The organism is Thomasclavelia ramosa DSM 1402 (assembly GCF_014131695.1).
GTDB classification, from domain to species: Bacteria; Bacillota_I; Bacilli_A; order Erysipelotrichales; family Coprobacillaceae; genus Thomasclavelia; species Thomasclavelia ramosa.
On the sequence record NZ_CP036346.1, the window covers coordinates 1,382,360 to 1,440,030 of the forward strand.

At 31.4% G+C, this 57,671-nt stretch carries 56 protein-coding genes, 3 tRNA genes, 1 riboswitch and 2 other annotated features (2 of these 62 running past the window's edge); of the genes, 42 read left to right on the forward strand and 17 right to left on the reverse strand.

Annotated features, from left to right (window positions below; all coding sequences use genetic code 11):
- The 3 genes from EYR00_RS06560 to EYR00_RS06570 form a co-directional block, all read right to left on the reverse strand.
- Window positions 1–650 carry the 5' portion of a glucose-6-phosphate isomerase gene (locus EYR00_RS06560; RefSeq protein WP_003538054.1) on the reverse strand. The gene continues 631 nt to the left of window position 1, outside the view, so 650 of the gene's 1,281 nt are visible here — the first part of the coding sequence; it begins with the start codon at window positions 648–650; its stop codon lies off the left edge, out of view.
- A 1-nt stretch (window position 651) separates the two neighbouring features.
- A complete protein-coding gene (locus EYR00_RS06565; RefSeq protein WP_003538055.1) occupies window positions 652–1,029 on the reverse strand; it encodes a CvfD/Ygs/GSP13 family RNA-binding post-transcriptional regulator in 378 nt (125 codons plus the stop codon).
- A 442-nt stretch (window positions 1,030–1,471) separates the two neighbouring features.
- Window positions 1,472–3,739: a sensor domain-containing diguanylate cyclase gene (locus EYR00_RS06570; protein ID WP_003538056.1), complete on the reverse strand. Its 2,268-nt coding sequence runs from the start codon at window positions 3,737–3,739 to the stop codon at window positions 1,472–1,474.
- Between the two features lie 978 nt (window positions 3,740–4,717).
- On the opposite strand from EYR00_RS06570, the gene EYR00_RS06575 reads away from it, so the two are divergent.
- The 4 genes from EYR00_RS06575 to hpf all read left to right on the forward strand — a co-directional run bounded on the left by EYR00_RS06575 (window position 4,718) and on the right by hpf (window position 7,218).
- Window positions 4,718–4,969, forward strand: a complete 252-nt coding sequence (locus tag EYR00_RS06575) for a NifU family protein (RefSeq protein WP_003538057.1) — start codon at window positions 4,718–4,720, stop codon at window positions 4,967–4,969.
- Between the two features lie 156 nt (window positions 4,970–5,125).
- Window positions 5,126–5,260: a hypothetical protein gene (locus EYR00_RS15835; protein WP_003538058.1), complete on the forward strand. Its 135-nt coding sequence runs from the start codon at window positions 5,126–5,128 to the stop codon at window positions 5,258–5,260.
- Window positions 5,251–5,352: riboswitch (SAM riboswitch) on the forward strand. It overlaps the preceding gene by 10 nt.
- Before the next feature lie 66 nt (window positions 5,353–5,418).
- Entirely contained in the window at window positions 5,419–6,561 is a 1,143-nt protein-coding gene (metK, locus tag EYR00_RS06580) for a methionine adenosyltransferase (protein WP_003538059.1), read from the forward strand.
- 126 nt (window positions 6,562–6,687) lie between these two features.
- Window positions 6,688–7,218, forward strand: coding sequence for a ribosome hibernation-promoting factor, HPF/YfiA family (gene hpf, locus EYR00_RS06585; RefSeq protein WP_003538060.1), 531 nt, complete (start codon window positions 6,688–6,690; stop codon window positions 7,216–7,218).
- A 22-nt stretch (window positions 7,219–7,240) separates the two neighbouring features.
- On the opposite strand, the gene mnmL is transcribed toward hpf, so the two are convergent.
- Window positions 7,241–8,185 carry a tRNA modification radical SAM protein MnmL/YtqA gene (mnmL, locus tag EYR00_RS06590; RefSeq protein ID WP_003538061.1) on the reverse strand — a complete coding sequence of 315 codons (945 nt, stop codon included), beginning with the start codon at window positions 8,183–8,185 and terminating at the stop codon, window positions 7,241–7,243.
- A 37-nt stretch (window positions 8,186–8,222) separates the two neighbouring features.
- On the opposite strand from mnmL, the gene EYR00_RS06595 reads away from it, so the two are divergent.
- The 4 genes from EYR00_RS06595 to EYR00_RS06610 all read left to right on the forward strand — a co-directional run bounded on the left by EYR00_RS06595 (window position 8,223) and on the right by EYR00_RS06610 (window position 15,137).
- On the forward strand, window positions 8,223–10,067 hold the full coding sequence (locus tag EYR00_RS06595; RefSeq protein ID WP_003538062.1) for an ABC transporter ATP-binding protein/permease: 1,845 nt from the start codon (window positions 8,223–8,225) through the stop codon (window positions 10,065–10,067).
- Window position 10,068: 1 nt separating this feature from the next.
- A complete protein-coding gene (locus EYR00_RS06600; RefSeq protein ID WP_003538063.1) occupies window positions 10,069–11,940 on the forward strand; it encodes an ABC transporter ATP-binding protein/permease in 1,872 nt (623 codons plus the stop codon).
- A 51-nt stretch (window positions 11,941–11,991) separates the two neighbouring features.
- Window positions 11,992–12,199: a binding site (T-box leader), on the forward strand.
- Window positions 12,200–12,235: 36 nt separating this feature from the next.
- Window positions 12,236–14,632 carry a leucine--tRNA ligase gene (gene leuS / locus EYR00_RS06605; protein WP_003538065.1) on the forward strand — a complete coding sequence of 799 codons (2,397 nt, stop codon included), beginning with the start codon at window positions 12,236–12,238 and terminating at the stop codon, window positions 14,630–14,632.
- Between the two features lie 241 nt (window positions 14,633–14,873).
- Complete coding sequence (locus EYR00_RS06610; RefSeq protein WP_003538066.1) at window positions 14,874–15,137, forward strand: hypothetical protein; 264 nt, start codon at window positions 14,874–14,876, stop codon at window positions 15,135–15,137.
- 409 nt (window positions 15,138–15,546) lie between these two features.
- Here EYR00_RS06610 and EYR00_RS06615 read toward each other — a convergent pair whose 3' ends face one another.
- The 9 genes from EYR00_RS06615 to EYR00_RS06655 form a co-directional block, all read right to left on the reverse strand.
- Entirely contained in the window at window positions 15,547–17,292 is a 1,746-nt protein-coding gene (locus EYR00_RS06615; protein ID WP_003538068.1) for a 1-deoxy-D-xylulose-5-phosphate synthase, read from the reverse strand.
- A 300-nt stretch (window positions 17,293–17,592) separates the two neighbouring features.
- Window positions 17,593–18,384, reverse strand: a complete 792-nt coding sequence (locus tag EYR00_RS06620; RefSeq protein WP_003538069.1) for an RnfABCDGE type electron transport complex subunit B — start codon at window positions 18,382–18,384, stop codon at window positions 17,593–17,595.
- A 15-nt stretch (window positions 18,385–18,399) separates the two neighbouring features.
- On the reverse strand, window positions 18,400–18,972 hold the full coding sequence (locus tag EYR00_RS06625; RefSeq protein ID WP_003538070.1) for an electron transport complex protein RnfA: 573 nt from the start codon (window positions 18,970–18,972) through the stop codon (window positions 18,400–18,402).
- Window positions 18,973–19,704, reverse strand: a complete 732-nt coding sequence (gene rsxE / locus EYR00_RS06630) for an electron transport complex subunit RsxE (protein ID WP_003538071.1) — start codon at window positions 19,702–19,704, stop codon at window positions 18,973–18,975.
- Entirely contained in the window at window positions 19,697–20,329 is a 633-nt protein-coding gene (locus tag EYR00_RS06635) for an RnfABCDGE type electron transport complex subunit G (RefSeq protein WP_003538072.1), read from the reverse strand. Before EYR00_RS06635 ends, rsxE begins: the two co-directional genes overlap by 8 nt.
- Window positions 20,329–21,255: an RnfABCDGE type electron transport complex subunit D gene (locus EYR00_RS06640; RefSeq protein ID WP_003538073.1), complete on the reverse strand. Its 927-nt coding sequence runs from the start codon at window positions 21,253–21,255 to the stop codon at window positions 20,329–20,331. The genes EYR00_RS06635 and EYR00_RS06640 overlap by 1 nt, the downstream gene beginning before the upstream one ends.
- The gene (gene rsxC / locus EYR00_RS06645; protein ID WP_003538074.1) at window positions 21,255–22,583 is read right to left on the reverse strand and encodes an electron transport complex subunit RsxC; all 1,329 of its coding nucleotides are present in this window, start codon (window positions 22,581–22,583) and stop codon (window positions 21,255–21,257) included. The genes EYR00_RS06640 and rsxC overlap by 1 nt, the downstream gene beginning before the upstream one ends.
- A 127-nt stretch (window positions 22,584–22,710) precedes the next feature.
- Window positions 22,711–23,295: a rubrerythrin gene (gene rbr / locus EYR00_RS06650; RefSeq protein ID WP_003538076.1), complete on the reverse strand. Its 585-nt coding sequence runs from the start codon at window positions 23,293–23,295 to the stop codon at window positions 22,711–22,713.
- Window positions 23,296–23,431: 136 nt separating this feature from the next.
- On the reverse strand, window positions 23,432–23,824 hold the full coding sequence (locus tag EYR00_RS06655; protein WP_003538077.1) for a DUF3783 domain-containing protein: 393 nt from the start codon (window positions 23,822–23,824) through the stop codon (window positions 23,432–23,434).
- 99 nt (window positions 23,825–23,923) lie between these two features.
- Here EYR00_RS06655 and EYR00_RS06660 point away from each other — a divergent pair, with 99 nt between their 5' ends.
- The 10 genes from EYR00_RS06660 (at window position 23,924) to EYR00_RS06705 (ending at window position 34,055) form a co-directional block, all read left to right on the forward strand.
- Window positions 23,924–24,823, forward strand: coding sequence for a magnesium transporter CorA family protein (locus EYR00_RS06660; RefSeq protein WP_003538078.1), 900 nt, complete (start codon window positions 23,924–23,926; stop codon window positions 24,821–24,823).
- Between the two features lie 206 nt (window positions 24,824–25,029).
- Window positions 25,030–25,635: a 30S ribosomal protein S4 gene (rpsD, locus tag EYR00_RS06665; RefSeq protein ID WP_008791878.1), complete on the forward strand. Its 606-nt coding sequence runs from the start codon at window positions 25,030–25,032 to the stop codon at window positions 25,633–25,635.
- Between the two features lie 339 nt (window positions 25,636–25,974).
- Window positions 25,975–26,682, forward strand: coding sequence for an orotidine-5'-phosphate decarboxylase (gene pyrF / locus EYR00_RS06670; RefSeq protein ID WP_003538080.1), 708 nt, complete (start codon window positions 25,975–25,977; stop codon window positions 26,680–26,682).
- A 12-nt stretch (window positions 26,683–26,694) separates the two neighbouring features.
- Entirely contained in the window at window positions 26,695–27,327 is a 633-nt protein-coding gene (gene pyrE / locus EYR00_RS06675) for an orotate phosphoribosyltransferase (protein WP_003538081.1), read from the forward strand.
- A gap of 122 nt (window positions 27,328–27,449) precedes the next feature.
- Complete coding sequence (locus tag EYR00_RS06680) at window positions 27,450–28,271, forward strand: ABC transporter permease (protein WP_003538083.1); 822 nt, start codon at window positions 27,450–27,452, stop codon at window positions 28,269–28,271.
- A 9-nt stretch (window positions 28,272–28,280) separates the two neighbouring features.
- Window positions 28,281–29,108 (forward strand): ABC transporter ATP-binding protein, encoded by an 828-nt coding sequence (locus EYR00_RS06685; RefSeq protein WP_008791814.1) that lies wholly within the window; start codon window positions 28,281–28,283, stop codon window positions 29,106–29,108.
- A 9-nt stretch (window positions 29,109–29,117) separates the two neighbouring features.
- Window positions 29,118–29,504, forward strand: a complete 387-nt coding sequence (tagD, locus tag EYR00_RS06690; protein ID WP_008791813.1) for a glycerol-3-phosphate cytidylyltransferase — start codon at window positions 29,118–29,120, stop codon at window positions 29,502–29,504.
- An 8-nt stretch (window positions 29,505–29,512) separates the two neighbouring features.
- Entirely contained in the window at window positions 29,513–31,729 is a 2,217-nt protein-coding gene (locus EYR00_RS06695; RefSeq protein ID WP_003538086.1) for a bifunctional glycosyltransferase/CDP-glycerol:glycerophosphate glycerophosphotransferase, read from the forward strand.
- A gap of 35 nt (window positions 31,730–31,764) precedes the next feature.
- On the forward strand, window positions 31,765–32,943 hold the full coding sequence (locus tag EYR00_RS06700) for a CDP-glycerol glycerophosphotransferase family protein (protein ID WP_003538088.1): 1,179 nt from the start codon (window positions 31,765–31,767) through the stop codon (window positions 32,941–32,943).
- A gap of 8 nt (window positions 32,944–32,951) precedes the next feature.
- The gene (locus EYR00_RS06705; protein ID WP_003538089.1) at window positions 32,952–34,055 is read left to right on the forward strand and encodes a CDP-glycerol glycerophosphotransferase family protein; all 1,104 of its coding nucleotides are present in this window, start codon (window positions 32,952–32,954) and stop codon (window positions 34,053–34,055) included.
- Window positions 34,056–34,069: 14 nt separating this feature from the next.
- Here EYR00_RS06705 and EYR00_RS06710 read toward each other — a convergent pair whose 3' ends face one another.
- Window positions 34,070–34,726, reverse strand: coding sequence for an HAD family hydrolase (locus EYR00_RS06710; RefSeq protein WP_003538090.1), 657 nt, complete (start codon window positions 34,724–34,726; stop codon window positions 34,070–34,072).
- Window positions 34,727–34,834: 108 nt separating this feature from the next.
- Between EYR00_RS06710 and EYR00_RS06715 the strand changes: the two genes are divergently transcribed.
- The 4 genes from EYR00_RS06715 (at window position 34,835) to tnpA (ending at window position 37,463) form a co-directional block, all read left to right on the forward strand.
- Entirely contained in the window at window positions 34,835–35,170 is a 336-nt protein-coding gene (locus tag EYR00_RS06715; RefSeq protein ID WP_003538091.1) for a type II toxin-antitoxin system PemK/MazF family toxin, read from the forward strand.
- A gap of 53 nt (window positions 35,171–35,223) precedes the next feature.
- Window positions 35,224–36,072: a DUF975 family protein gene (locus tag EYR00_RS06720; RefSeq protein WP_003538092.1), complete on the forward strand. Its 849-nt coding sequence runs from the start codon at window positions 35,224–35,226 to the stop codon at window positions 36,070–36,072.
- Window positions 36,073–36,084: 12 nt separating this feature from the next.
- Window positions 36,085–36,816 carry a CPBP family intramembrane glutamic endopeptidase gene (locus EYR00_RS06725; protein WP_008791812.1) on the forward strand — a complete coding sequence of 244 codons (732 nt, stop codon included), beginning with the start codon at window positions 36,085–36,087 and terminating at the stop codon, window positions 36,814–36,816.
- Window positions 36,817–36,971: 155 nt separating this feature from the next.
- On the forward strand, window positions 36,972–37,463 hold the full coding sequence (gene tnpA, locus EYR00_RS06730; RefSeq protein ID WP_182481625.1) for an IS200/IS605 family transposase: 492 nt from the start codon (window positions 36,972–36,974) through the stop codon (window positions 37,461–37,463).
- Between the two features lie 177 nt (window positions 37,464–37,640).
- Here tnpA and EYR00_RS06735 read toward each other — a convergent pair.
- Window positions 37,641–37,716 (reverse strand) — tRNA-Lys (locus EYR00_RS06735).
- 106 nt (window positions 37,717–37,822) lie between these two features.
- On the opposite strand from EYR00_RS06735, the gene EYR00_RS06740 reads away from it, so the two are divergent.
- The 4 genes from EYR00_RS06740 (at window position 37,823) to EYR00_RS06755 (ending at window position 40,248) form a co-directional block, all read left to right on the forward strand.
- Window positions 37,823–39,397, forward strand: coding sequence for an HAD hydrolase-like protein (locus EYR00_RS06740; RefSeq protein ID WP_003538095.1), 1,575 nt, complete (start codon window positions 37,823–37,825; stop codon window positions 39,395–39,397).
- Complete coding sequence (locus EYR00_RS06745; protein WP_008791810.1) at window positions 39,375–39,893, forward strand: phosphatase PAP2 family protein; 519 nt, start codon at window positions 39,375–39,377, stop codon at window positions 39,891–39,893. The genes EYR00_RS06740 and EYR00_RS06745 overlap by 23 nt, the downstream gene beginning before the upstream one ends.
- A 180-nt stretch (window positions 39,894–40,073) precedes the next feature.
- Window positions 40,074–40,164 (forward strand) — tRNA-Ser (locus tag EYR00_RS06750).
- Between the two features lie 7 nt (window positions 40,165–40,171).
- A tRNA-Asp gene (locus EYR00_RS06755) sits at window positions 40,172–40,248 on the forward strand.
- Window positions 40,249–40,300: 52 nt separating this feature from the next.
- Here EYR00_RS06755 and EYR00_RS06760 read toward each other — a convergent pair.
- Window positions 40,301–40,834, reverse strand: coding sequence for an NUDIX hydrolase (locus EYR00_RS06760; protein WP_003538097.1), 534 nt, complete (start codon window positions 40,832–40,834; stop codon window positions 40,301–40,303).
- Between the two features lie 215 nt (window positions 40,835–41,049).
- Between EYR00_RS06760 and EYR00_RS06765 the strand changes: the two genes are divergently transcribed.
- The 15 genes from EYR00_RS06765 to greA all read left to right on the forward strand — a co-directional run bounded on the left by EYR00_RS06765 (window position 41,050) and on the right by greA (window position 56,784).
- Complete coding sequence (locus EYR00_RS06765) at window positions 41,050–42,018, forward strand: RluA family pseudouridine synthase (RefSeq protein WP_008791807.1); 969 nt, start codon at window positions 41,050–41,052, stop codon at window positions 42,016–42,018.
- A 62-nt stretch (window positions 42,019–42,080) separates the two neighbouring features.
- The gene (locus EYR00_RS06770) at window positions 42,081–43,001 is read left to right on the forward strand and encodes an ROK family protein (protein ID WP_003538100.1); all 921 of its coding nucleotides are present in this window, start codon (window positions 42,081–42,083) and stop codon (window positions 42,999–43,001) included.
- A gap of 87 nt (window positions 43,002–43,088) precedes the next feature.
- Entirely contained in the window at window positions 43,089–44,222 is a 1,134-nt protein-coding gene (mnmA, locus tag EYR00_RS06775) for a tRNA 2-thiouridine(34) synthase MnmA (protein ID WP_003538101.1), read from the forward strand.
- A complete protein-coding gene (recD2, locus tag EYR00_RS06780) occupies window positions 44,222–46,417 on the forward strand; it encodes an SF1B family DNA helicase RecD2 (protein ID WP_003538102.1) in 2,196 nt (731 codons plus the stop codon). Before mnmA ends, recD2 begins: the two co-directional genes overlap by 1 nt.
- A gap of 189 nt (window positions 46,418–46,606) precedes the next feature.
- Window positions 46,607–46,802, forward strand: a binding site (T-box leader).
- 36 nt (window positions 46,803–46,838) lie between these two features.
- On the forward strand, window positions 46,839–49,448 hold the full coding sequence (gene alaS / locus EYR00_RS06785) for an alanine--tRNA ligase (RefSeq protein WP_003538103.1): 2,610 nt from the start codon (window positions 46,839–46,841) through the stop codon (window positions 49,446–49,448).
- 60 nt (window positions 49,449–49,508) lie between these two features.
- Entirely contained in the window at window positions 49,509–49,760 is a 252-nt protein-coding gene (locus EYR00_RS06790; protein WP_003538104.1) for an IreB family regulatory phosphoprotein, read from the forward strand.
- Between the two features lies 1 nt (window position 49,761).
- Window positions 49,762–50,181 carry a Holliday junction resolvase RuvX gene (ruvX, locus tag EYR00_RS06795; RefSeq protein WP_003538105.1) on the forward strand — a complete coding sequence of 140 codons (420 nt, stop codon included), beginning with the start codon at window positions 49,762–49,764 and terminating at the stop codon, window positions 50,179–50,181.
- A gap of 12 nt (window positions 50,182–50,193) precedes the next feature.
- Window positions 50,194–50,541, forward strand: coding sequence for a DUF1292 domain-containing protein (locus EYR00_RS06800; protein WP_003538106.1), 348 nt, complete (start codon window positions 50,194–50,196; stop codon window positions 50,539–50,541).
- Window positions 50,542–50,595: 54 nt separating this feature from the next.
- Window positions 50,596–51,687 (forward strand): beta-propeller fold lactonase family protein, encoded by a 1,092-nt coding sequence (locus tag EYR00_RS06805; RefSeq protein ID WP_003538107.1) that lies wholly within the window; start codon window positions 50,596–50,598, stop codon window positions 51,685–51,687.
- Between the two features lie 116 nt (window positions 51,688–51,803).
- Window positions 51,804–52,853 (forward strand): endolytic transglycosylase MltG, encoded by a 1,050-nt coding sequence (mltG, locus tag EYR00_RS06810; protein ID WP_008791803.1) that lies wholly within the window; start codon window positions 51,804–51,806, stop codon window positions 52,851–52,853.
- 1 nt (window position 52,854) lies between these two features.
- On the forward strand, window positions 52,855–53,454 hold the full coding sequence (locus EYR00_RS06815) for an O-methyltransferase (protein ID WP_003538109.1): 600 nt from the start codon (window positions 52,855–52,857) through the stop codon (window positions 53,452–53,454).
- On the forward strand, window positions 53,451–54,386 hold the full coding sequence (locus tag EYR00_RS06820) for a U32 family peptidase (RefSeq protein ID WP_003538110.1): 936 nt from the start codon (window positions 53,451–53,453) through the stop codon (window positions 54,384–54,386). The genes EYR00_RS06815 and EYR00_RS06820 overlap by 4 nt, the downstream gene beginning before the upstream one ends.
- Window positions 54,370–55,614, forward strand: a complete 1,245-nt coding sequence (locus EYR00_RS06825) for a peptidase U32 family protein (RefSeq protein ID WP_003538111.1) — start codon at window positions 54,370–54,372, stop codon at window positions 55,612–55,614. The genes EYR00_RS06820 and EYR00_RS06825 overlap by 17 nt, the downstream gene beginning before the upstream one ends.
- The gene (udk, locus tag EYR00_RS06830) at window positions 55,614–56,234 is read left to right on the forward strand and encodes a uridine kinase (RefSeq protein ID WP_003538113.1); all 621 of its coding nucleotides are present in this window, start codon (window positions 55,614–55,616) and stop codon (window positions 56,232–56,234) included. The genes EYR00_RS06825 and udk overlap by 1 nt, the downstream gene beginning before the upstream one ends.
- A gap of 64 nt (window positions 56,235–56,298) precedes the next feature.
- On the forward strand, window positions 56,299–56,784 hold the full coding sequence (gene greA / locus EYR00_RS06835) for a transcription elongation factor GreA (protein ID WP_003538114.1): 486 nt from the start codon (window positions 56,299–56,301) through the stop codon (window positions 56,782–56,784).
- A gap of 275 nt (window positions 56,785–57,059) precedes the next feature.
- Here the strand turns inward: greA and EYR00_RS06840 are convergent, their stop codons facing one another.
- Window positions 57,060–57,416, reverse strand: a complete 357-nt coding sequence (locus tag EYR00_RS06840; RefSeq protein WP_008791801.1) for a hypothetical protein — start codon at window positions 57,414–57,416, stop codon at window positions 57,060–57,062.
- 49 nt (window positions 57,417–57,465) lie between these two features.
- Between EYR00_RS06840 and EYR00_RS06845 the strand changes: the two genes are divergently transcribed.
- Window positions 57,466–57,671: the start of a YetF domain-containing protein gene (locus EYR00_RS06845; RefSeq protein ID WP_003538116.1), read on the forward strand. 427 nt of this gene lie beyond the right edge of the window; only the first 206 of its 633 coding nucleotides appear in the window; the start codon lies at window positions 57,466–57,468; the stop codon falls past the right edge of the window.

The window sequence follows — 57,671 nt, forward strand, 5'->3', positions numbered from 1 at the left end:
ATTGCATCTACATCAATTCCAGCCATTGCGATTGGGAATAATCCTACTGGTGTTAAAACTGAATAACGGCCACCAACATCATCAGGAATTACAAATGTCGTATATCCCTCTTCAGTAGCCAAAGTTTTTAATGCACCTTTAGCCTTATCTGTTGTAGCAACGATTCTTTCTTTAGCTCCAACTTTACCGTATTTAGTTTCGCACATTTCTTTGAAAATTCTAAATGCGATAGAAGTTTCTGTAGTTGTACCTGATTTAGAAATTACATTGATAGCAAAATCCTTATCTTTAATATAATCAGCTACTTGTTTAATATAATTTGATGAAAAAGTATTTCCTACATAAATGATTTCAACATCATTAGTTGGATATAATCCGTTGATTGCTTCAATTGCTGCACGTGCACCTAAGTAAGATCCCCCAATACCACAAACTAGTAACACATCTGTTTTTTCTCTTAGACTAGCAGCTGTTTCTTTAATTAATTCAACTTCAGCTTTATCATAATTTTCAGGTAATTCAACCCACCCAAGAAAATCATTACCAGCTCCAGTTTTGTTGTGAATCATATCATGGATTTCTTTTACTTTGTCCTTGTATGATTCTAAATCCTCGCTTAATTTAGCTTTAGATAAATCTAATGTAATCATTTTAACTTTCCTCCGTGATTCCTTGTTTAAGCCATTTTTCCATGGCAAGAGCTAATGGTTTGAAACCATTAGGCGTTTCAACGATTAATCGTCTAGGATTCTTATAGTAAACACGTTTATTGCGTCTACGATAACGATTATCAATGGCTTTCAAGCTAAGTTTAGCATGGTTAGTTTCCTGATCAAAATCAATAACTTTTACTTTGATTGATTCACCCACCTTAACAAAACTATCGATGCTTTTAACGAATTTATCAGATATTTCGGAAATATGTATTAATCCTGTTGAATTATCTGGTAAACTGGCAAAAGCTCCATATGGCTGGATACCAGTAATTTTGACATCAATGATATCACCGCGTTTAATCTTTTGGCTCATTTAATAATCACTCCCTGCGTGGATATTATAGCACAAAATAAATAAAATTATTTCATTTTTTATAAATAATACAAAAATCATTGATAAGGCAATAGATTCAATAAATTTAGTATATTTTTTTATTAAGTAAAAGAATACATTTTTAAGGTTGTTAAAATTAAATTTAAGCTAAGAATAAAGTATTACGCCATCTAGAACCAGGAATAACAATTTAAAGAATGTAGTAGAAGAATAGTTATTCTAAAATTATGTGAAAAGGAAATGAATGATTTGCTGGTAGAAGTAAGATGGCTTTACTAGTTTTAAAAGACGATTAGAGAATTAATGAATATAAATAGGCTGGAATTATTGTCCAGCCTATTTGTGTATATAAGATTATTTTCTAAATATCTTTAAATTACTGATATATTTTATTTATTAGTAGTCTAAAACAATAACTAGATTACAATTTTGATACTTGGTCACTTAATCCTTTATGCTTTAGAAAGATTGATATAATTTGCGATATGAGAGTAAGCATTCTAAGCTCTTCTTTTGTCCATATTCGTTTTCCTGTACATTCATCAAAGCCAACGAAACCGGCAATCATTTCCTGCTCATAGTACGCACACTGTAGTGTAGAATGAATTCCTTGGGCTTCAAACAGTTGTCTTTGTTTTTTGCTTAATGACGTGACATCATGACAGTAGAAGATAGAATTTTCATCGAATACTCTTTCATATTCATCCATATCATGATAAGAAATATTTTGTAGTTGTTCTTTTACAGCGGTGATCCCTTCATTACACCATTCATATGTATTGGAGCAATGTTCTTTGTCTGTCATGGTTTCGAAAATATAAGCACGGCTTACGTCATAGCGTTTTCCAGTAATTTCAAGAATCAGATTAACAGCTGTTTTTAAATCTTTGTTTTGAAATAGAATACGAAAGGCGTAATCTGCTAATGAAACAGATGTTTCACTATAAGATTGTTGTGAATCGATAGTTGCACCTAGTGAAGAATATGCGGTAATACTTTGCTGATTACAAGATTTTTCATTATATACGATATATGTATTCTTGCCTTGGATTTTGGCTTGGTAAAGGGCTTTATCAGCATTTGCATACAATTCCAAAAAATTATGTCCATCTTTTGGATATAAAGCGATACCAATACTGCTTGTTACCTGAATCTTACTTTTCTCTTTGTCAAATAGATGGGCAAATGTTTTTTGTAGTTCTTCAGCTTTCTTTTCTGCATCTAAGTGGCTAGTAATATTTTTCATGAAAATAATAAACTCGTCACCACCAATTCTACCAACGACATCACTATCACGTACTTTCTTTTTCATAGCCGTTGCCATTTCACCTAATACCATATCTCCAGCAATATGTCCCAATGTATCATTGATTTGTTTAAAATTATCTGTGTCAATCATGAAGAGTGCTCCCTTAGAGTCATGATGTTCAATAATAAAGTTTTTTATTTGATTTTCGGTTTCAGAGCGGTTGTATATCCCAGTTAATGCATCTTTTTCTGCTTTATGCTGTAATGTCTTTATTTTTTGTCTTTCATCTGTAATATCTAGACCCATACTATAAAAACAAGGGATACCATCCCAGCTGTCCCTTTCATCTACGTAGCATAATGTCAGTGTCCAGATACGTTCTTCTTTATTACGGGTATAGACTCGTCCCTCGAATACAACGCTCTCTTTTGAATTTCTTAATTTATGAACAATCTGCTTGGCTCTTTTTAAGTCCTCAGGATGCATATAGCTTTTTAACTCATAACGTTCACTTTTAAATTGTTCTTTTGTATAACCAATCATTTTAAGAAAAATATCATTGCACCAGAGAATTGAAGAATAATCCCTTGCATCAACACGTACCATCGCGGCAGAAATGGTTTTTAAAATTGCTTCTCGTTCTTGATCTTTCTTTGCTAGCTTATATTCAGTACTATAAGTGTCATGGGAAAGCTCAATACGAGCAGAGTGGCCATGCCAATTCAACATACGATCCTTGATAATAAAATTTCTTTTTAATAAAGGGTTATAAAACTCCCATTCATAAGTTTGATCTTTTTTTAAATATTTATTTGTACAGAAAGGACAGGGGGAACTTCTACCTTGTATGATTTCATAACACTTTTTCCCTATTGCTTGTTCAGCTCTAGTACCAAGCGTTTCACATGCAACTTTATTTAAATATAGAAGTTCATATGTGTCAATATCACTGATATAAACATTTCCGGCATTTTCTGCCATCATCCATTGAAAGTTATCTATATATACATTTTTAGTTGAAATGAGTGTATTCTGTGTATTGATTAAATTACTAATATCGTTATATGCAATTGTTATTACTTCGAAAGAAAGTGAAATAGATAATTTAATCCATTTTATTTCATCATGTCTAAAAGGAATTCGGATTATACATTCTTGATGTAAATCACGATGCTCTTGCAACTTTGCTAATTGATTTTCAAGAATAATAAAATCATCTGTATAAGGTTTGTAGTATGTTTTTAAATCCTGCCAAATCATTTTAAAATCTTTTTTTTCATGCCCGGTCATTTTATAAAAAGCATCATTTGCCCATATAAATGAGAGTTTTTTATCAGGTTTGTGTTTACTAATTGGAGTTGCCAGAGTATTTAAATATTTTTCTAAAATAGCATTTTCATTAATCGACATTTTCTTTGCAGTATTTTTATTGTTCATCATAACCACCCCTCCTGATATATCACATTTATATCACACATATCATTCTTTTATTATAACATAGTAATTTGAAAACGCTATCTTTTCGTTCTGCTGAATAGTTAATGAAGTTAAAATGTAATATTGAAATATCTAATAAAAAATATTTTACAATAAATTTTTGTTAATTTTGGTAGTGGTCAGATAGTATAATGATTTAATAGAGAGACTAAAATTTGATAGAAGCGAAGGTATTATAGTAAAGTTTTGTTTTGGTAATTAAGTCATAGAGGATTTTTTATGAAGAATGAAATATTTTATGAATATGAATCATTAGAACAGAGTAGGAAATAGAAGGATATTTTTGTTATTAAGAACAAAAAATCAAAACATAATTAAAAAGATTGACTTCATTATGAGTGAGAAATCAATCCTTATATTTAAATTAAAATATTGTGTCTAGCTTTGTAATTTTAGCATATATGTACGTAGTTAGAACATTTGTCAGACAGATAAAGAACCTCAGTTTAGTGGGGCTCTTTATCTGTGTTACATGTCCTTTTGCATGTTTGAGAAATGAGAGTTTTGGGACTTATACTCATTTCCCGGATATATTATATCAAAATAAAAAGAAGAATGAAAAAATAATGCACTATTTTTTATCCCGTAATAGCTGATATATTCTTGCAAAAGAAAAACAGTCATTTTTTTTATATAAAAAAAATAAAAAAGTTAAACAATTAATAGTGATGAAGAATTAATAGTGATGAAGATAGGATATTTAGTAGTAATGGTCTTTATTAAGTATCTTGTTTTACAACACCGTCATTACAGTGTTTTTCATCCGACAGTTAGTCGATTATAATATAGATCATCCAAGTGATTTTTATGGTTTTTAGTTAAAATCATATTATCCTAGTAATTTTCTTAATTAAAGTGTATATTTATTTAAAAATAATTTTTTTGTGGTAAAATAGATAAGTGCTAAAGGAGTGAAGGACAATGGAAAATACAAGTACAATTGAAGAAGTAGAAAAAGTAATTAACAAATTAAGACCGTACTTAAATCGTGATGGTGGTGACATCGAATTAATAGATTTTAAAGATGGCATTGTTTATGTGAAGATGTTAGGTGCCTGTGCGGGTTGTTCAATGTTAGATGAAACTTTAAAGGATGGTGTTGAGCAAATCTTAATGGAAGAAGTACCAGGAGTTTTAGGAGTGCAAAATATTTTAGAAGGAACTGAGTATTAATTTAAAACAAAGTTGAGACAAAAAAAGATTCATTCCATGCTAAAATATTAGTATCTAATAAATTGCTTGCAATAATGTCTTAGATATATTATTATGTATTTGTTGTTTTAAGGAATATTATTTTTTAATTTATGCAAACTAAGTTAAGGTGATAATATGAAGAATGTAAGGCAACAAAAAATGATTGCCAGTATCTTATTAGATATTGGACTCGATGACGATATTATTGAGGTAATAACGTCACTAACTAAAGAAGAAATAGAACAAATAAATAAAAAAGACTCTTATTAAGAACTACTAGATGAAGATCGATGATGTAGTGGCAACCCTATATTAAATTAGAAGGTGCCTAACTGAGCAAGTTTATACTTGAACAATGAGAGAAGGCTTCCTAACTATGTATGCTTTCTCTTTAGGAAGCTTTTTTATTTGTAGAAGGAGAAAGAAAAATGAAAGAAAAAGTATTATTTACCTCTGAATCAGTTTCAAAAGGGCATCCTGATAAAGTTTGTGATCAAATTAGTGATGCTATCCTTGATGCGTGCTTAAAAGAAGATCCTAATTCACGTGTGGCCTGTGAAGTTTTTGCTACTACTGATCTGGTAGTTATTGGTGGAGAAATCACAACTACTGCAGAAGTTAACTATGAGCAGGTAGCTCGAGATGTTTTAAAGGACATTGGATATGATGATAGCGATAAAGGAATCGATTATCGGACTTGCAAGGTTCAGGTAGTAATGGATTTACAGTCTCCTGATATTGCTTTAGGAACAAATGACGAAGTGGGTGGGGCAGGTGATCAAGGAATCATGTTTGGTTACGCCTGTAAAGAAACAAAAGGGTATATGCCTTTGCCGATTTCAATTGCTCATCATTTGGTTCGTTATGCAACTGAAAAAAAGGATACTGGAGAATTTAAGTCAGCCCGTCCTGATATGAAAGCTCAAGTAACGATTGATTATACCGAAAGTACTCCTAAAATTGATACTATTTTAATGTCGATTCAGCACGATCCTGATTTTGATGAAACTGAATTCAAACGTTATATTAAAGAAGAAATAATGGATGCAGTTGTAAGAAAATATAATTTAAACACTGATTATAAAGTGCTGATCAATCCAACTGGTCGCTTTGTTATTGGAGGACCGCATGGTGATACTGGCTTAACTGGGCGAAAGATTATTGTTGATACATATGGTGGGGCTGCTCGCCATGGTGGTGGGGCTTTTAGTGGAAAGGATCCATCCAAAGTTGACCGTTCAGCTGCCTATATGTTGCGTTATATTGCTAAAAATATTGTTGCGGCAAATCTTTGTGATAAATTAGAAATTCAGGTTTCTTATGCTATTGGAGTTAAAGAACCTACTTCAATTTTTATTGAGACGTATGGAACTGAACATGTTGACCATGATATAATCCTAAAAGCAATCAGAGATAACTTTGATTTAACTCCAGGAGGAATCATTAAAACGTTAGATTTACGTCAACCATTGTATCTAAAAACAGCTGCTTATGGACACTTTGGTCGTGGGGATAACAATCTTCCATGGGAAGAGTTAGATAAAGTAGAAATTCTAAAAAAATATTTATAGATAAAAATGCTCGATTTATTCGAGTGTTTTTTGTTTATGTTAAATTTAGGGAAATTTTATCAATAATTTGAGTGTTATTTTACAAATATATATTGTATAATATGTTTATACAAAGGAGGAATTCTTATGAAAATCTCAGTAAGAGGAAAAAACATTGAAATCACAGAGGCTATCGAAGCAAAGATTTCAGAAAAACTATCTAAATTAGATAAGTATTTCATCGTAAGTGACAATGTTGAAGCAAAAGTTTTATGTCGAGTTTATCCTTATGGACAAAAACTTGAAGTTACGATTCCTACTGAATATGTACTTTTAAGAGCAGAGGTCGTAGATGATGATCTATATAATGCTATGGATCTAGTTGTTGACAAATTAGAAGGACAAATCAGAAAGTACAAAACTAGACTAAGTCGTAAATCAAAAGATAATAAACTTGCGTTCAACCTATCTTCAATTGAAGATGTTGAATCTGAAGAAGATGTCTTGGTAAAGGTTAAGTCAATTACCCCTAAACCAATGGATATGGAAGAAGCAATCATGCAAATGGAATTGATTGGTCATTCATTCTTCGTTTATCGTGATGTTGAAAGTGATTCAATTAGTATCGTATATCGTCGTAATGATGGTGATTATGGTTTAATTGAAACTAGTAATTAATAATTGAATAATAGAAAAAGCCCTAAATGGGCTTTTTTATTTTACAACCTTGATAATAATCTTTAGCAACCATTAATTTATCAATATCATTTAAGATAGTTACTTTACGAATTGACCATAAGGGAGCGACTAAATCTGAAATATTTCCATCTCCGGTTAATCTTTCAATAACAATATTTTCTGGGATGTAACTTAATTGTTTGACAACTAAATCAATATATTCGTCACGACTCAGGATTTTAAAAGGCTGTTGTAAATATAACTGATGTAATTTTGTTTTTTCAATGACATAAAGCATATGGATCTTTAAGGCTTGAATGTCCAACTGCCCAACCGCCTTTGCTGTTTCAAGCATCATTTCATATGTTTCACCAGGTAGACCATTGATAATATGTACACAGACATTAATTTTTAATTTTCGTAATTTATTCAAGCCGTCTAGGAAGTCTTGATAATTATGGCCACGATTGATTAGTTCACCTGTTTGATCGTGAATGGTCTGTAAACCTAATTCGACCCATAAATCGCAGCGATTATTAACTTCTGCTAAATAATTTAAAACATCGGTTTCCAAGCAGTCTGGCCGAGTTGCGATGCTGATTGCAACCACATTTTTTTTATTGATAAATGGCTCGATACAAGCTTTGATTTTTTTTAATGGGCCGTATGTATTAGTATTGGCTTGAAAATAAGCAATATATTTACAATTTGGCCATTTATTTTGAAGAAGCAAACTAACATTACTAAATTGTATTTCTAATGAATCCTGGATATTTCCGGCAAAATCACCTGAACCAGTGCTGCTACAAAAAATACAGCCGCCCGTGCCTTTAGTACCGTCGCGATTTGGACAAGTAAAGCCCGCATTCAAACTAACTTTGGCAACTTTACTTTGATATTTATTTTTCAGATAATAATTAAAAGTATGATAGCGTTTATTATCATCACTATATTTAAATAAGTTCATTTTATCACCATTGCTATTATAACATAAGGAGGACGTTATGGCATTACAACTTATTAATATTACTAAATTTTATAAGTATGGAAAAAAGAGACAACGCGTTATTGATGATCTAACAATTAAATTTCCAAGTAGAGGGATGATAGGAATCATTGGTCAAAGTGGTACAGGGAAATCGACTTTGTTAAACATTATTGCGGGAATTGAGCGTCCATGCAATGGTCAGGTATTAATTGATGGGCATAGGCTCAACTATCAACAAATTAGAATGTATCAACGTGATTATATTAGTTATGTTTACCAATTTTATAATTTAGTCAATGCTTTAACAATAAAAGAGAATTTAATCTTAATTACAAAAATAAAAGGTATTGATTTAAAGCAAGTGTCTGGTCAATTGGAGGAGTATTGTCGAACTTTAAAAGTAGTTGAATTGTTGGAAAGATATCCCGATGAACTATCGGGTGGTCAAAAGCAGCGAATTGGATTGGTTCGAGCTTTCTTGTGTAATACACCAATTCTTTTAGCAGATGAACCAACTGGAGCATTAAATGATAAATTAAGTATTGAAGTGATGAGACTTTTAAAAAGGTATGCCAAGGAGCATTTAGTGATTGTTATTTCGCATAATTCTCGATTAATTAAACAATATACAAAAATGATTGTAGATCTTGATAAAAAAAAGAATTATTATAATTTTAGTAATGAACGATATCATAAATATTCACCAATAATCATAAAAAAGCAGCTAGGTCGACTGCTTTTTTATTGTAAAAGGCAACTCAAATATCAATTTAAAAAGATAATAATGATGTTTGTATCACAAATATTTATTATTCTAGCTTTTGTTTTATTATTAAGTGCTTTTAATGGTGGATGGCAATATTTAGAAAAAAAATTTGAAGAAGACCCATTAAAAAGAGTTATTGAAGTTTCAAAAAATGATTATATTAATAATATCTTTGAACGCAAAGAAATTAAAAAATTTGAGAAGAATAATAAAATAGCAAATGTTGCTTACAAATTAGTATTTAGTAATGGAATTTTAAGCAGTTATGATGAAGAGTTAGACGTTGAGGTATATCAGATATTTAAAACTAAAAAGTTAGATTATATTTCTGGGAAATATCCTTCAAAAGAGAATCAAATATTAATTAATCAGACAACGGCAAAGAAGTATAAATTAAAAATAGGCGAGAGAATTAATTTTGAAATTAATGATGATGAATATGAATTCACTATTAGTGGAATCATTAATGATCATATTAATATAGGGGTTAATCTTTATTTAGAACAACAGTATTTAGAAGAAGAGTTAAGTGATGATTGCCTGGATAAAACAGTTTTAATATTTCATAGTGATCAAGTAGATGCTGTGATAAAAGAATATCAAAAAGATTATTTGCTGATTAATCTACACGGTGATTATATTGACAACTATCGATCAATTTTTGATATCACTAGATTTGTGATTTTCTTATTTATTGTAATTAGTTTTGCTATTTCATTAATTTTAATTTCAGTTATTCTTAAAACAATTTTTATTGAACGAAAAAGAGATACTAGTCTTTTATTGGCTAATGGTCTTGGTAAAGGTAAAGCAATTAATTTATTTTGTCGTGAAGCAATTTTGATAGGAGGGCTGATTGGAAGTGCGGGAGCAATCTTAGCAATGGGCGTATTAAGATTAATTGAGCTATTTGATTTAAGTGATTATTTATTTAACATTCCAAGGTTGTTTGTCTTACCGAAATATATTTTTACAAAATATGATTTATATGTAGTGTTGATTGTTATTTATATAATTGCATGTTATTTAGCAGGGTTACAAGCTAGTCTTAAAATAAACAGAATGGATATTAGCATATTGTTAAAGGAGAACTAAAATGCTGGAAATTAAAAATTTAACTAAAAGATATGATGAAACTATTATTAAAAATTTAAACATAATATTACCAAGTACGGGATTGATCATAATAGTAGGAAATTCTGGATGCGGAAAAACAACATTATTAAATCTAATTGGTGGAATAGATCAAGATTATGAAGGAGAAATATTATTTGATCATCAAGATATTCGAAAAATTAAAAAGTATTGTCGTAGGCATATTGGTTTTATTTTTCAGGATTTCAATTTAATTAATTGGCTAAATGTCAAAGAAAATTATTTGTTAGCAAAATTTTTTACTAAAATTTCATATAAAAGAGCAGTTGAAGATCAAGAAGAAAAATTAGAACTCCGAAAACTGAATAAAAAAAGGGTCAAAATCTTATCTGGTGGACAAAAACAACGGGTTGCATTACTTCGGGCGATGATTAAAAATGTTGATATTTTATTGTGTGATGAGCCAACAGGTTCTCTAGATGATAAAAATGCAAAGATGGTTTTTGAATTATTACATGCAGAAGCTAAGGAACGACTTGTCATTGTTATAACACACAATGAGCAATTAGCTTATCAATATGCTGATCAATGCTTTTCTATGCAAAATGGACAATTGATTGGGAAGTATCGCCGGGATAAAAATAATCATTTTTATTCGCGTTTAGTCAAACAGCATTCACCATTAAAATTATATCAACTGGCATTGTTACAATATCGTGCTAATTTGGGTAGAAATTTAAAAATATCATCTGGTATTACAGTAGCTTTGATTTGTATTATGATTACCTTTACACTGAGTGGATCATTACAAACCCAAATAAAAAGACAGCTTGATTCTATATTTCCAAATCAACTAATTTCGATTCAGAATGTACATAAAAAATTACTTAGTTATCATGAGTTACTTTCATTATCAAATTTAGATATGAATGAATTTATCTATGGGGAACCAGCCGATTATGAATTTATGGGAGTATCACTGCAAAGTGATTATGAAGTTGAAAAAACAATTTATATCAGTGATATGACTAAACCAATAAAAAGTAGGAATTTGGAAATAGGACGTGAAACAAAAAATAGTAATGAAATAGTTTTATCAAAAACAACGGCAACACATCTTAATCCTGATTATCAAAAATTATTGAATCAACAATTATATGGATATTATTTAAAGGACGATCAAATTAAAGGAGTCTCACTCACTGTTGTTGGAATAGGGAAAGATGTAACTACTTTTGACACAATCTATATTAATGAATTAGCTAATCTCGATCATATTAGCCAAGCTTTTGCGATTGATAAGAAACAATTATTGTTTCAATTAGCTATGATCAATTTAAATAGCAAAGCGGATCTTGATGATCTTTTAATGGATTTAGAAGATCAGTATAGTCAATTTGAATTTAAAGTTGCAGGAGAAAATATTAATGAAAGAATAGATACATTTATGTTACAAATTCAAAGAGTTCTTTTACTATTTTCTTTATTGGCTATAGTAGCAGCATGTTTCTTAATTGGGGAAGTGTTATATTTGTCTGTTATAGAAAAAACAAAAGATATCGGTATTTTTAAATGTATGGGTGCGAGTAAATTACAGATCATGAATTTAGTTTTATTAGAAAGTTTTACTTTAATTAGTGGAGCGTTTATCTGCTCTTATGTATTTTTTTATCAATTAGTTAATTTAATTAATCAGCTTGTTGAAAATGAGCTGCAGCTTGATTTATCAGGAGTGTTTATTCAAATTGATTATCAGTTAGTAATTGCTATCTATTTAGGAGCATTATGTTTTGGATTGTGCAGTAGCTATATTCCCGCCTTTTTGGCAGGCCGGTTAGATCCTATTAAAGCATTAAAACAACCAAATTATTAGTAATAAAATTTGTTGCATATCAGCCTTTTTATGTTATAATATTCTAGTATTTGAAAGTCGATGAATAGGACTAGTAGTAATTGACGTTTTTTATAGAGAATCAGTGGCTGGTGGAAACTGATAAAACGGGTTATGAACTCACCTAGGAGATGCAGCGGGGAATTAAGTAGTCGTTGTCGTTAACTGCGTTAAAGTTTTGAGGGCTAGGTCTTTTAGACTTGGAACTAAGGTGGTAACGCGATTAAAAGTCGTCCTTAGATAGGATGATTTTTTTATTTTAAGGAGGAATTATAAAATGCCGTTTGATCACAAACAAATCGAGCCGAAATGGCAAAAATATTGGGATGAGCATAAAACATTTAAAACAGACTGCTACGATGATAGTAAACCAAAATATTATTGTGTGGATATGTTTCCATATCCGTCAGGGAATGGTTTACATGTAGGGCATCCAGAAGGGTATACTGCAACAGATATTGTTTCAAGAATGAAAAGAATGCAAGGATACAATGTTTTACATCCAATGGGATTTGATTCATTTGGACTTCCTGCAGAGCAGTTTGCTATTCAAACAGGACATCATCCAGCTGAATTTACTAAAAAGAATATTGAGGTATTTAAGGGACAAATTAAATCTTTAGGTTTCTCATATGATTGGGATAGAGAAATCGCAACTAGTGATCCTGAATATTATAAATGGACACAATGGATTTTTACAAAACTTTATGATGCCGGTCTTGCTTATGTAGATGAAATTCCTGTAAACTGGTGTCCAGAACTTAAAGCTGTTTTAGCAAATGAAGAAGTTATTGATGGAAAAAGTGAACGTGGGGGATATCCGGTTATCCGTAAGCCGATGCGGCAATGGGTTTTAAAAATTACTGAATATGCTGAAAGATTGCTTGAAGATTTAGATGATCTTGATTGGCCTGAAGCAACAAAACAAATGCAGCGAAATTGGATTGGAAAATCAGTTGGAGCTAATGTTGATTTTAGGATTGATGGAACAGATAAAATATTTACAGTCTTTACAACTCGTTGCGACACTTTATTTGGTGCAACTTATTGTGTTATGGCACCTGAGCATCCATATGTAGCTGAAATTACTACATTGGAACAAAAAGAAGCTATTGAAGCTTATAAAGAAAGTTGTGCAAGTAAATCAGATTTAGAAAGAACTGAACTAAACAAAGATAAAACAGGTGTTTTTACAGGAGCGTATGCAATTAATCCTGTTAATGGTAAGAAAATTCCTATCTGGATTTCTGATTATGTACTAGCAAGTTATGGAACTGGTGCAATTATGGCAGTACCAGCACATGATGATCGCGATTGGGAATTTGCTAAAAAGTTTGGAATTGAGATCATACCTGTTTTAGAAGGCGGAAATATTGAAGAAGCCGCTTATACTGAAGATGGATTACATATTAATTCTCAATGGTTAGATGGACTAGGAAAACAAGAAGCGATTGATAAGATGATTGCCTGGTTAGAAGAGCATAAGTGTGGAGAAAAGAAAATTTCTTATAAGTTAAGAGACTGGTTATTTTCTCGTCAACGTTATTGGGGTGAGCCAATTCCAATCGTACATATGGAAGATGGAACAATGAGAACCGTTCCGGTTGAAGAATTACCATTAGAATTGCCAGCTACTAAGAATTTTCAACCCCATGATAGTGGTGAATCACCATTAGCTAACTGTGAAGATTGGTTGGAAGTAGAGATTGATGGTCAAAAAGGTCGTCGTGAAACTAATACAATGCCTCAATGGGCAGGATCTTGCTGGTACTATATTCGCTATATTGATCCACATAATAGTGAAGTTATTTGTGATCCTAAATTGTTAGAAAAGTGGTTGCCTGTTGATTTGTATGTAGGTGGTGCTGAGCATGCTGTATTACACTTACTATATTCTCGTTTTTGGCATAAAGTATTGTATGATGCTGGAGTAGTGAAATGTAAAGAGCCATGGCAAAGATTATTCCATCAAGGAATGATTCTTGGAGATAATAATGAAAAAATGTCTAAATCACGTGGTAATGTTGTTAATCCTGATGATATTGTTGCTTCTCATGGTGCAGATTCATTAAGATTATATGAGATGTTTATGGGACCATTGGAAGCTGCTCTTCCTTGGTCAACAAATGGATTAGACGGTTCACGTAAATGGTTAGATCGGGTATATCGTTTATTTATCGAACAAGATAAATTAAGTGATGAAAATGATCATAGTCTTGACCGTGTATATCATCAAACAGTTAAAAAGGTTACAGATGATTTTGAAACATTAGGATTTAATACTGCTATTTCACAAATGATGATCTTCATTAATGAATGCTATAAAGCAGAGACAGTATATAAAGAGTATGCATTTAATTTTATCAAAATGCTTTCTTGCATTGCTCCTCATATTTGTGAAGAAATGTGGCAAATGTTGGGACATGATAGTTCGATTGCATATGAAACTTGGCCAACATATGATGAAAATATGTTAGTGAGCGAGACAGTTGAAATGGGTGTTCAAGTTAACGGGAAACTTAGAGCCAAGATTCAAGTGACTAAAGATACTGATGATGAAGCTGTGAAGGAAATTGCGTTTGAACAAGAAAATGTTAAAGCTCATACTGAGGGTAAAAATATTGTAAAAGTGATTGTTGTAAAAAACAAAATTGTCAATATTGTTGTTAAATAGTTATAAATAAAGGAAACTGTAACGCATTAAAATTGATATGCTTCTTTCTGGGGAGACAAGTGAAATAATAAAAACTTGTCACTTAGGAGGAAGCATATTTTATGTCTAAAAGAAAAATATCCATTGAGGATAAGGTATATGCTGTAAATTTGTATCTAGATGGAAAAGAAAGCCAAAATCGAATTGTATCTATGTTTGGTGTCAGCAAGCTGTTTTAGATTATTTAGATGGTCGTGGTTCCTTGGATGATATTTGTAAAAAATACGGAATTTGTCCAAGATTGAAGTTACAACTCTGGATAAAGAAGTATAATAATCATGAAGAGTTAAAATCATCTGAAATAGGAGAACACACTATTATGACAAAAGGAAGAAAAACTGCATTTGGAGGTTGTACAGAGAAAGCTCTGAAAACGAACAAAAAAACAGACGGATTACTGATGAGATTGAAAAGCTCCATACAGAGTCACCAGATAGAGGATAATGAAGAATTAGAGATGATCTAGAATGTTATCATGACATTGATGTTAATGATAAACGAGTACTACGTACTACTTAATATCAAATCAACTATTAAATACTCTACTAATGGATGTACAGGACAGGCTGTAAATCCTCAATATATAGCTAAAAATTTACTTAATCGAGAGTTTACTACCGATGCACTAAATGAGAAACGGCTCACAGATGTAACAGAATTCCATTATTATATCAGAATCGAAAAACATAAAATTTATTTGCAAATCGCATAAAAACTGCCAGTAGATAATCTACCGGCAGGAAAAATTTTATATTTTTTCAATTGTCTATTTGACAGGTTGCAGTTCACTTTAGACGTTACAGCCTTTTTTAAATACATTATTAATTTTATTGTATACTAATGAGAATTATATATAAAACAATAATATATAGTTTTTAGCTATTTTTCATATAAGTCACTAATTGATCAACGGATATACCATGTTGAGCTAATAATTCATCAGCATTAAAATCAGTATGAAAGGCCTTGGAGATACCATAATTCTTGACTTTCATCTCTGTCATACCGTAGAAACTGCTTATTCTGTGCCCATATCCACCTTCTAATTCACCATCTTCTAAAGTAATAATAAGACGATGATTATTAGTCAAGTCATTTAGTAATTCTTCATCTAAACCTGTTAGAAATTTTGGATTTATTACAGTGATATTTTTACCGGTATCCTCTTTGTATTTTTGAGCTGTTTTTAAGGCTAATGGAAGCAGATTACTTACTCCGATAATAGCAATATCATTACCTTGTTGAACAATTTGAGATTTATTATGGATAGAGTAATCAGTTGTGTCTTCTTGACCACTTTCAATCATTTGTACTGGGACTCTGATTGCAATTGGATGATCTTTTTGGGTAGTTGCATATTTAAACATTTGTAAATACTCTTCTTTAGTTGTCGGCGCTAAATAGATTAAATTTGGAATATGTGCAAACATTGCAATATCACATAAAGCTATATGAGTATTTGAATTCATCCCATAGACTCCAGCGGATAGAACAAGAATTGTTGCTGGATTATTGTTCAGACATAAATCGTGAGATAGCTGATCATATGTACGTTGTAAAAAAGGAGCAAAAGTTCCAAAGACAGGTATTCCGCCATTTTTAGCAATCCCGCTAATCATTGCCATAGCATTTTCTTCAGCAATGCCAACATCAATAAATTGTCCACGTTCGACATATTCTTTTCTTACAGGTTCGATGAATCCTAGCCCCATCGGTGTACCGGCATTTACAACAATAGCCTTTTTATTTGCATTTAATAAGTTAGTCAAGCTATCGAATAGGGTTTGATCATCTTCATCAACAAATTTATATGTTCCATCAGCAACATTAAATGGACCACCAGCATGCCAAGCTTCCTTGTTTACCTCTGCATATGGTAATCCTTTTCCCTTGATTGTATGGATATGCAATACGATAGGGTGATCGATATTTTTAACACTTTCAAATAATTCAATTAATTTTTCGATATCATGCCCATCATCTAAGTATTTATAATCAAGACCAAATGATGTAAATATATTGTTATTACTTGTTCCGTTAGTGTCTCGTAATTCTTTAAGCGTTTGATAAATACCGCCATGATTTTCGGCAATACTTTGATCATTGTCATTAACGATAATGATCAAGTTTTTATTATATTCGCCTGCATAATCGATAGCTTCTAGTGCTTCTCCACCTGATAAAGAACCATCGCCAATAATAGCGATAATATTTTCGGCTTTTTTATTCAAATCTCTTCCAATTGCTAACCCAAGAGCAAGTGATACAGATGTAGAAGTGTGACCAATTGTAAACATGTCATGTTCACTTTCAAGTGGGTTGGTATATCCTGTTACGTCATGGAAATGTTCTTCATCTAGAAATGCCTCTTTTCTGCCGGTCAATATTTTGTGTGGATAAGACTGATGGGAAACATCAAAAACGAATTTATCATTTGGTGAATCAAAAACATAATGTAAAGCTACTGTCATTTCTACCATCCCTAAATTGGGACCACTATGTCCGCCGGCTTTACTAATCTTATTAATCAATGCTGCTCTAACTTCGTTAGCAAGTTCTTTTAATTCTTTTCTATTCAATTTTTTAAGATCGTTTGTATCGTCTATTTTTTCTAAAAACATATTTACCTCCCATATAACTAGATACTATAAAAAATACTTTTTATAGGTGATAATATCATACATCTTGAAGTTTACTTCAAGTCAAGAGAAAAATTAAAGTAGTTTATGAGATGATAATTAGAATTACTGTACTGAACATATTTATTAATAGAGGAAAATAAGTATAATAAAAGAATGAAGTATAGAGTAGATTAATTAGTAATTTTATGATAAGTGAAAAGTGATAAGTAAAAAAGGTGATTTTTTGATACAATGAAGTTCACTACACAAAGTCACCTTTTTCATTTGATTAATATAATTTTAAGCAGTTATAATGCATTTTCGAGGACATTTTTCTTTGCAAAGTCCGCAATTTGTACATTTAGTATAATCAATCCGTGCTAAAGAGTTTTCAATAATAATTGCATTATTAGGACAATTACGAGCACATATACCACAGCCAATACAACTAACAGCGCAATTTTTACGAGCTCGGAGAGCTGGTTCATTTGAATTACATTTTACTACTGCCTGTTTTTGATATGGAATCAAAGTAATTACATTATTTGGACAGACTCTAAGACATTTACCACATGCTTGGCACAAGTCTGGATTGATAACGGCAACCCCATCAATAATTGAAATGGCATTATATTCACATTCTCTGACACAACTGCCGTATCCCATGCAGCCGTGACTACATTGTTTATCTCCACCACCAGGGACGATGGCTGCGTTATTACAGTCTTTGATACCGTGATATAAGTACTGAATCGTTGCATTTTCGCAAGTACCACCGCAACGAACAAATGCTGTCATTCGCATTGTTTCTTCACTTTCTACTCCCATGATCATTGCAATGGCGTCAGCTACACTTTTTCCTCCAACAGGACATTGATTGATCTTTGCTTCACCAGCAACAATTGCTTTGGCTAGCCCGTCACATCCGGGATAGCCACACCCCCCACAATTATTTCCAGGAAGTTCTTCACGAATTTGAATTTCTTTTTCATTAACAGTAATGGCAAATTTTTCACTAGCAATTGTCAGAAGAATACCAATAAGTAAACCGATTGCACCTACAATAATGGCCGCAATTATAATTTCATTCATCTTATATTCTCCTCCTTATATTAGACCTGAAAAGCCAATGAATGCAATTGCCATCAGTCCTGCTGTGATTAGTACAATGGGGGAACCTTGGAATGAAACAGGAATATCATTATCAGCGATTTTTTCACGTATCCCAGCCATAATAACGATGGCAATCGTAAATCCAACAGCTGTTCCAAAACTACAAACAAGACTTGTCAAAATATCATAATTATTTTGAACATTTGTGATAGCAACTCCTAAAACGGCACAGTTAGTTGTGATAAGAGGAAGATATACTCCCAAAGAACTATATAAGCCAGAGCTATATTTTTTTAAGAACATTTCAACTAGCTGCACCAAAGCAGCAATAACTAAGATGAAGGTAACAGTGTTTAAATATTCTAAATGGAAGAGTACTAGTATTTTGTAAACTAAACTTGTTGCAATTGAAGCAATAGACATTACAAAGATGACAGCACCACCCATTCCTGCTGCTGTTTCAATTTTTTTTGATACTCCTAAAAAAGGACATAGACCTAAGAATTGACTTAAGACAACATTATTTACTAAAGCGACACTAATTAATAATAAAATCATTCCCGTCATTTATTTTTCCTCCTTTAAATCACAAAGTGCCTTTTCATCACTGCTACGACAATGAAGACAATCATGATTACAATTACCATCTTTGTTTTTATTAGTTGCACTTGGCAGTTTTAAACGGTTTTGAATAGCCGTTAGACCAGCTAAAACAAAGAAAGCGCCAGGTGCCATTACAAAGATAGTTACAGGTTCAAGATGAGCAAAAAAGCTATAAATATTAGTGCCAACTAAATCTTTAAAAAGTGGCGCAAACTCAATTCCAAAAAAAGTACCACTGCCCAACATTTCTCTAATTAAACCAATACAAGTCAGTGCAAGCGTAAAACCTAGCCCCATACCAACACCATCAAATAACGATAAAACGCAACTATGTTTTGAAGCGTAAGCTTCAGCTCGTCCTAAAATGATACAATTAACCACAATTAGAGGAATATAGATCCCTAATGTATCATATAATGAAGGCAAATATGCTTGTAATAGTAATTGGACAATTGTTACCATTGAAGCGACAATTACGATATAAGAAGGAATTCGCATTCTTTCAGGGATTATTTTTCGTAAGAACGAAATCATAAAATTTGATGCGGCAAGGACAATCATCGTTGTTAAGCCCATTCCTAATCCATTGACAGAAGAAGTTGTTACTGCAAGAGTAGGACACATTCCTAACATTAAAATCAAAGTTGGATTTTCTTTTATGATTCCATTATAAAGACGTTCAACATATTTATTCATGATTAGCCTCCTTGATTTCCTGGTTGATTGCTAAGGCTCCGTTAATAGCATTGTTAAAAGCTGATGAAGTAATTGTAGCTCCGCTTAGAGCATCAATTTCATCTTCATTTTGCTTACCAGTTTTGGTGATTTTAAAATCAGTTACTGATTTATGATAATATTGATTTTTAAAATTATCATTTTTAGCATTCATTCCTAATCCAACCGTCTCATCAATTGAGAGGACTTCAATTCCCGTAATTTCATTATTAGTATCAATTCCAACAACTAATGTGATATCACCGCCATAACCATCTTCAGTAGTGACTTTGACAACATGTCCTATTAATTCTTTTTTATCATTTGTAACGACTAAAACGTCGTCTATCACAATGCCATTTTCACCAAAGTTATATTTTTTGTCTTTTATAACATTAGGAAAATTTTTAACAAGTTGATTTATTTGTTTATTATTATCAAAATTTTGACCTTCTTTAAAAACACTTCGATAAGAATCTTGTATGATTTTTTCATTTTGTCTAGCAATTGGGTCTTTGGTAATAGAATTAACCATAGCTAGAGATAAACTAGCAGCAACTGTAATTACAACAAAAACGAGAATATCTTTTAGAAGATTTTTTTTCATTATGCTTTACCTCCACTACCTTTTATTTTAGGCACTGTTACTTTTTCAATCAAAGGGACAAGTAAATTAGTAATGATAATAGCAAATGACATTCCCTCAGGAGTATTACCATAGAGCCTAAAAACAGCAGCTAATATTCCAATAACCAGTCCATAAATAATTTTACCGGTTGGAGTAATCGGACTTGTCACATAGTCAGTAGCCATGAAAAATGCCCCAATCATTAAACCGCCACCACAAATTTGTTGTAATAAAAATAGACTGTTAAAGTTATTATTGATCAAAATGATTAAAGAAAATGAAAATAGGATACACAACGGTATTTTAGGACTAATTACTTTTCGATAAATTAGGTAGACAGCGCCTAAAAGCAGAGCAATTACTGATGTTTCACCAATCGTACCACTAGTATTTCCTATAAACATTTTGAGAAGATTGACATTTTGTCCATTTTGTATCATTGCCAGCGGAGTAGCACTAGTACTTGCGTCGATGCTAACAAAGCTGTTCATTTTTCCGGCAAATGAAATTAATAAAAAACATCGAGCTGCTAAAGCAGGATTCATAAAGTTCTGACCAAGTCCACCAAAAAGTTGCTTAACAATTATAACTGCGAATATACTTCCCAAAGCAACCATCCACAATGGCAATGAGCTTGATAGGCATAACGCTAATAATAAGCCTGTGATGGCTGCGGAGCCGTCTTTAATCGTGACTGGCAGCTTCATCAATCGTTGATACAAATATTCACTTAGAACAGCTGTAATAATAGCAGTTGTAATAACAAGAAACGCATTAAATCCAAATTGATAAATTCCAAAAAAAGTTGCTGGTAATAAAGAAATGATTACGTCATACATAATATTTTTAGTTGTAATTGAACTACGAATATGGGGAGCAGTAGACACATTAAATAAATTATCCATTATTTTGCTCCTTTCTTGCGATCGTCATTAATTGCTTTTTTTATTTTTTTAAATGATTGTGTCATGTTTCGCTTTGCAGGACATGTGAAGGTACAGCAGCCGCACTCCATACAATCGTTGCCGTGAACCTTTAAAAAGTTTTCTTTATCGCCTGTTCTGGCATAACGGTATAGTAATTGTGGAATAAGACCGATAGGGCAAACATCGACGCATCGGCCGCAGTGAATGCACGCAGTTGGAGCGGTTTTAGATACTTCATCTTCACTTAGGCAAACTAAAGCAGAAGAAGTTTTAGAAACTGGTACATCTAAATTAAATAAAGCAGTACCCATCATGGGACCACCAGAAATGATTTTTTGAGGATGTATTTTAAAACCTCCACAAGCGTCAACAAGGGTCTGATATTTAGTTCCTAGGCGAACCTTAAAATTTTGTGGTTGAAAGATTGCATCACCAGTTACCGTTACAATCTTTTCAATTAGTGGAATATTTAAGGCAACGGCCTCATAGATAGCAATAATAGATGCAACATTGCTGACAATACAGCCAACATCAGCTGGCAACATCCCATCTACAATTGTTTGATTAGTTAATACTTTAATCAATACGCGTTCACTTCCTTGAGGGTATTTTGTTGGTAAGGCTGCTATTTCAATTTTATCTTCATCTACAACGACTTTTTTTAAATGAGCTAATGCTTCTGGCTTATTATCTTCAATAGCAATAATTGCTTTGGCATTTTTAAATAACTGTAATTGAATTTTGATGCCAGCGATTAATTTATCTGTTTCTTCTAGCATTAAACGATAGTCAGAAGTTAAATAGGGCTCACATTCTGCACCGTTGATAATTACATATTTAATTGAGTCATCATCTTTAGGGGTATTTTTTATTGCGCTGGGGAAGCCGGCGCCACCTAAACCAACAATTCCTGCGTGAGCGATAAGTTCACGAATTTGCATACTGCTATAATTATGATAATCATTTGTTGTGTTGTATTCTGGAATACTTTGATATTGGTGATCGTTAGTAATAACGATACAATCAACAAAAAAACCAGTAGGGGCAAGTCGTAAATCAATTGTTTTAACGGTTCCAGAGACAGAACTAGCAACATTGGCAGAAATCATACCGTTTCCATTAGCAATAATTTGGCCAACTAAAACATGATCACCTTTAGCAACGATAGCTTTAGCTGGAGCACCAATATGCTGTGATAATGGATAAATCAGTTCATCACCAGGATTTAATAGTTTGATTGGATGATTGGCGGAAAGACTTTTATTATCATGGGGATGGATTCCGCCTTTAAAACTTAGTATTCTCATTTGAATTAAACTCCTTTTTTGGACTATATTTTAATTATAGACTTTTTATAATTAATATTAAATAGTTTAGACAAGTTAAAAAATTAACTTAAAAAGCAATCCTTTCAAGAGGATTGCTTTTACTAGTTTATAAATGAAATTGAGATTCATCAAGACGTAGACTATAACCTTGTGGGTGTTTACAAACTGGGCAGATCGTTAGTGCATCAGTACCTTCATAAATAAAACCACAGTTCATACACATCCATTTTACAGTAGACTGGTCATTAAATAATTTACCACTGGTTAATAAATTATGATATTTTTTAAAACGTTCATGGTGATAGTGTTCAATCTCACAAATCATGTAAAAAGTTGTTGCAATTTCAACATAACCTTCTTCTTTAGCTTCATCACCAAATTGCTTGTAGATAGATGTTGCTTCATCGTATTCGTGTTGTGCTGCTTGTTCTAATAACGAACTTAAATCCTGATCTAGATCAACAGGATAATTAGCCTCCATTGAAACATTAGCATCTTTAAAAACATCTTTAAGATAATTGTAAAAAACTATCGCATGCTCTTTCTCTTGATTTGCAGTAAAATAAAGCATATCTTGTAAAATAGCCATTCCATTCTTACCTGCGACTTTAGCAGCCATTTCATAACGCATTCGAGCTTGACATTCACCAGCAAAAGCTCTTAATAAATTTGTTTTGGTTTTTGTTTCCATATATAAGTTACCTCCACTTTTATTTTTAACAAAATAAAAGAAGATTAAACTTAATCTTCTAAGAATCAAATAATCTCTTTAATAATAATTAAAATATTATAACGCTGATATAGATACTGCTAACAAGACAAATAATCTAGTTGTTCATATCTTTATTCATTCCAGTTAATTCCATATATTCAGTTTTAACATTTTTCAATAATTGCATAAATGTCCAATTTACATTTGTTTGAGTTACAATTGCCTTTAACGGAATGAAAGGAATGTTTGCTTCTTTAAAAATTTGTAATAGCAAATCAACTTGTTTATCTTCAAAACCAGCCATAACCATCATGTCATCTTGTGGAATCTCTGTTAATGCTTCAGTTCCACGTTCAAAATTATCAGCACCTAAAATATACCCAATCGGGCTCATTAAATCACTTGATTTAACAATGATTACTTCAACATTCAGTTTTTCAAGAATTGAAATAATTGCTTTACCAGCATCAGTTTTATCAATATTGTATAATAATACAGTTTCTTGCATATGTATTGCCTCGCTTTCGTTTAATAGGTTATCATATTTATGGTTAACGTTCAACTAAGTTGACTTAATGTGCTATAATTTATTCGGGTAGGTGAGATAATGCGGTATTATTTAGAAAAAGAAATTACAAATAGTTATAAAGAAGGAAGCTTAGTTATTGATATTCTTAGTAAAGAAGATTTCATAAACCAGTATCAAAAGGAAAATCATGCAAACCATGTGATTAGGCATATTGGGGATATTATGTACTGTAAAGTAGAATTATTTTACGATGTGATTTGCGGAGCGTTTGTTATACCTGACAAAAAGGATTTAAAAATAAAACATTGTTTTAGTTTTTATTTAACAGAACAAAAAATGATTTTTATTGATGATAACGATTATGTGATGAAACTTATTGAAAAAATGAAAGATACATATACTAATAATCGTCTAAGTTTGAACAAATTTTTTCATGATTTGATTTTCTTAATAACTGTTGATGATGGAATGTATTTACAAGAATATGCTGATCGTTTACAGGTCATCGAAGACAAAATAGCTTTTAATTTCAATAGTCAAATAAATAATGAGATAATCTTGCTGCGTAAAGAACTATTAATTTTAAATTCCTATTATAATCAGTTGGGGGATATGATCGATATTTTAAGTGATAATGAATCAGATTTCTTAAATGATTATGAATGTCATTTATTCAGCATGCAGGCACGTAGGATTGATCGTTTGGATAACCAGTTAAATGCTTTAAAAGATTATTCTTTGCAAATAAAGGAAATGTATCAAAATAAAATTGATACCCACCAAAATAAAATTATGACTGTTTTAACAGTTGCAACAACTATTTTCTTCCCGTTATCGATTATCACAGGATGGTATGGAATGAATTTTAAAAATATGCCAGAGTTAAATAATCCTTATGGTTATATTATTGTTATTGGAGCAAGTATTTTAGTTGTAATTATTGAAATGTTAATTTTGAAAAAGAAAAAATTCTTTTAGAAAAAAATGTTGACGTAGTCAATAAAAAAAGGTATAGTAAATAAGCAACAAATGATAGCAGCACATAGAGTTTTGAAAAGAGCGTTTATAACTTAAGTTTGTAGAGTAGCTAGCTGCAAAGTGAAATACTTAATATAAACACAATTCAAATAATCTATGCAATGTTATTGTTTTATGCAAATAAAACAATAAATGGAGGAAGACAAATGTCACGTTACACAGGACCTCAATGGAAATTATCTCGTCGTTTAGGATTCTCTACTTTAGAAAATGGTAAAGAATTAAATAAGAGAGCTTATGCTCCAGGTCAACATGGTCAAAAAAGAAAAAAACAAACAGAATATGGTTTACAATTAGCTGAAAAGCAAAAAGTAAGACATATGTATGGAGTAAATGAAAAACAATTCCATAACACATTCAAACAAGCAGGTAAAATGGAAGGTATCCATGGTTATAATTTCTTCTGCTTATTAGAAAGAAGATTAGATAATGTTGTTTACAGATTAGGATTTGCACCTACAAGAAGAGCTGCAAGACAATTAGTAAACCACGGTCATTTCTTAGTAAATGGAATTAAGACTGATATTCCATCATTCCGCGTTAAAGTTGGAGATGTTATTGAAGTTAAAGAAAAATCTAAAAATTTAGCAATCATTAAAGCTAGCTTAGAAGCTAGAGTACATACTCCTGCTTTTGTAGAAGTTGATGATACTAAATTAACTGGAAAACTTGCTCGTTTACCAGAAAGATCTGAATTAAATCAAGAAATCAATGAGTCATTAATCGTTGAATACTATAACCGTATGGGATAATCCCTACGGGATTAAACTGGTATATCTTAACTATGCAGAAGTTAGGATATACTTTTTTTTGAATTTGATTCTTCGTTAGATTATTAATTGCTGGTTTAAAACGACAGTTTTGCCATCCTGTTTAAAGAACGAGCGCACAGGTTGATAGCAATTATAATTATTTATAAAATGGTAAGAAAATTATTTTTTATTGGTTTAAATTAAAATAATTAAAATGATATTCCGGATAACCCTAAGAAAAAATCATATAAAATTGAAAAAAGTATTTGCATAAAAAATTAATTTAATAATGTATTAATTTTGATAATTTGATATAATCAAATTAATGTGGAGGTATGTATGACAGATAGTAGAATTTGTATTGCCTTGGATTTTCAAAATAAGGCAGAAGTAAAAGAATTTTTGGAAAAATTCAATGATGAAAAACTATATGTAAAAGTTGGAATGGAACTATTTTATGGTGAAGGTATTGAAATCATCAAAATGATTAAAGAAATGGGACATAACATTTTTTTAGATTTAAAATTACATGATATTCCTAATACTGTAAAAAGTGCAATGAAGCAACTAGCAAAATTAGAAGTAGATATGGTCAATGTTCATGCTTCAGGAAGTATCGCAATGATGAAAGCTGCAATTGAAGGATTAGAAGCAGGCAAGACAGGTGATAAACGACCTTTATGTATCGCCGTTACATGTTTAACGTCACTTGATCAAGAAGTGCTAGATAACGAGCTTTTAATTAACGATACATTAGAAAATGTCGTTTTAAAGTGGGCTACTAATGCTAAAGAAGCAGGACTTGATGGTGTTGTTTGTTCACCATTAGAATCTAAAGTGATTCATGATAATTTAGGAATGGAATTCATAACAGTAACGCCAGGAATTCGTTTAGCTGATGATAGCGTAAATGATCAAAAACGGGTTACTACTCCGGCGATGGCACGCGAATTAACATCTAGTTATATCGTAGTAGGTAGAACGATTACTGGATCTGCTGATCCATACGCAACATATAAAAAAGTATATCAAGATTTTCAAGGGTAGAGGAGAAGAATAATGAAAGAATTAATTGCTAAAGATTTATTAGATATTCAAGCGGTTTTTTTAAGACCAAATGAACCATTTACATGGGCTAGTGGAATTAAATCACCGATTTATTGTGATAATCGTTTAACATTATCATATCCAAAAGTTCGTAAAGATGTAGAAACTGGACTAGCTAAATTAGTTCAAGAAAATTTTCCAGAAGCAGAATGCTTAATGGGAACAGCTACTGCGGGAATTGCTCATGCTGCATTAGTGGCAGATATTTTGGAATTACCAATGGGATATGTCCGTGGTGGGGCAAAAAGCCATGGTCGTAACAATCGGATCGAAGGAAAAGTAGAACCCGGCATGAAAGTTGTTGTGGTAGAAGACCTGATTTCAACGGGGGGGAGTTCATTAGAATGCGTTGAAGCGCTAAAAGAAGCCGGTTGCGAAGTAATTGGAATGATTGCTATTTTCACATATGGATTACCAAAAGCAACAATTAATTTTGAAGCGGCTGAATGTAAATATGTAACATTGACTGATTATGATACATTGATCGGTGTAGCAAAAGAAAATGACTATATTAAAGAAGCTGATATGGAAAAATTAAAGGCTTGGAAAAAAGATCCAAGTGACGAAAGCTGGATGAGTAAATAGAAGGTAAAAACACCTTCTTTTTTTATATTTTCCCCCTAAAATAAAGATATTTTAATTGCATTATCATTGTGCTATAATTATAATGCTATTGTTGTAAATAAAAGTAGCTTTGGAGGTAGAAAATGCTAAAAAGTATTAAATATGTTCTAAAAGAGAATTTCTCAAATTTATTTAGAATATATTCAATTTCGAAATATGAATTATTATCTGATATTCGTGATTCCCGTTTGGGGATTTTTTGGAATTTTGCTAATCCATTGATTCAAATTTTAACATATTATTTTGTTTTTGGTTTAGTAATGAATCGTAAAGATGTAGATGGAATTCCTTTTATTCAATGGATGTTGGCGGGAATGGTTGTTTGGTTTTTTATTAATCCTTGTATTACTCAAGGGGCTAATGCCATTTTTTCAAAGACGGGTGTAATTACTAAAATGAAATTTCCAGTTAGTGTTTTACCAGCTACGGTAGTTTTAAAGGAATTATTTAATCATGCCTGTATATTGCTTTTAATGATTATTTTTTATTGTACTCAAGGTGTCTATCCATCAATCGAGTGGTTGGGAATTATATATTATTGCTTTGCGGCCTGCTGTTTTGCTGTGAGTTTAGCGATGATTACATCTGTGCTTAATATGATTGCTCGAGATACTCGTAAGTTGATTTTAGCGTGTATGCGTTTGATTTTATATTTAACACCTATTTTATGGCCGATTTCTCGTTTTAGTGAACAGACGTTATTGTTTGATATTATTCGTTTTGTCATGAAAATCAATCCAATCTATTATATTGTATGTGGGTATCGAGATTGTTTTTTATATCACCTTGGATTTATGCATTATTGGAAACAAATGCTGGCTTTCTGGGGGATTACTGGAATACTGTTTGTTGTTGGCTGTTATATGATGTATAAATTCAAACATAAATTTATTGATATGATCTAGGTGGTAGAAATGGAAAATTACGCAATTAAATTTGAAAATGTTTCAAAAATATATAAATTGAAAAAGAAAAATGATGGTAATACTAAAAGTAGTGAAACAAAAAGATTTTATGCTTTAAAAAATATTAGTTTTGAAATTCCACAAGGGGAAGTAGTAGGGATTTTAGGAACTAATGGCTCAGGAAAATCAACTCTGTCACTTATCTTGGCGGGAATTAGCGAAATCGATGAGGGTGTCATGCATATTAATGGTGAACAATCATTGGTTGCTATTAATACCGGTTTAAATAAACAGCTAACAGGTTTAGAAAACATTAATGTTAAAGGTGCTTTATTAGGACTATCAAAAAAGCAGATTCAGGAGATTATTGATGGTGTTATTGAATTTGCGGAGCTAGGAGACTTTTTATATCAACCTGTAAAAAAATATTCTAGCGGGATGAAATCACGACTTGGTTTTTCAATCTCTTTATATTTAAATCCAGATATTATTATCGTTGATGAAGCTTTATCGGTAGGTGATAAAGGTTTTGCACAAAAGTGCATAAATAAAATGAATGAATTAAAAGATGAAGGTAAAACGATTATATTTATTTCACATTCATTGCCTCAAGTTCGAAATTTTTGTCAAACAGCAATGTGGATTGAGGGAGGAATGTTAAAAGAATATGGTGAAGTCGGGGAAGTATGTGATCATTATGGTGAATATGTTGATTACTATAACAGTTTAACGAACAAAGAAAAGGCTAAAATAAGAGATAATAAATTTAAAAAACGAATTGTTCAAAATCCTCAAATTGGATTTTGGGAAAAAGTTTTAGATCGGATAAAAGGATAGGTGAAAATAATGAAGAAGGTTATTACATACGGAACATTTGATTTATTTCATGTAGGTCATTTGAATATTATTAAAAGAGCAAAAGCGCTGGGTGATTACTTGATTGTTGCGGTAAGTAGTGATGCATTTAATGCGCAGAAGGGGAAAAAGGCATATCATAGTGATCATGATCGAAAATTGATTTTAGAGGCGATTAGATACGTTGATGAAGTTATTTTTGAGGAATCTTGGGATCAAAAAATTAAAGATGTTCAAGAACATGATGTAGATGTATTTGTAATGGGTGATGATTGGGAAGGTAAATTTGATTTTTTAAAGGATTACTGTGAAGTTGTCTATTTACCAAGAACTGATGGTATTTCAACAACAAAAATTAAGGACGATCTACATAAATAGGTGTAAAGATGAAACTTAGTATAATTATCCCTTACGATCGTTACAAACAGTATTTACATGATTGTCTAGAAAGTGTTTATGAACAGCGGTTAAATGATTATGAAACTTTACTTGTTGTAAATAATAAAAAAGAGATTGATCAAGATATCAAAGCGTATGATATTAATTTAAAAATCCTTGAAGCTGGAGAAAATTCTAGTGTTGCTAAAAAAAGAAATATTGGCTTAGAACAGGCAAGTGGTGAATATATCTATTTTATTGATTGTGATGATTATTTGATGCCAAATACTTTAAAATTATTAATTACTTGTGCTAATCAAAATGATTTAGATTTAGTTGCAGGAATTAGACGCTTTACATGGTTCAAAAAGAAAGTTTTTGAGACCATGGGTGATGAAAAAAATAATGAATTAAACTTAAAAGATAAAGATCATGATTATGATGATAAATTTATTGAAAAAGTATATGACCAAAATAATGTTGATGAATATATGGTAGATGTTTTAATTCGGAGCCGACATGCTATTCGTAATATTTCTGTCTTAAATGTTTTAATAAAAAAGAAACTGATTGATGAGCATCAAATTCGTTTTAACGAAGATTTTTTCTATTACACTGATGTTCCTTTTGTAATCCAATTAGTTAATTACGCAAAGAGTTTTGATCGTGTTGAACAAGCAATTTTTGTTAAAAGAAAACATAATGATCCAATCAATACACCTGCTTTATCACAAATAAAAGATTCTGAAAATAAATTTGATGAATTTTTGATGGCTTATCGCTATAGTGCTTCTTTAGTAGCTCCAGATAGTTATATTCGTTATTATTTAGATTCGAAAATGCTTAGATATTACACAAAGTTTTTTGCACGAAAGATTCGGCGCAGTAAAGATGATATTTGGCGTAACGAACGATTTAAAGCAATGGGAGAAATATTAAAAAATATTCATCCTCGTTTATTGAATAAAAGTTCTCGTTATAGTAAAAAAATGATCAAAGCTGGTCTAAATGGTGATCTTGAGTTAGCAAAGAAGACTGTAAGCCGGCATTTAGCAAAAATAAAGTTTAAAAAGATCTTAAAAAATAAAAACGAGATGAATAAATATTTATATCGTCATAAATATATTAATAAACCGCTTGAAGAAAATACGGTTATGTTTGAAACTTTTATGGGAAAAAGTTATGCAGATTCACCTAAATATATTTACGAATATTTAGCGAAGAATTATCCAGGTAAATATAAGTTTATTTGGGTATTAAATGATCCTAAAGAAAAATTGCCTTACGAAGGTAAGATTGTCAAAAGATTCACAAGGGAATATGCTTATTATTTAGGCGTTTCTAAATATTTTGTTTTTAATATTCGTCAGCCATTATGGTTTAGAAAGCGGGAGGAACAAGTTTTTTTAGAAACGTGGCACGGAACGCCACTGAAACGTTTAGCGTTTGATCAAGAAGAGGTTACTGCTGCTTCGCCGACCTATAAAGCTCAATTTTATCGTCAAAAACAAGAATGGGATTATTTGATTGCACCGAATAAATTCTCTAGTGATATTTTCAAAAGTTGTTTTATGTACGATGGTAACATGCTGGAAACAGGATATCCAAGAAATGATTTATTATCGTTACCAAACCGTGATGCAATAGCTTTAGAATTGAAGAAAAAATTAGGGATTCCTCTAGATAAAAAGACTATTTTGTATGCTCCGACATGGCGTGATGATGAGTATTATGGAAATGGTAAATATAAGTTTAAATTGAAATTAGATTTAGATTTATTAAAGCAGCAGCTTGGTGATGAATATGTTGTATTGTTAAGAACACATCATTATATTGCTGATGCATTAGATGTTACGGGACTAGAAGAGTTTGCGTATAATTTGAGTAAGTATGATGATATTACAGAAATTTATTTAATTAGTGATATTTGTATTACGGATTATTCTAGTGTGTTTTTTGACTATGCTAATTTAAAAAGGCCGATGTTATTCTATACGTATGATTTAGATAAATATCGTGATGTATTAAGAGGTTTTTATATTGATATGGAAACAGAATTACCAGGACCATTGGTTTATACTACTGAAGAAGTTATTGATAAAATCAAGAATCTGAATAGTTTGAATCAAGAATATCAACAACGTTATGAACAATTTTATGAACGTTTTTGTTCATGGGAAGATGGGAATGCTGCTATGCGAGTTGTTGAAGCAGTTTTTAAATAAGGGGTTTACCCCTTATTTTTATGGGAGGAAAGTAAATGAAAATATTAAAGAAACTACTCGGTAAGTTAATCAGAATTTTATATCGATTCGTATATCGATTTATTCCTTGTCAGGAAAAAACAATTCTTTTTATTTCTTTTCATGGTCGCGGTTATTCTGATAATCCAATGGCAATTCACCAATATCTTTCAAAACATTCACAATATGCTGATTATCGTTGCATTTATGCAATAAAAAATCATAAACAAAAAAAATTAAAAATTGAAAATGCTAGAATTATTGAGTATTTTAGTATTGCTTATTTTTTCTATCTAGCGCGTAGTAAATATTGGATTGCTAATTGTAAGCTCCCAAAATATGTTTTGAAAAAAGATAGCCAAGTTTATTTACAAACATGGCATGGGACACCATTAAAAAAATTAGCACATGATATTGAAGTTCCAGAAGGAACAACCTTTTATCGTAGTGAAATGAGCGTTGAAGAAATGCGTTCAACCTACGATAATGATGTAAGTAAGTATAATTATATGATTAGTCCTAGTGCTTTTACAACTGAAGTCTTTCAAAGTGCTTTTGCGATTGAGAGAGAGCGCTTGATTGAAACGGGATATCCACGAAATGATATTTTATCAAATTATAATTCTGATGATATAAAAAAAATAAAAGATAAATTAAATTTACCTGAGGGTAAGAAGATAATTTTATATGCGCCAACTTGGCGTGACAATTCATATAATTTAAAAGGGTATACATTTAAATTAGAAGTTGACTTTAAAAAGTGGCAAAAAATTCTAGGTACAGATTATATTGTTATTTTTAAACCCCATTATTTAATTGTAAATGATTTTGATTTAGAGGCAGTTAAAGAATTTGTCTACTACATTGATCCTAAAGAAGATATTAGCAGCTTGTATTTAATTGCCGATGTCTTAGTTACAGATTATTCAAGTGTATTTTTTGATTATGCAATATTAAAACGACCAATTTATTTTTTTATGTATGATTTAGACACTTATCGTGATGAGTTAAGAGGCTTTTATTTAGATATTTATCATGATTTACCAGGCGATGTTATTGAAAGTGAGGATGAATTGATCCAAAAAATTTTCTCTGAAAAATTTGACTATAATCGATTGCAAATATTTAATGAACAGTTTAATAATCATGAAGATGGCAATGCGAGTAAACGGGTTATTGAAATTTTATTAAAGTAGGTGATGAGATGGGAATAAAGAAAATTATTATTAATATTATCTTAAAAATAGCCAATATATTTGTTTTAAGATGTTCAATCAAGCAAGGACAAATAGCCTTTATTTCATTAGAGTCGAATCAACTTGAAAGTGATCTTGAACTTATTTATCAGGAGTTAAAAAAAGAAAACAAATATAGTTTAAAAATGGTATTAATAAATTATAATAAAAAAAGTTTAATTAACAATTTTTTGTATATGTTAAACTGTATTAAGCAAATTTATGTAATTAATACTTCTAAAGTTGTTTTGATTACAGACAATAACTATGTAATTAGTAATTTTAAACGACCTGGCGTTAAAGTTATTCAGGTATGGCATGCGACTGGAGCAATCAAAAAGTTTGGAAATGCTATCAAACGTGAATATCCTATTAAAAATTATGACTATGTGATTGCAAATAGTGATTATTGGAAGCAGCCTTATCAAGAAGCTTTCAACGTTTCCGAGCAGGGCGTTATTATTACAGGAATGCCACGTGTGGATCATCTTGTTGATCCATATTATTTAACACAAGCGAAAGCACGTATGTATAGTAGATATCCGATTCTAAAAGGAAAAAAGGTTATTTTATATGCACCGACTTTTAGAGGAAATATTTATCAGGGTTTTAAAACAGTTGACTTTGATGCTCAAGCAGTTTTAAATGCACTGGGAGAAGAATACGTAATAATCTTTAAATTTCACCCATTGTTATTGAAAACTACGCTATCAGACGATTCTAGAGTGATTAATATGAATCATGAAAATACTCATGATTTATTCGCAGTTTGTGATGTCTTGATTTCTGATTTCTCATCAATTATCTTTGATTATTCCTTATTAAATAAACCAATGTGTTTTTTTGTTCCGGATTTAGATGAATATATTGAAACATTAGGATGTTTTGTGGATTATCGAAGGGTCATGCCCGGAGCAATCTGTTATAATGAAACGCAAGTTATTGCAGCCTTGCAAGGTAATAAAAAATATGATATTAAGGCATTTAGAGATATGTTTTTTAAATATCAAGATGGTCATAATACACAAAGAATTGTTATGTTTATCGATAAATTAATAAACACCAAGAATTAATTCTTGGTGTTTATTTAATGATTTTCATTCGCCAAATAATCACGGACATTTGATAAATTGTCCATGATCTTATTAGTCATTATCGCAAACTTATGATCAGGGTATTTTAAATCAGGAATACAAATTACTTTAATGCCTGCACTATAGGCAGCGTTAATTCCGGATTCAGAATCTTCGAGAACCAGAGCTTCATCGGGCGTAATTCCTAATTTTTGGCATGATTTTAAAAATACTTCAGGATCAGGTTTTCCTTTTGTTACTTCGTCACCACAAATGGAATCATCAAAATATTTTTGTAAACCAGATAATTCTAAAATATGATCAACACGATGACGCTGTGAACTGGTTGCAACAATTGTTTTATAGTCGTTTTCTTTTAAATACTTTAGTAACTCAATTAATCCTTCTTTTAAAGGAACCCCTTCATTTTCAAATAAGTCAGCCATATATTGATGAACTGCTTTAATTGTTTCCTCAACATCAAAATCGTCGCCATAATCTTTATGGAAAAGCTCATAGACTGCTTTAACAGGCTTTCCTAAAAGAGTTTTATAGGCTTCTAATGACAATGTTAAATTATGTTTAGCTAATACATGCTTATATCCCTCGAATGTAACTCTCTCACTATCAATCATTAAACCATCCATATCAAAAATTACTGCTGTTATCATCTTTTTACCTCCACGCAAATATCATATCATAATTATCCGATTAGTAAAAAGATTTTCATAGAATAAAAAAAGTTCTAATTCATATACTGCACTAAAGGAGTTGTAGATATGATACATAGAGGGGAAATTTATTATGCTGATTTATCTCCGGTAGTGGGGAGTGAACAAGGAGGATATCGACCTGTGATTGTTTTACAAAATAATAAGGGCAATCGATATTCGACAACAGTGATTATTGCGCCAATTTCTTCACGATTAACAAAAAATCCGTTACCAACCCATGTGATGGTTGATTGCAGTTCATTGGAAAAAAAGAGTGTAGTTTTACTAGAACAAATTAGAACGATTGATAAACAGCGAATTAAAGAAAAAGTTGGAATGATTGATAGCCAAGTAATGAATCTGATTAATCAAGCAATTAAGACAAGCTTGGATATTAAATAGTTTCCTTTTGAGTCAGATATTTGCTATAATAGCCCCATGGAGGTAGAGGAAAGATGAATGTTCGTGATATTAAATTAAAGGCTAAAAGTGTTTTAGTTAATCGTAATAATATAGTTACAGTATTTGTGTTTATTAGTGTAATAACAACTTTGGCTAATTATATTGGTTCAGAAATTGGCGGGGTGATACCATTTCTTTCATTGATTGTAACTATTATAATGTTGCCCTTTGGTCATGGGAATGTGGTAACTGCATTAAAAACAGTCAATGAACAAGGTGATGAGGTCACTATTGAACAAGATGGGGTAGTCGGATTAAGACGTTTTAAAGATTTATTTGGCACATATTTTATTAGAGAAATATTATTATTGGTGATTATGATGCTGCTTGGATTAATCATATTCGTAATTGCTAGATTTACAGTAGACAGTAATGTTTTTTCTCAATTAGGAGCAATTATTGAGCAAGCTGCTGTATACTCTACTAATGTAAGTGCATATTTAAATGATCCAACTGTAATTGAAGCATTAGGAACACTAGGAGTAATCTTTTTTATTGGTATCATCATTATTGCAATTGTAGCGTTTATTTATAGTTTGGTATTTGCTTTAACACCTTTTGTATTAGAAAAATATAATATACGCGGTGCCAAGGCAATGAGTGAATCAGCTCGTTTAATGAAAGGACATAAACGAACTTTATTTATGCTGTATTTGTCATATTTAGGATGGGCTATCTTAGTATTAGTACTTTCTGCTGTTGTTGAGATGATTTTACCGATTCCATTAATTTTGAATATTATCGTGGCGGCTTTGACTACTTATTTGTTTGGTGCTGAACTAAATACTAGTTTAGCAGTATTTTTTGAAGAAATTGATTTAGAAGATAAAAATAATATTTAACGAGGTGTTAATTTGAATTTGATAAAAAAAATTAAATTAAATAGTAGGCAAAAGGCGATAGGGGTCATATTGATTTTTCCCTGGTATCTTTATTTTGCACCAATTGTAATTAATTATTTTTTGAAGCTATATACAGTATATATAGCTAATGATTTTTCAACTAATAGTTTAAATGCATTTTTTAATTTATTCATCGGAATTGCAACTGCTATTCCTTTGATTATTGTGTTTAAGGGTTTTATTAAAGAAAACTGGCTTGTTTTTAAAAAAGACTTTTTGGAAAATATAATATGGGTGCTTACGATCGGGATTGGTTTAGCATATTTATTTTCAATTGCAGGGGAACTGATTGTCAATCTTGTAGCCCCTCAATCAGGCGAAGCAGCTAACCAGACATTAGTGGAAACTCTTGTGCAATCTAATTTTCTATTAATGTTTTTTCAATCAGTAATTATTGCACCATTTATTGAAGAGTTGTTATTTAGAGGTCTGATTTTCAACAGTTTACGGCAAAAAAATATGGTTTGGGCTCATTTGATTTCAGCATTCCTATTTGGCTTGTTACATGTTTACAGCTATATTTTAGCTGGTGATATGAGTGAATGGATTAAATTGATTCCATATATGATGGCAGGTTTATCTTTTTCAATCGTATATGAAAAACGTCAAACAATTATAGCTCCGATCATTTTACATGCTGCAAAAAATCTAATCGCAGTATTGTTAATGGCGACGATGTTTTAAACACTATGCATGACATAGTGTTTTTTATTGTGAAACAAAAACCACGTGCTATGCGCGTGGTAACAATAAAGCTTTAGCGTCTGGGTAAAAAACCTCCTCGTGATATAATAATTGTAGCCTGGCAGCTGCAAATAAAATAACGAGGAGGTTAGTCTATGAAAGACACAAAAAGTTTATCACATACATCATATAGATGTAAATCTCATATTGTAATAGTACCAAAATTTAGAAGGATGGTAATATACAATAAATTAAGACATGATATAAGATTAATTATAAAGACCTTAATTGAAAGAAAACCGGGAATAGAGCTGATAGAAGGAGAGTTATGTCCTGATCATATTCACCTTCTATTAGAAATACCACCAAAGTATTCTGTGGCGGAGTTCATGGGATACCTGAAAAGCAAGTCAACGCTTATGATATTTGATCGTCATGCAAGTATGGAATATAAATATGGAAATCGAAAATTTTGGGCAAGAGGCTATTTTGTAGATACAGTAGGAAAGAACGAGAAGACAGTGAGAGAATATATTCAAAATCAGTTGGCGGAAGATAAGTTGAGTAATCAAATGAGTATGGAAGAATTTATTGACCCGTTCACAGGAGAACCAGTGGAAGGGTACAAGAAAAAGAAAAAAAAGTAAAAGACCCTTTGAGGGTCAGTGAGCAAATGACGTTGCGGTTGTCAAGGCGTTCAGTGGTCGAATGACTAGCGCAACAGCATGCCCTTACAGGGCGAGTACGTCTTTTAGGCGTGGTTATGATTTTATAATAAAAAAACCGTAAAACTTATATAAATAAGAATTACGGAAATTTATTAATGGTCTCCCCTCACGGTCTCGAACCGTGGACCCACAGATTAAGAGTCTGTTGCTCTACCAACTGAGCTAAGGAGAGAGGACAGATATTATAATACACCTATTTAAACATAAAAGCAAGTTAAATTTAATGAAAAATGACATTAGCTATGCTATAATTACTAGGTGAATGGAGTGATCTGGCAATGTTCTACAAACAAACTATTAACAATATAAAAGTAGTTATTTTATCATTGGATGGAGGATTATTAGATCTAAATCGGCTTAGATTTAATTATTTTAAAAGGATTTGTAAAACTCACAATTTTGAATTAACTAAAGATATTTTCGAGGAAGCCCTTGGAAATATGAAAACAATGTATAATGATTTTCCAATTTCTAAAGATATTAATCCCGATGATATTAATAAGTTGATTGAACGTGATTTATACGAGTATGCAAAGTTAAAGCCTGAGACAATAAAAAAAGAGGGAACGGATGAACTGTTACAATTTTTTAAACAAAAAGAGATTAAAATTGCTGTGGTTTCAACTCATAAAACAAAACGTGCAATTCAATATTTACAATTAACAAGATTGTATGACAAAGTTGATTTTGTTATTGGCGGCGATAGCGATAATCTACCATTACCAGATACTGCTGTTTTAAAAACAACTCTTGAACAAATGAACTGCAAACCAAGTGAGGCAATTGTAATTGCAAACTATCCAAATCTTCTTTATGCAGCTAATCAATGTTTAATCAATGTAATTTATCTAAGTGATTTATGCTTGGTACAAGAATCGATTGGTCCAAGGGTATTTAAAATTGCAAGAAATAATTTAGAAATTATTAATATTTTTCTTTTTGCACGTTACGATACAATGGAAATATTTTCGCCGTTATTAGGGATGTCTAGTGATATGGATATTGAAACACTAGATAAAACATACGCTAAGCTGCTTGAAGAGTATCAAAATGATCAGCAGTTGATTGAACTAGTTCGCAATACATATCATTATTTTTTGGGAGAAATTGCAAATCGTGAAGCTGATACCGTCAATACATCGTTATTTGAAGATGAAGATGTTATTGTAGCGCCAGTGGATGATGAACATTTTTCTAATCCCCAAAGTATTGCAACTTTGGAAAAGTCAATTGAAGAGGTTTTAGAGTCAGAAGAAGTTTCAGAAACTGACAACGAAATTGCCGATACTGTTTTTAAAAGAGAGAATTTATATCAGGATGATGAATTTTCAAAAACAAGAACAGCGATAGGATGTGATCCTGAACGCGTTAATGAATTGATGGATATTATTAATGGTAATTCTGGAACTAAGTTGGAAGAGGGAGAATTATTTGAAAAGTCAAATGATGAAATATTATTAGAAAAACGGGGACTATTGTCTTATTTTATTAATTTTGTCTATACTGTTATCGTGGTGGGACTGATATCATTTTTAGGATTAATAATTTTTATCGGTTTTGAAGATTTTATTCAGAGACCAGGTATTGTTGCTGGAATAATTAAAAGCATTATTGATTTTTATGTTAATCTAGTTTTATCCATATATGCGGTTATTTTTAACAGCTTAAATGCTCTACTAAGTTTTATTCCTGATTATTCTAGTTTAATTGCGGGTAATGGTTTATTATCGACAATGGCAGTAAAATTAGTATTGTTCATTATTTTTAATGTAATAATAGTCTATATAGTTAAAATGATTTATTTATTAATTACAGAAGCGGAGGAAGATGATGCGAATTTTGCAGAAGATTAAAGAAATAGATGTTAAAACATCGCACTTTTTTCCGCAGTTTTATCATCATCGTTTTTTTAGTGGTGCGATGAAGTTTATTGCTGGAATTGGTGATTTTGGAATGATTTGGCTTGTTTTAATTTTACTTTTAAGTCTTAATGATAAAACACAGCTGCTTTCTCAAAAAATGCTGGCAGCGCTAATATTAGCAACAGTCATCGGTCAAGTGACAATTAAGTCGATTGTAAGGCGTAAGCGACCATGTCATACATATCATGATGTTGAAATGTTGATTCCAGTTCCGAGTGATTATTCATTTCCTTCAGGACATACTACTTCAAGCTTTGCATGCGCAACGACTGTATGTTTCTTTTTTCCTAGAGTCGGCTTTATTTGCATGATTTTTGCTGCATTAATGGCTTTTTCAAGATTGTATTTGTTTGTCCATTATTTGAGCGATGTTACTTTTGCAATTGTTTTGGGAATTAGTGTTGGAATAATTGTTATGTTATTTTAGTGTGATAAAAGGAGCAAGGGTCTGCTCCTTTAAAAAAATAAAAAAATTATTTTTTAAATAAGACTGATTTAAACGAAATAATTTGCTTTTTTATCAGGTAGAGTAAGTTTTTATAGAAAAAAGTTGGCTAAAATTATTGCAAAAACTTTTTACATATGATATTATGTTTAAGCAACAGACGGAGACATACTCAAGAGGCTGAAGAGGCGCCCCTGCTAAGGGTGTAGGTCGGGAAACTGGCGCGAGGGTTCAAATCCCTCTGTCTCCGCCATTATATTGGTCTGGTAGTTCAGTTGGTTAGAATGCCGCCCTGTCACGGCGGAGGTCGCGGGTTCGAGTCCCGTCCAGACCGCCAATTAGATTGTTTAGTTTCACTTTGGTGAAACTTTTTTTATAAAAACAAATCATTATGATTTGTTTTTATTAATATAAGCATGCAAAATTGCAATCATTGTTTTAGAATCAAAGATTTCGCCATTAACTACTTTGTGATAAGCGGTATCAATATCCATTTTAATTAATTCAATTACTTCATCTTCATCACACTCTAAAGGATTTTCGACTTTGTAAACATCATGAGCTTCGTATACATAAAGCCATTCATCACTATAACCAGGAGTTGGTAAAAACTTAGAAATTAAACTTATCTTTTTAGCACTATAGCCAGTTTCTTCTTCTAATTCTCGTAAAGCGCATATAGCAGTATCTTCATTTAATTCTAATTTACCCGCAGGAATTTCTAAAGTATCTACAGCATTAGGATACCGATATTGCTTTACTAATAAAATTTTGTCATCAACAATAGCAAGAACGCCAACTCCGCCGTGGTGTCGAACTACTTCTCGAGTTGCGAGATTCCCATTTTCACATTCTACTTTGTCTTTATAAACAGTGATAATTTTTCCATCATAGATTATTTCTGATGATATTTTCTTTTCCATTAGTTTCACCTCATTAAAAGTATAACAAAAAAAGTATGCGGGGGTGCATACTTTTTTCTATTATTTCACGTAAGGGTGATAATAGGGGGTATGTAAAGCGAAATACTTCACTTAACAAAGTCAATTATAGCATCAGTTTCATAAAATGTAAAGGGTTACAATAAAAGTATTAGGCGTTTTTAGCAAATTTTGTTATAATGTTTCAAGGTGATATAATGAAAAAATTAAAAATAACAGAAAATGATGCTAATCAAAGAATTGATAAATATTTAAAAAAGTTACTAGTTAATGCTCCAAATAATTTTATATATAAAATGTTTCGAAAAAAAGATATCAAAGTAAATGGGAAAAAAGTGGATGAAAAATATATTTTATCATTAGATGATGAGGTCGAAATGTTTTTATATGATGATAAATTCAAAGAATTTACAGAAACCAAAAGTATCTATGAGGTTAATAAAACGTTTAGTGTTCTTTATGAAGATAAACATGTATTGATTGTTTTTAAACCAGCAGGGCTTTTAGTTCATGAGGATGCAAATGAAAGCATTAATACTTTAACAAATCAGGTTTTAAGTTATCTTGCTTCAAAAAATGAACTAGATCTAAGTCGAGAAAATACTTTTATGCCAGGACCAGTTCATCGTTTAGACAGGAATACTAGTGGAATTGTAATTTTTGGTAAAACTTTGGCAGCTTTGCAAAATCTCAATGAAATGATAAAGCAACGTCATTGCATTGAAAAAAAATATTTAACGATCTGTCGCGGACAATTGAATCATCAGCGAAATTTACACGGATATATGATCAAGTTAGAGAATCAGGCTCAAGTTAAATTAGTAAAGAAAGACTATCCTGGGGCTTTAACGATGGAAACGATTGTTAGGCCGTTAAAATATAATTGTGATTATAGTCTTGTTGAGGTTACATTAATAACTGGACGGATGCACCAGATCAGAGTACATTTATCAAGTATTGAACACCCAATTATTGGTGATCGTAAATATGGAGATTTTGAACTGAATAAATATATTAAGAAGACTTTTGGTTTAAATAATCAATTGCTGCATGCTTATAAAATAAAATTTGTAAAAACCTTTGGTGTACTAAATTATCTTCAAGATAAAGAGATAATTTGCCCTGTGCCGGCTTTGTTTGAAAAAATAGAGAAAAGTTTGTTATAGACACCTTTAAATAAAGAGTTGTTTATTGTATAATTATTTACATAGATTATAGGAGGAAAGATATGAAATACTATATTGGAATTGATTTAGGTGGGACTAATGTTCGTACTTTGCTGGTGGATGAAAATGGTAAAACTTATAGTGAAGTAAAAGATAATACTGAAAGAGAAAATGGTCCTGACTATGTATGTGCTAAAATCATTCGTCAAATTGAAAGTTTAGATACATCAATTTGTGGTGGTTTACAAGGTGTAAGTGGAATTGGTATTGGGGTACCTGGACCTGTTGACACAGTAAAAGGTACAATGATCATGGCAACAAATTTACCTGGATTCGAAAATTATCCAATTTGTGATAAATTAGCAGATCGTTTTAATTTACCAACTTTTATTGATAACGATGCAAATGTTGCTGGATTAGCAGAAGCTTTATTAGGTGCTGGAAAAGATTATCCGACATGTTATTATGTGACTATTTCAACAGGAATTGGGGGAGCCTTTATTGTTGATGGTAAATTAGTTTCTGGTGGTCGAGGACATGCTGGAGAAATTGGGAATATTATTGTTAAAAACAATGGTTATAAATTCGGAGGTTTAAATCCAGGGGCTGCTGAGGGAGAAACTAGTGGTACTGCAATTACTCGTAAAGGTAAAGAACTTTTAGGAGAAGATAGAGTAAATCATGCTGGAGATGTTTTTAGATTGGCTAGCGAAGGTGATTTAAAAGCACAAAGTATAGTTGATGAATGTATTTCAGAATTAGCAACAATGTTTGCTAATATTGCTCACACTGTTGATCCGCACTGTTTTGTAATTGGTGGTGGTGTAATGAAATCTCGTGAATATTTCTATGATCGCTTAGTAGAACAATTTAACTCAAAAATTCATGTAGGAATGCGCGGATATATTCCGTTATTAGGAACAAAATTAGAAGATTGTGGAGCAATCGGAGCAGCAATGTTACCAATGTCAAGATTAGGTTAAGAAAGGATATTTCATCCTTTTTTTTTGATTTAAAGTAGTAGTTTTTTAAATCGAATAATGGTATTATAGTACGGTGAGGTGACGAGAATGTCAAAAAGAGTAGTATTAGGATTAAGTGGTGGTGTCGATTCAGCAGTTGCTGCTTATTTGTTAAAAGAACAAGGATATGATGTTATTGGTGTGTTTATGCGTAATTGGGATAGCCAGTTAAATAATGATATTTTAGGTAATCCTACTAATGATAATGATATCTGTCCACAAGAAGAAGATTATAATGATGCCAAGGCTGTAGCTGAATGTCTTGGGATTCCTATTAAAAGGGTGGATTTTATCAAAGAGTATTGGGATCATGTATTTACATACTTTTTAGATGAATATCGAAAAGGTAGAACACCTAACCCCGATATATTATGTAATAAGCATATTAAATTTAAAGCTTTTTTAGATTTTGCTAAAACTTTAAATGCAGATTATATTGCTACAGGTCACTATGCCCAAGTTAAACATTATCAAGGAGCAGATTCGGTGATGTTAAAAGGCCTTGATAATAATAAGGATCAAACATACTTTCTATGTCAATTAAATCAACAACAGCTACAAAACTCATTATTTCCTTTAGGTGAAATAGATAAAACAGAAGTTCGTCGAATCGCTAGAGAATTGAACTTACCAGTAGCAGATAAAAAAGACAGTACCGGAATTTGTTTTATCGGAGAACGTGATTTTAAAGAGTTTTTACAAAATTATATTCCAGCTCAAGCTGGAAAAATGGTTGATATAGAAACTGGGAACGTGATTGGTGATCATTCAGGAATCATGTACTATACTATTGGTCAGCGTAAAGGATTAGGGATTGGTGGTCCAGGTGATGCATGGTTTGTCGTTGGGAAAGACTATGATAAAAATGTGTTATATATTTGTCAAGGAGATCAAAAAGATTGGTTATATTCAACCGGGGCTCTGATTACTGATGTGAACTGGATTGCTTCAACTAAACCAATAGATAAAATTGCATGTAACGCTAAGTTTAGATATCGTCAGCCAGATAATCCAATTCAACTTGAATTTATTGATGAAGATACTGTTTACTTAACTTTTGATAAACCAATAAAAGCGGTGACTCCAGGCCAAGCTGCAGTCTTTTACGATGGTGATATTTGTCTTGGTGGTGGAACGATTGAAACTGTCTATAAAGATGGGCAGCCAATCAAGTATTTATAATGATTGAATATACAGGTTATATTAAGAAGATTCGTTTTTATAGCGAATCTTCTAATTATATCGTTGCTTTAATTGAAGTTGAGCAGGAAGATAAGTTGATCACAATGAATGGTTATATGAATAATTTTAATGATTATGAAAAATATGCTTTTATTGGTGATTACGAAATTCATCCTAAATATGGTAAACAGTTTAAATTATCAGAATATCGTATCATTTATGCAAAAGAAAGTGAAGAAATTATTAAATATTTATCTAGTCCGCTATTTAAGGGGATTGGTAAAGCTTTGGCAACACAAATAGTAAATACACTTGGTGAAGAGTGTCTTGAAAAGATTAAAGAAGATAAACATAATTTAGATTTGGTTAGAGGAATGACTGAAAAACGGCGGGAAATAATTTATGAAGCATTGACTAATGGTGATTATGATCAAGAAGTAATGCAGTTTTTTATGGGACATGGTATCAGTCTGAAAAACTTGGGCTTGATTCAAGCATATTATCAAGAAAAAACATTAGAAATACTTCAAAACAATCCGTACCAACTAGTAGAGGATATTGATGGGATTGGATTTAAAACAGCTGATGAGTTAGCTTTAAAAACAGGTGGGACACTTGATAATCCTAATCGAATTAAAGCTGGGATTATTTACAGTATTAAGCAATATGGGTTTAATACTGGGAGTACATACTGTTACCTTGATGAAATCAAAATAATGTTTTCTAAAATAATATATAATATTGAAGAAGTATCGTTTAATGAATATCTTGATGAATTGATTGATGAAGGATTGATTATTCAACGTGGTGATAAGTATTATTATTTTGAAATGGATGAGGCTGAAAAAAATATAGCTGAATATTTAAAAATACGGATAAATAAACCCGATGAACTTTTTGATGAAAAAGAAGTAGAACGATTGTTGACAAATTATGAAAAGACTCAAGGTATATGTTATGCTGCCAAGCAGAAAGAAGCCCTAAATTATTTTTTAAAGTCTTCTTGCATGATTTTGACAGGCGGACCTGGAACTGGGAAAACGACAATTGTTCAAGCACTTTTAAAAGTGTATTCGGCATTATACCCAGATGATCGAATTGGTTTAGTTGCGCCAACTGGTCGGGCTGCAAAACGATTGACAGAATTAACTGGAATTTATGCTTGTACAATTCATCGCCTATTAAAATGGGATCTTCATAGTAACACATTTGCTATGAATAAAAGCAATCCATTAGATTTAGATGTTTTGATCATTGATGAGTTTTCAATGGTCGATTGTTTATTGTTGAGTAAACTTTTTGAGGCGGGTCGAGGAATCAATAAAGTATTATTTATCGGTGATTACCATCAATTGCCTTCGGTTGCACCTGGAAATATATTACAGGATTTGATGGAAGCTGGAGTGAAAACGATTGAGCTAGATGAAATCTTCAGACAAGCTAAGGATTCAGGAATTATTCAATTGGCTCATCATATTATTCATAATGAAATTGAAAATATGGATCTTTTTGAGCAATATCGGGATATAAACTTTTTTCCTTGCATAAACTATGATGTCGTAAAAAATGTTAAGATAATAGTAAAAAAAGCAATTGACGAAGGTTATGACACAAATGATATTCAAGTACTAGTACCAATGTATCAGGGAGTGGCTGGAATCGATGCTTTGAATGATGCTTTACAAGATGTTTTTAATCCGATTGATGAATTTAATGATTCATATCAAATTGGCCGCAAGGAATATCGTGTAGGTGACAAAATTTTGCAGTTAAAAAATCGACCTGATGATGATGTTTTTAATGGTGATATTGGAACGCTTGTTGAAATATGTCGAAAAGATAATTTTGAATATTTGCAAGATACACTGATTGTTGATTTTGATGGTAATTTTGTTGAATATACAAGTAATACTTTTAACACAATTACTCATGCTTATTGTATGTCGATTCATAAATCGCAGGGAAATGAATTTAAAATCGTTATTATGGCGGTCTTGTCTGATTATTATATTATGCTACGGCGTAATCTATTATATACAGCGATTACAAGAGCAAAGCAGTCTCTCTTTATTTTAGGAAACTCTAAAGCTTTTATGCATGGTTTAGCAAATTATCAAGACAGTCGTCGAAAAACAAGCTTAAAAAGTCGTTTTAAAACAATTGAAACCTTAAATGTGTATGATTTTCTTGAATAAAGGTAAACTATACTGAGGTGAGATATATGATGACAAGAAGCAAAATACTAATTGGATTAACAGTTGCATCACTAATGATTTTGTTGAGTGAATGTGAGTGTGTTGAAGATATGATGTATGAACTCAAAGCAAAGATGTAAAGATATAAATTAATAGTCTTGAAAAATATAATTGGATAGTTTATAATTTGGTAAATCGTTGAAAAAGAAAAGTACTATAAAATAGATCTTTCAGAGAAAGTATGGCTGGTGAAAATACTTATCATTTTATAGGAAAGCTACTTTGGAGAGTAATTAAAGATTACCGTGTAGGCTACGTTACCAGTCAAGTAAGGGCATGAGTTTTCATGAACTAGGATGGTACCGCGATTAAAGTCGTTCCTAGCAATAGGGCGACTTTTTATATTGTAAAGGAGAACAAGATGAAACAATTAACAGGAAATCAAGTTAGAAAAATGTTTTTGGATTTTTTTGAAAGCAAAGGTCATAAAGTTGAACCTAGCCACTCATTAATTCCTAATGACGATCCAACTTTATTATGGATCAATGCTGGAGTAGCAGCAATTAAAAAATATTTTGATGGAACAATAACTCCAGATAATCCACGAATTACAAATGCTCAAAAGTCAATTCGTACTAATGATATTGAAAACGTTGGAAAAACAGCTCGTCATCATACATTTTTTGAAATGTTAGGGAACTTCTCAATTGGTGATTATTTTAAAAAAGATGCAATTGATTTTGCGTGGGAATTATTAACTGATGAAAAATGGTTTGCTTTTGAAAAAGATAAATTATATATTACAGTTCATGATCATGATGAGGAAGCTTATGACTATTGGGTTAATGTCAAAGGTGTTGCTGTTGATCATATGTTAAAAACACCAGGTAACTTTTGGGAAATTGGCGAGGGACCATGTGGACCCGATTCAGAGATTTTTTATGATCGTGGGGAAAAATATGATCCTGATGGTTTAGGAACAAAGTTGTTTTATGAAGAATTAGAAAATGATCGATATATTGAAATTTGGAATTTAGTATTTTCACAATATAACTCACAAGAAGGAGTAGCTCGTGAAGATTATAAAGAGTTGCCACAAAAAAATATCGATACTGGGATGGGATTAGAAAGAATTACTAGTATTATTCAAGGTGGAGAAACAAATTTTGATACTGATTTTTTCTTACCAATTATCCATGAAGTAGAAAAATTAGCCAATGTTTCATATCAAGAAAATAAGATGGCTTATCGAGTTATTGCTGATCATATCCGGACTGTAACATTTGCACTTGCTGATGGAGCATTATTTGATAATGCAGGTCGTGGATATGTTTTGAGGAGAATTTTAAGAAGAGCTGTTCGTTATGGTAAGCAAATTGGAATCGAAAAAGCGTTTATGTATGATTTAGTTGATGTTGTAAGCGAAATTATGAAAGAATTCTATGATTATCTACCAGAAAAAGTAAGTTATATTAGTGACTTAGTAAAAAAAGAGGAAGAAGCTTTTCATAAGACGTTAACAAATGGTGAAAAATTATTAAGTAGTATTATCGCAAAAAATACTGATGGTGTGATTAGTGGAAAGGATGCCTTTAAATTATACGATACTTATGGTTTTCCTTTTGAATTGACTTTGGAAATTGCTGAAGAATCAGATTTAAAAGTTGATGAAGAGGCTTTTAGAGCAGAGCTTAAAGTACAACAAGAAAGATCGCGTGGAGCACGTACTGATAGTGAAAGTATGGCAAGTCAGAAACCTGATTTAATGGCCTTTGATTTACCATCGAATTTTGAATATGATCCAACAAATATCAATAGTGTAGTTATTGGATTATTTAAAGATGGTGTTAAAACAGATCGAATTGATGATTATGGAGAAGTCATTTTTGATACAACAACTTTTTATGCTGAGATGGGTGGTCAATGTGCAGATACTGGGTATGTTTATAATGAAAATTGTCAGGGTGAAGTAATTAATGTGCTAAAAGCACCAAATCAACAGCATTTACATTTCGTTAAATTGAAGACAGGAACGATTCGAGTTGGTGATATTTTAACTTTAGATGTTGATAAAGCTAAGCGAAATAAGATTATTGCTAACCATAGTGCTACTCATATTCTTCAAGCAGCTTTAAAAGAAATTATTGGAAAACATATTAATCAAGCTGGTTCTTATGTTGATGATCATCGTTTAAGATTTGATTTTACTCATTTTGAAAAAATAACAAATGAACAACTTAAATTAATTGAGAATCAGGTTAATAATGTCATTTTTGATGGAGTTGCTGTGGATATTGCACACATGACTAAAGATGAAGCCATTAATAGTGGTGCTATGGCGTTGTTTGATGAGAAGTATGGCGATAAGGTTCGGGTTGTTTCAATCGGTGATTATTCAATGGAATTATGTGGTGGATGTCATGTTTCAAACAGTGCAAATATTGGATTATTTAAAATTGAGGCTGAAGAGAGTGTTGGTAGTGGAGTGCGTCGAATTGAGGCGGTTACTGGAAAGACTGCTTATCAAGCGTTAGTTCAAGAAAAAGAAACGGTTGATATTATTAGTAATATTTTAAAACTTAAAAATCGTAAAGAAGTAGTTGCAAAAGTTACTGCATTAACTGAAGAACTTTCCAACACTAAAAAAGAGATTGAAATATTAAGCGGACAATTAAATGCGCTAAATGCAGCAAGTAAAGCCAATGATATTCAAGAAATCAATGGAGTTAAAGTGTTGTTTGTAGAAGAAATGATTGATGCTGCTAAAGCGAAACAACTTGCCTTTGATTTTAGAGATAAAATTGAAGAAGGAATTGTAATTTTAGTAACACAATTTGAGGACAAATGTTCATACTTTGTCGGGGTGACTAAAAATTATGTTGCAACTGGATATAAAGCTGGTGATATTATTAAAAAAATCAATGCAGTTGTTGATGGTCGCGGTGGTGGAAAGCCGGATTTTGCTCAAGGTGGCTGCCCAATTAATGATAAGATTTCCAACATCAAGGGAGAACTTAAAAATTTCTTTTAATTTCTAAGTAATTGGTGTAAAATAATTCTATAGGCAAAGCCTTAAAGGAGGTCGAATAATATGCAAGACTTAACAAAGACAAAAGTATTCAGTTCTGAAGATATGCGTCGTGAGATGATTCGTCAAAATCTTAAAACAGTAATTGATGCATTAAATGAAAGAGGCTATAATGCAGTACATCAAATTGCAGGTTATTTAATCTCTAATGATCCTGCTTATATTTCAAGTCATAAAAATGCTCGAAATATAATCCAGCAAATTGAACGTGATGAAATTATTGAAGAATTAGTCAAATCATATTTGGAGAAGTAGGATGGAACGGATATTAGGGTTGGACTTAGGTTCAAGAACCTGTGGTATTGCAATCAGTGATACTTTAGGCATGTTAGCTCATGGAATTGAGACTTACCGTTTTCGAGATGATGATTATGATAGAGCCGCAAAGCACGTTGTTGCTTTAATTAATGAACATCAGATCAAAACGGTTGTACTTGGGCTACCTAAACATATGAATGGTGATTTGGGTGAGCGTGCACAAATATCAATCATGTTTAAAGAAATGTTAGAAAAAGAAGTACCGGGTCTCAATGTTGTTTTAATTGATGAGCGACTTACAACTAAAGTAGCTCAAGATCAACTTATCTTTGCTGATGTTTCTCGAAAGAAACGGAAGCAGGTAATTGACAAAATGGCTGCAGTAGCGATTTTACAAGGCTACTTAGATGCCCAATAGAAAGGAATTTAAATGGAAGCAAATAAAATCCAAGTGATCGATGATCAAGGTAATGAAAAAGAATTTGAAGTATTATTTACTTTTAATAATGAGGAATTAGGAAAACAATATGTGTTGTATTATGATACAACAGTTGAAGAACCTAGTGTATTTGCATCAATCTATGATGATGCTGGACAATTATTCCCTATAGAAACACCGGAAGAATGGGAAATGGTTGAAGAAGTTTTCCAAAGTTTTATGGCTGAAAGTGAAGAAGGTCATGAATGTTGTGGAAACCATGGAAATGGATGCTGTCATGATAATGATGAAGAACATGAATGTTGCGGTAATCATGGAGACTGTAACTGCGATAACTAATAAAAGCTAAATTATTTAGCTTTTTTCTCTTAAACTAGAAAAGGTGGTATAGAAATGGCTTTAATGGGATTATTTGGAAAAAAAAGAGTTACTGAATCATTTTTTGTCAATTCATATGGAAATGATCAGACACGTGGTATTTATACATTTCAAGTAGATATTGAAAATGGAGAAATACTTTATAAAAAGCATTTTAAAACACCCTCAGACCCTGTCTATAGCTTTAATTATGGGCGCTTTGTGTGTGTTACATATAAAAATAGAACAGGTACAAGTGGTGATGGTGGAATTTGTTCATATGCAGCAACTGCTGATATTTTAGCATTAGTATCGCGAATTAGTGATAAAGGTAAAACATATATGCATGCTTGTGCTAATGGTGATCATGAAACAGCAGATAAATTATATGCTGTTGATTATTATAACGGTGAGATCATGGTGGCAAAAATTGATAAGAAAAAACTAGTTGCACCTATTTTTAATTATAAATTGGAAGGACATAGTATCGATCCAAAACGTCAAAATCAACCACACCCTCATTTTGTCGATTTTACTCCGGATGGAAAACGTTTAATTGTTGTTGACTTAGGATTAGATAAAGTACTGCTCTTTAAAATGGAAGCAAAGGAGATTATTTTGGATGAAGAACATTCATTTGATTTAGAACCAGGATCTGGACCTAAAAAGATTATGTTCAACCAGGCTGGAACAATAGCGTATGTTTTAAATGAATTATCTAATACAATTTGTGTTTACAAATATAATGATTTGAAATTTGAATTAATTCAAACCATCGATACATATCCAAAAGATGAATATGATGAGCCTAGCTTAGCTGGACAAATGCTTTTTAGCGAAAAAGAGGAGCGTATTTTTGTTACTAATCGTGGTCATGATAGTTTAGCATTATTTTTAGTAGATCAAGAAACAGGTTTATTGACTTATAAAGATTTTGTTGATACTTCACCAAATGCTCGTGATATTGCAATCTTTAAAGATCGTTGGATTGTTGCAGTTTGCCAAAAGGGTGGAGTAGTTGAAAGTTATGAATACCGCGATGAGAGAGGCGGAATGCTTTTTGAAACCAAATACTCATATCTAGTCAGTGAGCCGGTTTGCATTACAAAATTTGAGACTATTTATTAGAGATGATTATTCATCTCTTTTTTTGGCATAATATACTGACGAAGCATGTTTTATTATCGGTAGATAAGTTGAATAAGCGCTAAAAATATCATATAATGGTTAAGACGGAGGAGAATATGAAAAAAACTCAGAAAATTATTATTGGAGCAATTGCTGGAATAACGATTGTTGTACTAGCTTTAGTGTTTTTTTATTTCAATGGCCAAGGTGCTGTTTCTTCTAAAAGTGAAGAGGTAGTAGTTGAAATATCTGGATCAACATCTTCGGTCTTAAATCAGCTTGATAAGGCAGGTCTATTAAAAAGCAAAACAGTTGCTAGTATCTATACAAAGTTTAATAGTTATAGTTTTAAAGCGAATGTTTATGTTTTAAATAAAAATATGGATTTAAAGAAGATTCTTACAATTTTGGAAGGAGATAAGGATTATATATCTGCTGCTAAAATTACGATATTAGATGGATACCGTATACCTGAATGTGCTCAACAAGTAGCAAAGGGATTAGAAATCGATAGTACCGAGGTATTAGAGAAATGGACAAATAAAGAATATTTGCAAACTTTAGTGGAAAAATACTGGTTTTTGGATGAAAGTATTTTGAGTGCTGATATTATGTTCCCGTTAGAAGGGTATTTTGGTCCAGAAACATATGTAATTACTTCAAAGAAGACATCGATTGAAGATGTTACAAAGATGATGCTGGATCAAATGGATCGTAATTTAAGTACTTATAAAGACAAAATCAGTAATTTTATGATTAGTGGTAATAAAGTATCGATGCATCAATTTTTATCATTAGCATCAGTTGTACAATGTGAGTCATCTGGCCAAAAAGAAGATCAGGCTAAGATAGCCGGTGTCTTTATGAATCGTTTGGAAAAACCAATGCGTCTGCAAAGTGATGTAACTGTAAATTATGCAAATCAAATTAAAACGGTAGCAGTAACGTATAATCACTTATCAGTCGATTCTAAATATAATACATATAAGTATGAAGGGTTACCAGTCGGTCCAATCAGTACAGTTTCAACAAACATTATTGAAGCATGTCTGAATTATCAAAAGACTGATAATTTGTTCTTCTTTGCTTTGAAAGACGGGTCAGTCATCTATTCAAAAACATATGAAGAACATCAACAAGTAGTAAAGGAAAATAAATGGTATTAAAATGAGATATTATGAAAAAATAGAAGCTGATGCTTTAGCCCGAAATATACCTGTAATGCAGCGTGAAGGGCTTGAATTTATGATTGAAATTTTTAAACATCATAATTGTCATTGTTGTTTAGAGATTGGTAGTGCGATTGGATATTCAGCAATGATGTTGGTAAGTAATATTAATAATTTTAAGGTTGAAACAATTGAATTAAATGAGGAACGATATTTAGAAGCTGTAAAAAATATTGAAGAAAATAATTTAAAAAGTCAAATCATTATTCATCATGGTGATGCTTTATCATTTGATTTAGAGCATTTGAAAATTAAAAAATATGATTGTTTGTTTATTGATGCAGCTAAAGCACAATATCAAAAGTTTTTTGAAAAATATATGCCTTTAGTGGCAGACGAAGGTATTTGTATTGTTGATAATTTAGATTTTCATGGTATGATTTTTGATATTGATAATATAAAGAATCGAAATACAAAACAACTGGTAAAAAAAATAAAGCGTTTTAAAGATTGGATCTTTGATAACGAACTTTATGATGTTGAATATCATCATGTTGGTGATGGTATTTGTGTGATAAGAAAAAGGGTGGCACAATGAAGTTAGTATTATCTTTAAATAGCAAAAAATTTATTTATGATTATGTGGATATTGGTGTTGAATATTTTGTCGTTGGGGCAAAGTATTTTTCATGTCGTCAAGCATTATCGCTTGAGTATGATGAAATCGCCAATTTAAAAAAGGTCCTAGGTGATAAAAAAGTATGGGTTTTAGTAAATGCACTAGTTGAAGAAAAATATATCGATTTCTTAGAAAAGCATTTAATTAGATTGAGTCAAATTGGAGTTGATGGAATTTTATTTCAAGATTTTGGTGTTTTACAGATTTGTAATGAGCATAATTTTGATTTTGAGATGATTTATCATCCAGATACATTAAATACTAATCAAGCAACTTTAAATTACTTGGGAACTCAAGGTATTAATGGTGCTTTTTTGGCACGGGAGATACCGCTTGAAGAAAAAAAAATAATTGCTAAAAATGTTAATGTTAAAACAATGATTCAAGTTCATGGTGTTGAATATATGGCATATTCAAAAAGAAAGCTATTGACTAATTATTTTAAGGAAATCAATCAGGATATTCCAATTGGAATATCAGATGATCTGACGATTCAGGCAAATGGTGTAAATTATAGTTGTCATATTTATGAGGATCAATATGGATGTCATATTTTGAGTAAACAGCAAATGTGTGGCTTAGACATAATGAGTAGTTTTCAAGATTTTGATTACCTCTACATAGAATCTTTATACGTCGATGAATTAAAGTTAGTAGAAATCGTTAATTTATATCAAGATGCTTTAATCAGCGTTGGAAATAGAACTTACGGAAAAGTCGCTAAGGAATTAATATCGCAACTTTATCAACTGGATCCAAATATCGAATATCATCATAGCTTTATGTTTGATGCAACTGTTTATAAGATTGATGATGTAAGAAAGCGGGAAGAAAATGAGAAATGTAAGTAAAGTAATTAACGGAAAAAGGGTAATAATAAAAAAACCTGAGTTATTGGCACCAGCTGGTAACTTAGAAAAGCTAAAGGTTGCCATTCAATATGGTGCTGATGCAGTTTTTGTGGGTGGAAAAGAATTTTCATTACGTTCTGGAGCCTCAAATTTTACACTTGATGATATTAAAGAGGCAGTAACCTTTGCTGATCAGTATGGCGCTGCGGTTCATGTGACATGCAATATTATTCTACATCAAGATAATCTTGATGGGATTGAAGAATATCTGCGGGCTCTTGATCAAGCAGGTGTTAGAGCGATTATTGTGGCTGATCCATATATTATGTCAATTGCTAAAAAGTTGAATTTAAAATTAGAAGTTCATGTTTCAACACAATTATCAACTTTAAATACAAAAGCAATTAAATTTTATCAAAATTTAAAAATGGATCGAGTAGTGCTTGGTCGGGAAGTTTGTTACGATGATTTGAAAACTATTTTAGATAAAACTGATGTAGATATTGAATATTTTATTCATGGTGCCATGTGTATTCATTATTCAGGTCGTTGCATGTTGTCTAATTATTTTTCACGTCGTGATGCTAATCGGGGTGGATGTTCACAATCATGTCGCTGGTACTATGATCTATATCAAGGTAATCAAAAAATTAATCAAGATGGTGTAATTCCTTTTAGTATGTCAAGTAAGGATATGGCATTAATTAATCATATTCCTGAATTGATTGAACTAGGAGTCGATTCTTTTAAAATTGAGGGTCGAATGAAGTCATTGCATTATATTGCAACAATTGTTTCGACCTATCGAAAATTAATTGATGATTATTGTAATGATCCTGATAATTTTGAATTGACTGAGAAATATTATCGTGAAATACAAAAAGCGGCTAATCGTTCCTTATGCACTGGTTTCTTTGATGATCAGGCGGGTAACGATAAGCAGTTATATAATCAACGTGATGAACATCCTACACAAGAATTTTGTGCCCGAGTAATCAGCTATGATCAAGTTAATCAAATAGCTACAATAGAACAACGTAACTATTTTAAAATTGGTGATCAAATTGAGTTTTTTAGCCCATATCACGAAAATGTTGTTGTGCCAGTAACAAAAATTATAAATGCTGATAATGAAGAAGTTGAAGTAGCTAATCATCCAATGGAGATTCTACAAATACCGGTCAGTGTTGAATTACAAAAGGATGATATGGGAAGGAAAGTGATTTGATGAAAAAGCCAGTTATTATTGGTATTGCGGGAGGTAGTGCTTCGGGAAAAACCTCTATTGCACAAGAGCTTTATGACTGTTTTAAAGGACGCCATACAATTAGAATTATTAAATTAGATGACTATTATAAAGATCAAACACATTTATCAATGGATAAAAGAGTCTTAACTAACTATGATCACCCCTTAGCTTTTGATATGGATTTATTGATTGAACATCTTGATTTATTAAAAGAAGGGAAAAGTATTCAAAAACCGACTTATGATTTTGAACAGCATAATCGTAGCAAAATAGTAGAAATAGTTGATTGTCGTGATGTTTTTATTCTTGAAGGGTTATTTGTGTTAAATGAAGTACGAATTAGAGAACGCTGTGATATTCTAGTATATGTTGATACAGATGCAGATATTCGCTTTATTCGTCGGTTGAGACGCGATCTTGAAGAACGAGGGCGGAGTCTAGATTCGGTATGTACACAATATTTAACAACAGTAAGACCAATGCACGAACAATTTGTTGAACCATCGAAAAAATATGCTCATATTATAATTCCCGAAGGAAGCAGCAACACTGTAGCAATTGATTTATTGTTAACAAAAATATCTTCAATAGTTGATTAGTGAAGATATTAGGACTAGATATTTATATAGAATTATGCTATATTAGAGACTACGAGGTGATATTATGGAACACGAAAAAGTATTGTTAACCCAAAGTGGGGTAGAAAAATTAGAACAAGAAAGAGATAACTTGATTAATGTCGAAAGACCTAAAGTTATTGAAGAATTACAATTAGCACGTTCTCAAGGTGACTTATCTGAAAATGCTGACTACGATGCTGCTAGAGAAAAACAAGCACATTTAGAATCAAGAATTAAAGAAATTGACTATATGCTTCAAAATGCTGAAGTTATTTCTGAAGAACAAATGGATCTAAAAGTAGTAAAACCCGGTACTACTGTAACAATCTTAGATTTATCAGAAAAAGATGCTGAACCTGAAAGTTACCAAATCGTTGGATATACTGAAACAGACCCTTTAAATGGAAAGATTTCAAATGAATCTCCATTAGCAAAAGCTGTTTTAGGTCATGGAGTAAATGAAATTGTAACAGTTGGGGTTGCAGATCCTTATGATGTAAAAATTGTTAACATTGAGTTTAAAAACTAGAACTTATAAAATGAACCTACTATTTAGACTGCAAAATAAGTAAGGTTCTTTTTTATAAACAATTTTAATAAGTAGAAATAGAAAAAGAATGATTTAATCAGTATTTTGTAAGAACTGTTTAAATCATTCTTTAAGGGAAATTATCTTTGGAAAGATGAAATATTCTATGGATTTGTATATAAAGTTGATTAACTAGATGATTGGTATATGAGGTAATTAAAGAGATTGCCACCTGTATAATAACATTATCATTACGGATTGATTATGCCAAGATATTAAGCGTCTAATTTTTTTGTATATAATTGTAAAATTAAGGTAGTGATAATTAAAATGATTGGTCTTGAAAGGATATTAATTAGATTAATGTCTTCAATATTTACCATTAATGCGATAATTCCAAAGATCAATCCACATAGTAAAGCGTGAATAATTGCTTTATTTTGAAATATTTTGATTAGCCAAAATGCCCATACAATCATAATGATTCCAGCAATTATATTAATAATACTATGGTAGATAAAATTTGATAAATGAATAAAACTTATAATTCCGGCCATGATAAGACTAGTAATAGTAAAGGTGATAAGGATAAATAAAGCGAATTTTAGGTATATTTTTAAATATGATTTCATATTTCCTCCTTGTTATCTTACTAATATTATATTTAAGGATTGGTGAAATATGAATATCTTCGATGTATTTTTAATTAGTGTTTGCATTTATATTTATTTAAGTATCTTGTTAAGAATTTTTGGTAAAAAAGAATTTAGTCAATTAAATGTATTTGATTTTGTAGTATTTTTAATTATTGCCGAGATCATGACAGATACGATAGGAAACAGCGATTTTACTTTTTATCATGGTGTGGTTGCAACTGTTACATTGAT

Coding starts and splice junctions, on each gene's coding strand:
- EYR00_RS06685 (WP_008791814.1), top strand. CDS start 28,281: ATGGAAAATTACGCAATTAAATTTGAAAATGTTTCAAAAATATATAAA.
- EYR00_RS06600 (WP_003538063.1), top strand. CDS start 10,069: ATGCTGGAAATTAAAAATTTAACTAAAAGATATGATGAAACTATTATT.
- rsxE (WP_003538071.1), bottom strand. CDS start 19,704: ATGAATAAATATGTTGAACGTCTTTATAATGGAATCATAAAAGAAAAT.
- EYR00_RS06595 (WP_003538062.1), top strand. CDS start 8,223: ATGGCATTACAACTTATTAATATTACTAAATTTTATAAGTATGGAAAA.
- EYR00_RS06700 (WP_003538088.1), top strand. CDS start 31,765: ATGAAAATATTAAAGAAACTACTCGGTAAGTTAATCAGAATTTTATAT.
- pyrF (WP_003538080.1), top strand. CDS start 25,975: ATGACAGATAGTAGAATTTGTATTGCCTTGGATTTTCAAAATAAGGCA.
- EYR00_RS06790 (WP_003538104.1), top strand. CDS start 49,509: ATGCAAGACTTAACAAAGACAAAAGTATTCAGTTCTGAAGATATGCGT.
- EYR00_RS06745 (WP_008791810.1), top strand. CDS start 39,375: ATGCGAATTTTGCAGAAGATTAAAGAAATAGATGTTAAAACATCGCAC.
- EYR00_RS06625 (WP_003538070.1), bottom strand. CDS start 18,972: ATGACGGGAATGATTTTATTATTAATTAGTGTCGCTTTAGTAAATAAT.
- EYR00_RS06570 (WP_003538056.1), bottom strand. CDS start 3,739: ATGATGAACAATAAAAATACTGCAAAGAAAATGTCGATTAATGAAAAT.
- recD2 (WP_003538102.1), top strand. CDS start 44,222: ATGATTGAATATACAGGTTATATTAAGAAGATTCGTTTTTATAGCGAA.
- EYR00_RS06825 (WP_003538111.1), top strand. CDS start 54,370: ATGAGAAATGTAAGTAAAGTAATTAACGGAAAAAGGGTAATAATAAAA.
- EYR00_RS06740 (WP_003538095.1), top strand. CDS start 37,823: ATGTTCTACAAACAAACTATTAACAATATAAAAGTAGTTATTTTATCA.
- EYR00_RS06655 (WP_003538077.1), bottom strand. CDS start 23,824: ATGCAAGAAACTGTATTATTATACAATATTGATAAAACTGATGCTGGT.
- EYR00_RS06615 (WP_003538068.1), bottom strand. CDS start 17,292: ATGTTTTTAGAAAAAATAGACGATACAAACGATCTTAAAAAATTGAAT.
- EYR00_RS15835 (WP_003538058.1), top strand. CDS start 5,126: ATGAAGAATGTAAGGCAACAAAAAATGATTGCCAGTATCTTATTAGAT.
- EYR00_RS06620 (WP_003538069.1), bottom strand. CDS start 18,384: ATGAATGAAATTATAATTGCGGCCATTATTGTAGGTGCAATCGGTTTA.
- EYR00_RS06720 (WP_003538092.1), top strand. CDS start 35,224: ATGAATGTTCGTGATATTAAATTAAAGGCTAAAAGTGTTTTAGTTAAT.
- EYR00_RS06820 (WP_003538110.1), top strand. CDS start 53,451: ATGAAGTTAGTATTATCTTTAAATAGCAAAAAATTTATTTATGATTAT.
- EYR00_RS06565 (WP_003538055.1), bottom strand. CDS start 1,029: ATGAGCCAAAAGATTAAACGCGGTGATATCATTGATGTCAAAATTACT.
- mltG (WP_008791803.1), top strand. CDS start 51,804: ATGAAAAAAACTCAGAAAATTATTATTGGAGCAATTGCTGGAATAACG.
- tagD (WP_008791813.1), top strand. CDS start 29,118: ATGAAGAAGGTTATTACATACGGAACATTTGATTTATTTCATGTAGGT.
- EYR00_RS06705 (WP_003538089.1), top strand. CDS start 32,952: ATGGGAATAAAGAAAATTATTATTAATATTATCTTAAAAATAGCCAAT.
- EYR00_RS06640 (WP_003538073.1), bottom strand. CDS start 21,255: ATGGATAATTTATTTAATGTGTCTACTGCTCCCCATATTCGTAGTTCA.
- EYR00_RS06715 (WP_003538091.1), top strand. CDS start 34,835: ATGATACATAGAGGGGAAATTTATTATGCTGATTTATCTCCGGTAGTG.
- rpsD (WP_008791878.1), top strand. CDS start 25,030: ATGTCACGTTACACAGGACCTCAATGGAAATTATCTCGTCGTTTAGGA.
- EYR00_RS06680 (WP_003538083.1), top strand. CDS start 27,450: ATGCTAAAAAGTATTAAATATGTTCTAAAAGAGAATTTCTCAAATTTA.
- EYR00_RS06840 (WP_008791801.1), bottom strand. CDS start 57,416: ATGAAATCATATTTAAAAATATACCTAAAATTCGCTTTATTTATCCTT.
- EYR00_RS06575 (WP_003538057.1), top strand. CDS start 4,718: ATGGAAAATACAAGTACAATTGAAGAAGTAGAAAAAGTAATTAACAAA.
- EYR00_RS06765 (WP_008791807.1), top strand. CDS start 41,050: ATGAAAAAATTAAAAATAACAGAAAATGATGCTAATCAAAGAATTGAT.
- rsxC (WP_003538074.1), bottom strand. CDS start 22,583: ATGAGAATACTAAGTTTTAAAGGCGGAATCCATCCCCATGATAATAAA.
- EYR00_RS06635 (WP_003538072.1), bottom strand. CDS start 20,329: ATGAAAAAAAATCTTCTAAAAGATATTCTCGTTTTTGTTGTAATTACA.
- EYR00_RS06805 (WP_003538107.1), top strand. CDS start 50,596: ATGGCTTTAATGGGATTATTTGGAAAAAAAAGAGTTACTGAATCATTT.
- EYR00_RS06800 (WP_003538106.1), top strand. CDS start 50,194: ATGGAAGCAAATAAAATCCAAGTGATCGATGATCAAGGTAATGAAAAA.
- pyrE (WP_003538081.1), top strand. CDS start 26,695: ATGAAAGAATTAATTGCTAAAGATTTATTAGATATTCAAGCGGTTTTT.
- EYR00_RS06660 (WP_003538078.1), top strand. CDS start 23,924: ATGCGGTATTATTTAGAAAAAGAAATTACAAATAGTTATAAAGAAGGA.
- EYR00_RS06710 (WP_003538090.1), bottom strand. CDS start 34,726: ATGATAACAGCAGTAATTTTTGATATGGATGGTTTAATGATTGATAGT.
- metK (WP_003538059.1), top strand. CDS start 5,419: ATGAAAGAAAAAGTATTATTTACCTCTGAATCAGTTTCAAAAGGGCAT.
- alaS (WP_003538103.1), top strand. CDS start 46,839: ATGAAACAATTAACAGGAAATCAAGTTAGAAAAATGTTTTTGGATTTT.
- greA (WP_003538114.1), top strand. CDS start 56,299: ATGGAACACGAAAAAGTATTGTTAACCCAAAGTGGGGTAGAAAAATTA.
- udk (WP_003538113.1), top strand. CDS start 55,614: ATGAAAAAGCCAGTTATTATTGGTATTGCGGGAGGTAGTGCTTCGGGA.
- EYR00_RS06770 (WP_003538100.1), top strand. CDS start 42,081: ATGAAATACTATATTGGAATTGATTTAGGTGGGACTAATGTTCGTACT.
- EYR00_RS06815 (WP_003538109.1), top strand. CDS start 52,855: ATGAGATATTATGAAAAAATAGAAGCTGATGCTTTAGCCCGAAATATA.
- tnpA (WP_182481625.1), top strand. CDS start 36,972: ATGAAAGACACAAAAAGTTTATCACATACATCATATAGATGTAAATCT.
- leuS (WP_003538065.1), top strand. CDS start 12,236: ATGCCGTTTGATCACAAACAAATCGAGCCGAAATGGCAAAAATATTGG.
- EYR00_RS06760 (WP_003538097.1), bottom strand. CDS start 40,834: ATGGAAAAGAAAATATCATCAGAAATAATCTATGATGGAAAAATTATC.
- rbr (WP_003538076.1), bottom strand. CDS start 23,295: ATGGAAACAAAAACCAAAACAAATTTATTAAGAGCTTTTGCTGGTGAA.
- ruvX (WP_003538105.1), top strand. CDS start 49,762: ATGGAACGGATATTAGGGTTGGACTTAGGTTCAAGAACCTGTGGTATT.
- EYR00_RS06695 (WP_003538086.1), top strand. CDS start 29,513: ATGAAACTTAGTATAATTATCCCTTACGATCGTTACAAACAGTATTTA.
- mnmL (WP_003538061.1), bottom strand. CDS start 8,185: ATGAACTTATTTAAATATAGTGATGATAATAAACGCTATCATACTTTT.
- hpf (WP_003538060.1), top strand. CDS start 6,688: ATGAAAATCTCAGTAAGAGGAAAAAACATTGAAATCACAGAGGCTATC.
- mnmA (WP_003538101.1), top strand. CDS start 43,089: ATGTCAAAAAGAGTAGTATTAGGATTAAGTGGTGGTGTCGATTCAGCA.